Raw genomic sequence first — 42,909 nt, forward strand, 5'->3', positions numbered from 1 at the left:
CCTCTTCGCGGGCAAGCCCGCTCCCACAAGGCCTGTGATGAACCTTGTGGGAGCGGGCTTGCTCGCGAAGAGGGCAGTACATGATCACGCTCAGGGCGCCGGGTTTGGCTGCTGCTGGTGCAGTGCCTCGATCGCCGCCAACAGTTCGTCACTCAGCACCAGGTTGGCGCTGTCCAGGTTGCTCTGCAATTGCTTGAGATCGGTCGCCCCGATGATGTTGCTGGTCACGAACGGCTGGCGGGTGACGAATGCCAGGGCCATCTGCGCCGGATCCAGGCCATGCTCGCGGGCCAACTGCACGTAGCGGCTGCAGGCGGCCACGGTCTGCGGGTTGGAGTAGCGGGCGAAGCGGCTGAACAAGGTCAGGCGTGCCTTTTCCGGGCGCGCGCCGTTCTCGTACTTGCCCGACAGCATGCCGAAGGCCAGTGGCGAATAAGCCAGCAGGCCGCACTGCTCGCGGATCGCCACTTCCGCCAGGCCCACCTCGAAGCTGCGATTGAGCAGGTTGTACGGGTTCTGGATCGACACTGCCCGTGGCCAGCCGCGGCTTTCGGCCAGGTGCAGGAACTTCATGGTGCCCCATGGCGTTTCGTTGGACAGGCCGATGTGGCGGATCTTGCCGGCGCGCACTTGCTCGTCGAGCACCTCCAGCGTTTCCTCCAGCGGCGTGAACAGGTCGTTGGGCAGGTGCTGGTAGCCCAGCTTGCCGAAGAAGTTGGTCGAACGCTCCGGCCAGTGCAGCTGGTAGAGGTCGATGCGGTCGGTCTGCAGGCGCTTGAGGCTTTCGTCCAGCGCGGCGACGATGTGCTGGCGGTTGTGCTTGAGCTGGCCGTCGCGGATATGGCTGATGCCGTTGCCGGGGCCAGCGACCTTGCTGGCGAGAATCCAGTCGTCACGGTCGCCATTGGCAGCGAACCAGTTGCCGATGATGCGTTCGGTCGCCGCGTAGGTCTCCGGGCGCGGCGGCACCGGGTACATTTCGGCGGTGTCGATGAAGTTGATGCCGGCGGTCTTGGCCAGGGCGATCTGCTCGAAGGCCTCATCCTGGACGTTCTGCTCACCCCAGGTCATGGTGCCCAGGCACAGTGCGCTGACGTTGAGGTCGGTACGGCCGAGCTTGCGGTATTCCATCGGAAGGCTCTCTGCTGGACAAAGAAACCATCAAAGCAGGTTGAAAATCTTTGCGCAATCTGGATAATGCTGGGCCTCTCCGTGTGGCGGAAGTGATGCACCACCACGCAGGAAGAACCCCGTCGATCATGGGCGTGCCCGACCCGAGCCCCCAAAAGCGTCCGTGCTCGGCTGCGCGCTTGCCCTTGGCAAGTTGTGCACTATCCAGTAAGATTCGCCGTCTATTTTTCGCTGGGCGGCCTCTGAGGCTTTAGAGAATGAAAACTTTTACTGCTAAACCGGAAACAGTAAAGCGCGAGTGGTTCGTAATCGATGCCGCTGGTCAGACCCTGGGTCGTCTGGCTACCGAAATCGCTACCCGTCTGCGCGGCAAACACAAGCCTGAGTACACTCCTCACGTTGACACCGGCGACTACATCGTCGTCATCAACGCCGAGCAGGTTCGTGTAACTGGTGCCAAGTCTTCGGACAAGATGTACTACTCCCACTCCGGCTTCCCAGGTGGCATCAAGGAAATCAGCTTCGAGAAGCTGATCGACAAGGCCCCTGAGCGCGTCATCGAGACCGCGGTCAAAGGCATGCTGCCGAAGAACCCGCTGGGTCGCGACATGTACCGCAAGCTGAAAGTGTACGCGGGTGCTACCCACCCTCACACTGCTCAGCAGCCTCAAGAACTGAAGATCTAACGGGATAGTTCATTATGTCGGCGACTCAAAATTACGGCACTGGCCGTCGCAAGACCGCAACCGCTCGCGTTTTCCTGCGTCCGGGTACTGGTAACATTTCCATCAACAACCGTCCTCTGGACACTTTCTTCGGCCGCGAAACCGCTCGCATGGTTGTTCGCCAGCCGCTGGAACTGACCGAGACCGTTGAGAAGTTCGACATCTACGTCACCGTCGCCGGTGGTGGTGTCAGCGGTCAGGCCGGTGCTATCCGCCACGGTATCACCCGCGCTCTGATGGAATACGACGAAACCCTGCGTGGCGCTCTGCGTCGTGCTGGCTACGTCACCCGCGACGCTCGTGAAGTCGAGCGTAAGAAAGTGGGTCTGCGTAAAGCGCGTAAGCGTCCTCAGTACTCCAAGCGTTAATAGCGCTTCGGCAGTCGAAAAAGCCCGGTTCCTTGGAACCGGGCTTTTTTTATGTCTTGAACTAACCTGTCAGCATGTCCGGGCCGAGTTGCCACATAGACGCAGATCAAGCAAAGCGAGGGTTGTAGCCCGAACCAGGGGTAATCACCTTGTCAGTGTGTGGATTTGTTTCTTACCATGGCGGCCAATTTTTAGCGCCACAGACATTACTAATAGACGCCTGATCCAGCGGGCGAGAAGAAAGCTGATGGGAGAGGACTGAATGAGCAATGACGGCGTCAACGCAGGCCGGCGCCGCTTCCTCGTAGCTGCCACATCCGTGGTGGGGGCTGCGGGGGCAGTGGGGGCTGCGGTACCGTTCGTGGGGTCATGGTTCCCCAGTGCCAAGGCGAAAGCCGCTGGGGCACCGGTGAAGGTCAACATCGCCAAGGTTGAGCCCGGGCAGCAGATGGTTGCCGAATGGCGCGGTCAGCCGGTGTTCATCGTGCGACGAACGCAAGAGATCCTCGGCAATCTGAAAAAGATCACTGCAGACCTGTCCGACCCCGAGTCCAAGGCTTCGGTGCAGCCGACCTACGTCGATCCCGAGGTCCGCTCGATCAAGCCGGAAATCCTCATTCTCGTTGGCTTGTGCACCCACCTGGGGTGCTCGCCGACTTTCCGTCCGGAAGTCGCCCCCGCCGATCTCGGTCCGAAGTGGGTCGGTGGCTATTTCTGCCCTTGCCATGGCTCGCACTATGATCTGGCGGGTCGCGTCTACAAGTCGCAGCCAGCCCCGCTCAATTTGCCAGTGCCGCCGCACTCGTACGAGTCGGACGACATCATCGTCATCGGCGTCGATCAGGAGAACGCATGATGAGCAAGTTCATGGACTGGATTGATGCTCGCTTCCCCGCCACGAAAATGTGGGAAGACCACCTGAGCAAGTATTACGCGCCCAAGAACTTCAACTTCCTGTACTTCTTTGGCTCCCTCGCGTTGCTGGTGCTGGTCAACCAGATCGTCACGGGGGTCTGGCTGACCATGAGCTTCACGCCCTCGGCAGAAGAGGCCTTCGCCTCGGTCGAGTACATCATGCGCGATGTCGAGTACGGCTGGATTCTGCGCTATCTGCACTCCACTGGCGCCTCGGCGTTCTTCATCGTGGTCTACCTGCACATGTTCCGCGGGTTGCTCTACGGTTCGTACCAGAAGCCGCGTGAGCTGGTGTGGCTGTTCGGTATGCTGATCTACCTGGCGCTGATGGCCGAGGCCTTCATGGGTTACCTGCTGCCTTGGGGGCAGATGTCCTACTGGGGCGCCCAGGTGATCATCTCGCTGTTCGGTGCCATCCCGGTGATCGGCGATGATCTCACTCAATGGATCCGTGGTGACTACCTGATCTCAGGCATCACCCTGAACCGCTTCTTTGCCCTGCATGTGGTGGCGCTGCCGATCGTCATTCTCGGGCTTGTGGTGCTGCACATCCTGGCACTGCACGAGGTGGGCTCGAACAACCCGGACGGTGTCGACATCAAGAAGCACAAGGACGAGAACGGCGTACCGCTGGATGGCATTCCCTTCCACCCGTACTACACCGTCAAGGATATCGTCGGGGTCGTGGTATTCCTCTTCGTGTTCTGCGCCGTGGTGTTCTTCTTCCCGGAAATGGGTGGCTACTTCCTGGAAAAACCTAACTTCGAGCAGGCCAACGCCTTCAAGACCCCCGAGCACATTGCGCCGGTGTGGTACTTCACGCCCTTCTACGCGATCCTGCGGGCGGTGCCTGACAAGCTGTTCGGCGTCATCGCCATGGGCGCGGCGATCGCGGTGCTGTTCGTGTTGCCCTGGCTCGATCGCAGCCCGGTGCGCTCCATGCGCTACAAGGGTTGGTTGAGCAAGATCTTCCTGCTGGTGTTCTGCGTGGCCTTCATCATTCTCGGCGTGCTCGGTGTGCTGGCGCCTACGCCCGGACGGACCCTGCTGTCCCAGGTCTGCACCGTGCTGTATTTCGCCTACTTCCTGTTGATGCCGTTCTACACAAGGCTCGAGAAGACAAAACCGGTTCCGGAAAGGGTGACTGGCTGATGAAAAAGTTTATTGCAGTAATGTTCCTGGCATTGATGCCTGCCTTATCCTTTGCTGCCGAGCAGGGTGTGGAGCTGCAGAAGGTCGATATCGACCTGACCGACAAGGCCGCGTTGCAAGACGGGGCGCGCACCTTCGCCAACTATTGCATGGGTTGCCACAGCGCCAAGTTCCAGCGGTACGAGCGGGTTGCCGATGACCTGGGCATCCCCCACGAGCTGATGCTCGAAAAGCTGGTGTTCACGGGGGCCAAGATCGGCGATCACATGAAGATCGGCATGCAGCCCAGCGATGCCAAGACCTGGTTCGGTGCGGCGCCGCCTGATCTCACGTTGGTCGCCCGAGTGCGTGGCAACGATTGGCTGTACAGCTACCTGCACAGCTTCTACGAAGACAAGTCGCGCCCTTATGGGGTGAACAACAAGGTCTTCCCGAACGTGGGCATGCCCAACGTGCTGGTCGGGCTGCAGGGCAACCAGGTGATTGGCTGCAAGCAGATCCAGACAGTGGTCGACGGCAAGAAGCAATTCGACCCGCTGACTGGCAGTCCGTTGACCCATGAAGCCTGTGACCAGCTGACCATCGAGCCGAAATCCGGTACCCTGACGCCCGAGCAGTTCGACGAGAAGGTCAAGAACCTGGTGACCTTCCTGGCCTATTCGGCCAACCCGGTCAAACTGGAAAGTCAGCGCATCGGCACCTATGTCCTGCTGTACCTGGCTTTCTTCTTCGTGTTCGCCTACTTGCTCAAGCGCGAATACTGGAAGGACGTGCACTGATCACGCAGTAGTTTCTGGTAGTTGAACGCGCCCTGGGGTGCTCCTGCGCAATCGCGAGGAGCCTCCCAGGGCGCGTTTGCATTTGCAGTTTCACAAGCATCCCCATGCGAGGAGGAGCTACATGGGCGCGACCAACAGGTTAGCCTGCTATTCCGACCCCGCTGACCATTATTCTCATCGGGTACGCCTCGTTCTCGCCGAGAAGGGCGTCAGTGTGCAGATCATCGACGTCATCGCCGATCGTCTGCCGCCCAAACTGATCGAAGTGAATCCCTATGGCAGCGTGCCAACCCTGGTCGATCGCGACCTGGCGTTGTACGAATCGACCGTGGTGATGGAATACCTCGAGGAGCGTTATCCTCATCCGCCGCTGATGCCGGTATACCCGGTGGCGCGCGGCAACAGCCGCCTGCTGATGCACCGTATCCAGCGTGACTGGTGTGCACTGGCCGATGTCATTCTCGATCCGCGTGCCGCCGAGGCAGCCCGCGGTGAGGCGCGCAAGTCGCTGCGCGAGAGTCTGACTGGTGTCTCGGCGCTGTTCGGCGAGTTTCCCTGCTTCATGAGCGAGGAGCAAAGCCTGGTCGATTGTTGTCTACTGCCCATACTCTGGCGATTGCCGGTACTGGGTATCGAGCTGCCGCGGCAAGCCAAGCCGCTGCTGGATTATATGGAGCGACAGTTCGCCCGCGAGCCTTTCCAGGCGAGCCTGTCTGCTGCTGAACGTGAAATGCGCAAGCTTTAAGGAGCCGTTGATGAACTCCAGTCGCCCCTATCTGGTTAGAGCACTGTACGAGTGGATCGTCGACAACGATTGCACCCCCCATATGCTGGTCAATGCCGAGTATCCGGCGGTCCAGGTGCCCCAGGGATTTGCCAGCGATGGCCAGATCGTCTTGAACATCTCGCCCAGTGCCGTGCGTAACCTGCACATGGACAACGAAGCGGTGAGCTTCGAGGGGCGGTTCAGTGGTGTAGCTCATTCGCTCTATGTGCCAGCTGGTGCAATTCTGGGTATCTATGCCCGTGAGAATGGCCAGGGCATGGTGTTCGAGCTGGAGCCGCCGTTGATGGGGGGCGAAGAGCTCGATGAGGAAGAAGGCGTCGAGCCTGATGATGATGGCCCGCCGGAAGGTGGTGGCCAGCCGCCGCGACCGACTGGACGACCGAGCTTGAAAGTGGTCAAGTAACAAAAAAGGCGATCCAGATGGATCGCCTTTTTTTTCAAGTTCGGATTACAGGTCCTTGATGGAGCGGACCTGATCCTTGTTGATACGGGTCGGCTTGCCATCGAGCTGCTTGAATTCATAGAAGCCGGAGTCACGGTCGAACTTCGGCGTGTCGGTGGTCTGCAGCTCGCGGCCATCGTTGAGGGTGATCACGCTCGGGGTAGAGCAGCCGGCCAGGGTGGCGAAGGCAGTAATGGCCAGGAGGGACAGCAGGGACTTCTTCATGGGTACTTCCTGAGGGTGTGAGGGTAATGCATGCCGTTGTCTGCGGTGCCCCAGCGCCGGGGCTGGGGGGCCGCTGGCAGTGTTAGTCGATGTACTCGAACAGCTTGACGATTTTCTGTACGCCAGACACACCCTGAACCACGTTGGTGGCGGCGTTGGCTTCCTGCTGGGTGACCAGGCCGAGCAGGTAGACGATTCCGTTCTCGGTGATCACCTTGATGCGTGAGCTGGGAACGTTGGCATCACCGATCATCTGGGTCTTGATCTTGGTGGTCAGCCAGGTGTCGTTGTTGCGTGCCAGGATCGACGAGGGCTGCATCACCTGCAGCTCGTTATGCACCTTCTTGACCCGTTGTACCTGGCCGGCGGTCTGCTCGGCGAGGCTCTTGAGGTCGGCGCGCGGCGTTTGACCGGCGAGCAGCACGATGCCGTTGTAGCTGCTGACGACGATGTGCGAGCCCTTGTCCAGGTCGGGGCTTGCCTTGGCGACGTTGACCGAAACCTTGGTTTCGATCAGCGAATCGTCGATCTTGCTACCGATGGTGCGGGTGCCGCGATCATCTTCGATCGGCGAGTTGCGGGTCGAGGTCAATACCGAGCTGCAACCGGAAATACCGAGGCACAGGGTCAGGGCCATGAGGCCGAGGCGCTTGGGGATCATTCTTCACTCCCGAACAGTTGGCTGTCGATCAGATCGCACAGGCAATGGATCGCCAGCAGGTGGACTTCCTGGATACGCGCAGTGACCGTGGAGGGGACGCGGATCTCCACATCCTCGGGCAGCAGCAGCGAAGCCATACCGCCGCCGTCACGTCCGGTCAATGCTACGACAATCATTTCACGATCATGTGCGGCCTGGATCGCCTGGATCACGTTGGCCGAGTTGCCGCTGGTGGAGATCGCCAGCAGTACGTCGCCGGGTTGGCCCAGGGCGCGGATCTGCTTGGAGAAGACTTCGTTGTAGCTGTAGTCGTTGGCGATCGAGGTGATGGTCGAGCTGTCGGTGGTCAGGGCGATGGCTGGCAGGCTCGGACGCTCGCGCTCGAAGCGGTTGAGCAGTTCCGAGGAGAAATGCTGGGCGTCGCCCGCCGAGCCACCGTTGCCGCAGGCGAGCATCTTGCCCTCGTTGAGCAGCGCGTTGACCATGACCAGGCTGGCCTGCTCGATGTGCGGTGCCAGGATGTCCATTGCCTGTTGCTTGGTATCGATGCTGGCCTGGAACAGCCGGCGAATTCGGGATTGCATGTCCATCTGGTGTGACCTTAAGTGCGGCGGAGGCCTGCGCGACGCGCGACAGGGGCCAGCCCGCGAAACATAGAGCAAAGAAATCGGAATGGGTTCAGCATTCGAAGGCGTTTTTCAGCCATTGAAGCGGCCGACCTGCATGGTGGCTGCCCTGCAGGGCGACTACGTCGAAGCGGCAGGGGTGATCGGCCCAGCGGGACTCCTTCAGCAGGAACAGGTTGGCGGCAAGCGCCAGGCGTTTCTGCTTGCGCGCGTCGATACTTTCGAGCGCTCCGCCGAAATCCGCGTGCAAGCGGTAGCGGACTTCGACGAATACTACTGTATCGGCGTCGAGCATGACCAGATCAAGCTCGCCTCCCTTGCATTGCCAGTTACGCGTCAGCAGTTGCAGGCCTTGCCCTCGAAGATACTCGAGGGCCTGGTTTTCTGCCGCGAGCCCGGCGCTGGTGGGGGAGGCGTCGGGCATCAGCGTGCAGTATCCGGCAGGCGCTTGACCTGACCGCCGGAGAATTCGGCCCATGGCAGTTGGCGTTCGATACGCTGGTTGGCGTTGATGCTCAGGCTGCCGGACAGGCCCTCGACGCGGTTGTCAGGCAGCGCCTTGAGCTGGCCCAGGCGTGGCGCCAGGCTGTAGGCATCGACACCCATGGCGTACAGGCGACCCAGGCTGCCGGCAGCTTGAGGCCACTGCTGCACGACTTGCTGACGCAGGCTGTTGGTGTTGTCCAGCAACCAGGGGGTTTCGCAGAAGCGGATGCCGTTCATGTCGTTGTACTGGTTCACGTCACCACTGGCGCTGTAGAGGTTGGAGGTGGCGTAGACCGGTACGTCACCCGCGTACTGGAAGTTGAGGGTCGGCTTGATCTGCTGGGCCTGCTGCGGGGTGGCGGCGAGGAAGATGAAATCGATGTCCTGGCGACGCGATGGTTGTGCGGCGACATTACCACCCACGGCGCTCTGCAGGCTCTTGGCACGACCTTCGCTCTGGCGCAGCTGGAACAGGTCGGCGATCTGTTGGGCCAGGGCGACTGGCTGGGCGATGCGCTCGGCAGCGAGCAGGGTGCCGCCGTTGCCTTCCCAGTCCTGGCGGAAAGCTGCGAGCACGCGGTCACCCCATTCGCCGCTCGGCACCAGGGCCACGGCGCGGACCAGGCCGTCTGCGCGGGCACGGCGAGAGACTTCGCGAGCTTCGTCCTCGGCGGCGAGGCCGAACTGGAAGAGTTGTGGTGGCGATTTCTGCCCGGCCTCGGCGTAGTTCAGTGCCAGGGTGGTGATGGGCAGTTGCGGGTAGTCGGCGAGTTTCTTCACCAGTGGTTTTTCGAGCGGACCGATCACCAGCTGTACGCCGGCCGCCTGGGCCTGGCGATAGAAGTCGTCCAGCGAGGTGAGGCGCGAGCTGTCGAAAACCTGAACCGCCGGCGCTGGCTGGCCGGATTGCTGGGCCTGGAAATGGGCCGCCATGAAGCCGTCGCGCAGCGCGCGGGCTACACCGGCGAGCGGGCCTTCCTGTGGCAGCAGCAGGGCGATCTTGGTCAGCGGCTGGCTGGCCAGTTGCTTGAGCTTGACCAGTGCGTCAGGCAACTGCTTGGCGGCCGGATGATCGGCATGTTGCTGGCGCCAGCTGTCGATGGCGGCCTGTTGCTGCTCCAGGGTGCCGGCGCTCTTGACCGCCAGGGCCAGGCTGGTCCAGCCGGCGAGGGGCGGGTTGCTGGTTGGTTGCTGCAGCTGGTCGGCGGGCAGCGAGGCTACCAGCGACCAGATGGCATCGTTGTTCTTGGTTGCGTCCGGGCCGCTGAGCAGCGGAGCCAGCAAGATGCGCTGCTGGGCCGCAGGAAGTGCCTGGCCGTCGGCTTCGAGGGCTGCAGCATGCACGCTGTAGGTGCGCACCTGCTGCTCTTCGGGGAGCTCGCCGACGCGTTGCAGGCTCGGGTGCGACAGGGCGCCGAGGGCGGCCTTGGGCTGGTTGCGGCTCATCGCCAGCTCGGCAGCCAGGGTGCTGGCGAACACCTGTTGGGCGGGTTTGAGCGTGTCCAGTGGAACCTGCTCGAGGATGCGTGCGGCGCGTGGGAAGTCCTTCTGCCGGTAGGCCATGTCGGCGGCGCTCAGGCGCAGCAGCGCGGCGTCTTCGGCGGACTTGCTGGAAGCCGCCTTCTCGAGCAGTTGCTCGATGCTGGCGTCCGGGGTGCGTGGCAGTTCGCCCAGGCTGGATGAGGGCGAGCTGGCGCAGGCTGCCAGCAGGGCAGCGAGACAGAGGGCTGTGAGCAGCCGCAGGCAAGCGATCATGTAAGGGTCCTGTTACTCGATCAAGTTGGCCGGCAATTGTACCCAAGCGCTGGCCGGGGCGCGATCTTGCTGACGCTGATCCTTCACTATAGGTCGCATGTCAGGGGATGGCGGCCAAGTTCTTTGCGCCTTGTTGCGGGCGCTCGGGCTACAATGGCGCCTTTGATCGGCAAGGCAGGTGTGTGCAGTGACTGATGTTGCAGGGGTTCCAAAATCCATAGCGGGTACGCTTTACGTCGTTGCGACGCCCATCGGCAACCTCGACGACATGAGCGCCCGGGCACTCAAGGTGCTGGCCGGCGTGGCGCTGATCGCCGCCGAGGATACCCGCCACTCGGTGCGTCTGCTGCAGCATTTCGGCATCGAGACGCCGCTGGCGGCCTGCCATGAGCACAACGAGCGCGACGAAGGCAGTCGCTTCATTGCGCGCTTGCTGGCGGGTGACGATGTGGCGCTGGTGTCCGACGCCGGCACGCCGCTGATTTCCGATCCGGGCTATCACCTGGTGCGCCAGGCGCGTGCTGCCGGGGTGAAGGTGGTGCCGGTGCCAGGGGCGTGCGCGCTGATCGCTGCGCTGTCGGCGGCGGGGCTGCCCTCTGATCGCTTCATTTTCGAAGGCTTCCTGCCGGCGAAGGCTGTCGGGCGCCGTGCGCGTCTGGAGCAGGTCAAGGAAGAACCTCGGACCTTGATCTTCTATGAAGCGCCGCATCGTATCCTTGAGTGCCTGGAAGACATGGAGGCGGTATTCGGCGGTGAGCGCCCGGCTGTACTGGCGCGAGAGCTGACCAAGACGTTCGAGACGCTCAAGGGCTTGCCGCTGGCCGAGTTGCGCGCCTTTGTCGCAGCTGACGCCAATCAGCAGCGTGGTGAGTGCGTGGTGCTGGTGGCGGGCTGGAGTGCGCCGCAAGACGACCAGGCGATCAGTAGCGACGCCATGCGTGTATTGGATCTGTTGCTGGCAGAATTACCGCTCAAGCGGGCGGCAGCATTGGCGGCGGAAATTACCGGGGTGCGTAAGAATCTTCTTTATCAAGCAGCGCTGGATAAACAGAAAAGCCATTAATGGCGTAATGATATTATTTGCGGTATTGCTTGTTCTTGATCGCGCCTGCCGTTACCCTTGTCGGCGGAGAGTCGATCGGACAGTCGCTGCCTGTTTTTGTTCCGCAAAATCAGGGGGAGGAAAGTCCGGGCTCCGCAGGGCAGAGTGCCAGGTAACGCCTGGGAGGCGCGAGCCTACGGAAAGTGCCACAGAAAACAACCGCCTAAGCACTTCGGTGCCGGTAAGGGTGAAAAGGTGCGGTAAGAGCGCACCGCACGGCTGGCAACAGTTCGTGGCTAGGTAAACCCCACTCGGAGCAAGACCAAATAGGGTTCCATACGGCGTGGCCCGCGTCGGAACCGGGTAGGTTGCTAGAGGCGTCCAGTGATGGCCGTCGTAGAGGAATGACTGTCCTCGACAAAACCCGGCTTACAGATCGACTCTCCACCCCCTCTCTTCCTGCTTGAATCGATAGCAGATCCTTCCTGGTAATGCCGAAAAGTTCTTACTCTTGATAATTCACTTTAACTTCACACTCTATCCGTTTGAGTGCGCTTGATTTTTTCCGCCAATTTTTTCTTCCGGTAGTCCTTCCTCCTTCCTTTGTTGCGCTAAATCTCGGTCCTGTAAGGGTTTTCCCTATGAACGCGCCTTGACGGTGTGGCGGACGGATTCCTATAGTGTGCGCAAGTGGCAGAAAGTGGGATGAAGTGGGTTTTCTGGCACAAAAAAGTTACCATTGTGGGGAATCGCAGCCGTGTTCCGCGGAGCCAACGCCGTCAGCCTCGATGCAAAGGGCCGTCTCGCCATGCCGAGCCGGTACCGTGACGAGCTCGATTCGCGTTGCAATGGTCAACTTATCGTGACCATCGACGCTGTTGACCCCTGCTTGTGTGTTTATCCCCTCGATGAGTGGGAGCAGATAGAAGCCAAGTTGCGTGCCTTGCCGTCGCTGCGTGAGGAAAACCGCCGCCTGCAGCGTTTGCTGATCGGTAATGCGGTGGACCTGGAGCTCGATGGCAGTGGTCGTTTCCTGGTTCCGCCCCGTTTGCGTGAGTACGCCAAGCTCGACAAGAAGGCGATGCTGGTGGGGCAACTGAACAAATTCCAGCTGTGGGATGAGGATGCCTGGAACGCGGTTTCGGCAGCCGACCTCGCAGCTATTCAACAACCGGGCGCCATGCCCGATGAACTGCGTGACCTGATCCTGTGACGATAGATAGCGGCTTCAACCACATCACCGTATTGCTCGACGAAGCTGTCGAGGCATTGGCCCTGCGCGCCGACGGTTGCTATCTGGACGGGACCTTTGGTCGCGGTGGGCACAGTCGTCTCATTCTCAGCAAGCTCGGGCCGCAAGGGCGGCTGCTGGGCTTCGACAAAGATCCACAGGCGATTGCCACGGGGCAAGCGCTGGCGGCCGAAGACGGCCGCTTTGTCATTGTGCAGCGCAGCTTCGCCGAACTGGGTGATGAGGTGCGCGCGCGCGGGCTGGACGGCAAGGTCAGCGGTATCCTGCTCGACCTGGGTGTCTCCTCGCCGCAGCTGGACGATCCTGAGCGCGGCTTCAGTTTCCTCAACGATGGCCCGCTGGACATGCGCATGAATCCGGGCCAGGGCATCAGCGCCGCCGAGTTCATCGCCACCGCGCCCGTCGAAGAAATAGCCCGCGTGTTCAAGGAGTACGGCGAGGAGCGTTTTGCCGGTCGCATGGCGCGTGCGGTGGTCGAGCGTCGCGAGAAGCAGCCGTTCACCCGTACCGCCGACCTGGCCGAAGTGCTCAAGGTCGCCAACCCTGCTTGGGAGAAGGGCAAGAATCCGGCGACTCGCGCTTTCCAGGGGCTGCGCATTCACGTCAATAACGAACTGGGCGATCTGGAGGCCGGCCTGGACGCCGCGCTCGAGGCGCTGGAAGTCGGCGGCCGCCTGGCGGTGATCAGCTTCCACTCGCTGGAAGACCGCATCGTCAAACTGTTCATGCGCAAGCTGGTCAAGGGCGAAGCGGATAACCTGCCACGCAACCTGCCGGTGCAGCACAAGGCCTTCGAACCTCGTATCAAGCTGATCGGCAAGGCGCAGTTCGCCTCCGATGCAGAACTCAAGGCCAACCCGCGTGCGCGCAGCGCCGTCATGCGCGTGGCGGAGAAGCTGCGGTGAGTCGCCTGTTCGCCAAGCCATTGCCAGGCGGAAGCTTCCTGATGCTTCTGCTGTTCGTTGGCGTGCTGGTGTCGGCCATCGCTGTCTCCTACAGCGCTCACTGGAACCGCCAGTTGCTCAACACGCTCTACAACGAGCTGAGCGAGCGCGACAAGGCCCAGGCTGAGTGGGGGCGCCTGATTCTCGAGCAGAGCACCTGGACTGCCCACAGTCGTATCGAAAACCTGGCTGCCGGCCAGTTGAAGATGCGCGTACCCAACGCTGACGAAGTGCGGATGGTGACGCCATGATGAAGCTCGAGGGTGCACTCTACCCCTGGCGCTTCCGGGTCGTCGTAGGCCTGCTGGCGTTGATGGTCGGCGCGATCAGCTGGCGGATCATCGACCTGCAGGTGGTCGACCGAGACTTCCTCAAGGGGCAGGGCGATGCTCGCAGCCTGCGCCATATCCCGATTCCTGCACACCGTGGCCTGATTACCGACCGCAATGGCGAGCCTCTGGCCGTCAGTACGCCGGTCACCACTCTCTGGGCCAACCCCAAGGAGATGCAGGCGTCCAAGGACCGTTGGCCGCAACTGGCCGCTGTGCTGGGGCAGAACCCGCAGCAACTGATCGAGCGCCTCACCCAGCAGGCCAACAAGGAATTCATCTACCTGGTTCGCGGCCTCACGCCCGAGCAGGGCCAGCAGGTACTCGACCTTAAAGTGCCCGGTGTCTACGGCCTCGAGGAGTTCCGCCGCTTCTATCCGGCGGGCGATGTCACGGCGCACATGGTGGGTTTCACCGACCTGGACGACCATGGTCGTGAAGGTGTCGAGCTCGCCTATGACGAGTGGCTGGCCGGGGTGCCTGGCAAACGCCAGGTGATCAAGGACCGGCGCGGCCGCCTGATCAAGGATATTCAAGTCACCAAGAACGCCAAGGCCGGTAAGACCTTGGCGTTGTCGATAGATCTGCGCCTGCAGTACCTGGCGACTCGCGAGCTGCGCAACGCCATCGCCGAACAGGACGCCAAGGCCGGCAGCCTGGTGATCATGGACGTCAAGACCGGCGAGGTCCTGGCGATGGTCAACCAGCCAACGTACAACCCCAACAACCGCCGCAGCATGTTCCCGGCAGCCATGCGTAACCGGGCGATCATCGATGTGTTCGAGCCAGGTTCCACGGTCAAGCCGATTTCCATGAGTGCGGCCCTGCAGAGCGGGCGCTGGAAACCCACCGACAAGGTCGAGGTGTATCCGGGCAGCCTGCAGATTGGTCGCTACACGATCAAGGACGTGTCCAGGAGCGAGGGCCCGATCCTTGACCTGACCGGCATCCTGATCAACTCCAGTAACGTCGGCATGAGCAAGATCGCCTTCGATATCGGCGGCGAAGCCATCTATCGGGTGATGTCGCAGGTTGGCCTGGGGCAGTACACCGGCCTGGGATTCCCGGGTGAGCGCGTGGGCAACCTGCCCAACCATCGTGAGTGGCGCAAGGCCGAGACAGCCACGCTCTCCTATGGATACGGCGTATCGGTCACCGCCCTGCAGTTGGTTCACGCCTACGCCGCGCTGGCCAACGACGGCAAGATGGTGCCGCTGTCGATTCTCAAGGTCGACAAGGCGCCGGAAGCCGTGCAAGCCATTCCGAAGGAAACCGCCAAGACCATTCAGGGCATGTTGCAGCAGGTGATCGAGGCGCCGCGCGGTGTGTTCCGCGCCCAGGTGCCGTTCTACCACGTTGCCGGCAAGTCGGGCACTGCGCGCAAGGCCACGGTCGGCTCCAAGGGATACACCGAAAACGCCTACCGTTCGCTGTTTGCCGGTTTCGGCCCGATGAGCGACCCGCGCTACGCCATCGTCGTGGTCATCGACGAGCCGGGCAAAGGCGGTTACTTCGGTGGTCTGGTCTCGGCGCCGGTGTTCAGCAAGGTCATGTCCGGCACTCTGCGGCTGATGAACGTGCCGCCGGATAACCTGCCGCCCGCGAACGTGCAGCAGGCCAGTGCAGTACCCGCCAAGGGAGGGCGTGGTTGATGACAATGCCATTGAGCAAGCTTTTCGCCCATGCCAGCCGCGATCCGTTGATTCGCGAGCTGACACTCGACAGCCGCCAGGTGCGGCCGGGTGATCTGTTCCTGGCGGTGCCGGGTGCCAAGGTCGATGGCCGCGACCACATCGCCGACGCGCTTGCCCGCGGTGCTGCCGCCATTGCCTATGAAGAGCAGGGCGCCACGGTGCTGCCGCTCACCGACGTGCCGCTGATTCCGGTCAAGGGCCTGATCGCGCAACTGTCGGCCATCGCCGGCCGTTTCTATGGCGAGCCGAGCCGCCAGCTCAACCTGGTCGGCGTGACCGGCACCAACGGCAAGACCAGCGTGACGCAATTGCTCGCCCAGGCCCTCGACCAGTTGGGCCAGCGCTGCGGTCTGATCGGCACCTTGGGCACCGGTTTCTTCGGTGACTTGCAGAGCGGCCGCCTGACCACGCCGGACCCGATTGCCGTGCAAGCCACGCTCAACGACCTCAAGAAGGGCGGTGCCAAGGCCGTGGCGATGGAAGTGTCTTCCCACGCCCTGGAGCAGGGACGCGTGGCGGCGCTGGCCTTCGATATCGCGGTGATGACCAACCTGTCGCGCGATCACCTGGACTACCACGGCAGCATGGAGGCCTACGAGGCCGCCAAGGCCAAGCTGTTCGCATGGCCGAGCCTGCGCTGCCAGGTGGTCAACCTGGACGATGCCTTTGGTCGTCGTCTGGCCGAAGACTTTGCCCGCCGCCCGAGTGCCGATCATATCGAGACCCGGATGCTCAGCTATAGCCTGGAAAACCCGGACGCCTCGCTGTTCTGCCGCGAAGCCCACTTCGACGATGATGGCGTGCGCGCCATCATCGTCACCGCTCAAGGCGAACGCACACTGCGCAGCCAACTGCTCGGGCGCTTCAACCTGAGCAACATGCTGGCCGCCGTAGCCACGTTGCTGGCGCTGGATTACTCGCTGGACGAAATACTGAAAGTCACCCCGCAACTGCAGGGGCCTGTCGGTCGCATGCAGCGCCTGGGTGGTGGTGCCAAGCCGCTGGTGGTGGTTGACTACGCCCACACCCCCGACGCACTGGAGAAGGTACTCGAAGCCCTGCGCCCGCACGCCCACGGCAAGCTGCTGTGCCTGTTCGGCTGCGGCGGGGATCGCGATCGCGGCAAGCGTCCGCTGATGGCCGAGGTGGCCGAGCGTCTGGCCGACCGCGTACTGGTCACCGACGACAACCCACGTACCGAGGATCCGCTGCGGATCTTCGATGACATTCGCCCAGGTTTCGCCAAGGCTGCCGACGCCGAGTTCGTCGCCGGTCGCGGCCAGGCCATCGCACACCTGATCGCCACCGCTGCCGCCGACGATGTGATCGTGCTGGCCGGCAAGGGGCATGAGGATTACCAGGAGATCAATGGCGAGCGCCTTGATTTCTCCGATCTGGTCGAAGCCGAGAAGGCACTTTCAGCCTGGGGGGCTCCACATGATTAAGCCCATGACACTCAGCCTGCTGACTACAGCGCTGAGTGCTCGTCTGGTCGGTGCCGACGCCACCTTCAACGGTGTCAGCATCGACAGCCGCAGCGTGGCTGCGGGGCAACTGTTCATTGCACTGACCGGCCCGCGTTTCGATGGTCACGACTACCTTGCCGATGTGAAGGCCAAGGGGGCCGTGGCCGCGTTGGTCGAGCGCGAAATCGCCGATGTCGACCTGCCGCAACTGCTGGTTGCCGATTGTCGTGTGGCGCTGGGCCAGTTGGGCGCGCTCAATCGCGCCGCCTTCGACAAGCCGGTGGTCGCCATCACAGGCTCCAGCGGCAAGACCACGGTCAAGGAGATGCTGGCTTCCATCCTGCGTACTCGCGGTCTTGTGCATGCCACCCGTGGCAACCTGAACAACGACCTCGGCGCGCCACTGACGTTGCTGGAGATCGCGCCCGAACACAGCGCTGCGGTGATCGAGCTGGGCGCTTCGCGCATCGGCGAGATTCGCTACACCGTTGGTCTCACTCAGCCGCAAGTCGTCATCCTCAACAACGCTGGCACCGCCCACGTGGGTGAGTTCGGCGGCCCGGAGAAGATCGTCGAGGCCAAGGGCGAGATTCTCGAGGGCTTGGGCGAGGGCGGTATCGCCGTGCTCAATCTCGACGACAAGGCCTTTGACATCTGGCGCAAGCGCGCCGGTGCGCACCAGGTGCTGAGCTTCGCCCTGACCAACGAGAAGGCCGACTTCCATGCCAGCGACATCGGTCGCGACGCGCGCGGCTGCCCTTCGTTCACCCTGCACGGTCCGAGCGGCAGTGCGCCGGTACAGTTGAACCTGCTCGGTACGCATAACGTCAGCAACGCCCTGGCCGCCGCTGCTGCCGCACATGCCGTGGGCGTGAGCCTGCCGGGTATCGTTGCCGGCCTGGCCGCAGTGCAGCCGGTCAAGGGCCGTTCCGTGGCGCAGATCGCGCCCAGCGGTGCGCGGGTGATCGACGACACCTACAACGCAAATCCCACCTCGATGTGTGCCGCCATTGATATACTCGCCGGCTTTTCCGGACGCACCGTCCTGGTGCTCGGGGATATCGGCGAACTGGGGCAATGGGCCGAGGAAGGTCACCGTCAGGTGGGCGACCATGCGCGCGGCAAGGTCGATGCCTTGTACGCGACGGGCACCAACATGGTTCATGCGGTCCAGGCGTTCGGCGCCAATGGCCGCCATTTCGCTACTCAAGCTGAGCTGATCGACGCCGTTCGTGCCGAGAGCGTCAGCGATACCACTATCTTGATCAAGGGCTCGCGCAGCGCTGCGATGGAAAACGTCGTGGCTGCTCTGTGTGGTGCCAGCGGGGAGAAACATTAATGCTGCTGCTGTTGGCTGAGTATCTGCAACAGTTCTACAAGGGCTTCGCGGTCTTCCAGTACCTGTCCCTGCGCGGGATCCTGGGTGTGTTGACGGCGTTGTCCCTGGCACTGTGGCTGGGGCCCTGGATGATTCGTACCCTGCAGATTCGCCAGATCGGTCAGGCCGTGCGTAACGACGGCCCGCAATCGCACCTGTCCAAGTCCGGCACCCCGACCATGGGCGGTGCGCTGATCCTGTCCGCTATCGCCATCAGCACCTTGCTGTGGGCCGACCTGACCAATCGCTATGTCTGGGTGGTGCTGATCGTCACCCTGCTGTTCGGCGCCATCGGCTGGGTCGACGACTACCGCAAGGTGATCGAGAAGAACTCCCGCGGCCTGCCGAGCCGCTGGAAGTATTTCTGGCAGTCGGTATTTGGCCTCGGGGCTGCGGTCTTCCTCTACATGACTGCACCGACCAGCGTCGAAACCACGCTGATCGTGCCGTTCCTCAAGGACTTCACCATCCCTCTGGGCGTCGGCTTCGTCGTGCTGACCTACTTCGTCATCGTCGGCTCGAGCAACGCGGTCAACCTGACCGACGGCCTCGACGGCCTGGCGATCATGCCGACGGTGATGGTGGGCGGTGCGCTCGGTATTTTCTGCTATCTGTCGGGCAACGTGAAGTTCGCCGAATACCTGTTGATCCCTTATGTACCGGGCTCGGGCGAGCTGATCGTGTTCTGCGGTGCGCTGATCGGCGCAGGCCTGGGCTTCCTCTGGTTCAACACCTACCCGGCGCAAGTCTTCATGGGTGACGTCGGTGCCCTGGCACTGGGCGCCGCGCTGGGCACCATCGCCGTGATCGTCCGCCAGGAAATCGTGCTGTTCATCATGGGCGGCATCTTCGTGGTGGAAACCCTTTCGGTGGTGATCCAGGTGGCCTCGTTCAAGTTGACCGGCAAGCGCGTGTTTCGCATGGCGCCGATTCACCACCATTTCGAACTCAAGGGTTGGCCCGAGCCGCGGGTGATCGTCCGATTCTGGATCATCACCGTGATTCTGGTGCTGATCGGCCTTGCCACCCTGAAACTGAGGTAAACGAGCGTGTCACTGATCGCTTCCGACCAATTCCGCATCGTTGTCGGCCTCGGCAAGAGCGGCATGTCCCTGGTTCGCTTCCTGGCGAACCGGGGCATCGCCTTTGCGGTCGCCGATACCCGCGAGCAACCGCCGGAACTGGACACCCTGCGCCGTGAATACCCGCAGGTGGAAGTGCGCTGTGGTGAACTGGATGTGGACTTCCTGTGCCGCGCCAACGAGCTTTACGTCAGCCCCGGCCTGGCACTGGCCACCCCGGCGTTGCAGCAAGCCGCCGCGCGAGGCGTGAAGCTCTCCGGTGATATCGAACTGTTCGCCCGCCATGCCAAGGCGCCGATCATCGCGATCAGCGGCTCCAACGCCAAGAGCACCGTGACCACCCTGGTCGGCGAGATGGCTGCCAAGGCCGGCAAGCGCGTCGCTGTCGGTGGCAACCTCGGTACGCCGGCGCTGGACCTGCTCGACGATGCAGTCGAGTTGTATGTGATGGAGCTGTCGAGCTTCCAGCTGGAGACCACCGACCAGCTCAACGCCGAAGTGGCGACCGTACTGAATATCAGCGAAGACCACATGGATCGCTACAGTGGCCTGCCGGCCTATCACCTGGCCAAGCACCGCATCTTCCGGGGTGCGCGCCAAGTGGTGGTGAACCGTCAGGATGCCCTGAGCCGGCCGCTGCCGGTCGAGGGCATTCCATGCTGGACCTTCGGCCTCAACACCCCCGACTTCAAGGCCTTCGGCCTACGTGATGCTGCGGGCGAGAAACACCTGGCATTCGAGTTCCACACCCTGATGCCCGTGCGCGATCTGAAGATCCGCGGTGCGCACAACCAGAGCAATGCCCTGGCCGCCCTGGCCCTGGGCCATGCCGCCGGTCTGCCGTTCGAGCCGATGCTCGAAGCCCTGCGCGAGTTCAAGGGCCTTGTCCATCGCTGCCAGTGGATCCGCGAGCGTAATGGCGTGAACTGGTACGACGATTCCAAGGCCACCAACGTCGGTGCGGCACTGGCCGCCATCGAGGGCCTGGGCGCCGATATCGATGGCAAGCTGGTCCTGATCGCCGGCGGTGACGGCAAGGGGGCGGACTTCTCTGCTCTGCGCGAGCCGGTGGGCAAGCATTGCCGCGCCGTGGTGCTGCTGGGGCGTGACGCCGAGCGCCTGGCCGAGACCTTCGGCGACAGCGTGCCGCTGGTGCGGGTCAAGACCCTGGACGAAGCCGTGCAGCGCTGCGCCGAGCTCGCCCAGCCAGGTGACGCGGTGCTGCTGTCGCCGGCCTGCGCCAGCCTCGACATGTTCAAGAATTTTGAAGAGCGCGGGCGGCTGTTCGCCCAGGCGGCGGAGGGGCTGGCATGATCTTCGGTATCCTCAAGCCCTATCCCTCGCCGCTGATCAGCGGTCGTGGCATCGACCTGGACTTCCCGCTGCTGGCGGGCTGCCTGGCCCTGCTTGGCCTGGGCCTGGTGATGATCACCTCGGCCTCCTCGGAAGTCGCCGCGGTGCAGTCGGGCAACCCGCTTTACCACATGATCCGCCACCTGGTGTACGTCGCCCTGGGGCTGGGTGCCTGCGGCCTGACCATGATGGTGCCGATCGCCACCTGGCAGCGCATGGGCTTCCTCATGCTGATTGGCGCCTTCGGCCTGCTGGTGCTGGTGCTGGTACCAGGCATCGGCCGGGAGGTGAACGGTTCGATGCGCTGGATTGGTTTCAGCTTCTTCAACGTCCAGCCGTCGGAAATCGCCAAGGTCTTCGTGGTCATCTACCTCGCAGGTTACCTGGTGCGTCGTCAGACCGAGGTGCGTGAGAGCTGGATGGGCTTCTTCAAGCCGTTCATCGTTTTGCTGCCCATGGCCGGCCTGCTGCTGATGGAGCCTGACTTCGGCGCCACCGTGGTGATGATGGGCGCTGCGGCAGCCATGCTGTTCCTCGGTGGGGTGGGGCTGTTCCGCTTCTCGCTGATGGTGGTGCTGGCGGTGGTCGCGGTGTTCATTCTGGTTCAGGCGCAACCCTACCGGATGGCGCGCTTGATCACCTTCACCGACCCCTGGTCCGACCAGTTCGGTTCGGGCTACCAGCTGACCCAGGCACTGATTGCCTTCGGTCGTGGCGAGTGGCTGGGCGTCGGCCTGGGCAACAGCGTACAGAAACAGTTCTATCTGCCCGAGGCGCACACCGACTTCGTGTTCTCGGTGCTGGCCGAAGAGCTTGGCGTGGTTGGCTCGCTGTGCACCGTGGCGCTGTTCGTGTTCGTCACCATCCGTGCCTTGTACATCGGCCTGTGGGCCGAGAAGGCCAAGCAGTTCTTCGCCGCCTACATGGCCTTCGGCCTGGCCTTCCTGTGGATCGGCCAGTTCCTGATCAACATTGGTGTGAACGTGGGCCTGCTGCCGACCAAGGGGCTGACGCTGCCATTCCTCAGCTACGGGGGCAGCTCGCTGGTGATCTGCTGCGCCTGTGTGGGGCTGTTGCTGCGTATCGAGTGGGAGAGTCGAACGCACCTGGGCAGCGAGGAACACGAGTTCAAAGAGAGCGATTTTGCCGAGGAGACCAGTCATGGCCGCTGATGGCAAGAACGTACTGATCATGGCCGGTGGCACCGGGGGGCATGTGTTCCCGGCCCTGGCCTGCGCCCGCGAATTCCAGGCGCGCGGCTACAGCGTGCATTGGCTAGGTACGCCACGGGGCATCGAGAACGAACTGGTGCCCCAGGCCGGCTTGCCGCTGCACCTGATCCAGGTCAGCGGGCTGCGTGGCAAGGGCAAGCTGTCGCTGCTCAAGGCGCCGTTCACCCTGGTCAAGGCCGTGCTGCAGGCGCGGCGCATCATTCGTGAGCTCAAGCCGGTGTGCGTGCTGGGCTTTGGCGGCTATGTCACAGGTCCTGGCGGTGTTGCCGCGCGGCTGTGCGGTGTGCCGCTGGTGATTCACGAACAGAATGCCCGCGCGGGTACCGCCAATCGGCTGCTGGTGCCACTGGCCGCACGAGTCTGCGAAGCTTTCCCCGACACCTTCGCTGCCAGCGAAAAACGTCGGACTACCGGTAACCCGGTGCGCCCGGAACTGTTCCTGGAAGCGCCCCGTGCGGCACTTGCCGAGCGTCGTGCGCGCCTTCTGGTGCTCGGCGGCAGCCTCGGTGCGGAACCATTGAACAAATTGCTGCCTAAGGCCCTGTCCGAAGTGACTGCAGACCTGCGTCCAGAGGTGTTCCACCAGGCTGGCAAGCAACATGCGTCGATCACCGCCGAGCGTTATCGCGAGGCCGGGATCGAGGCTCAGGTAGAGCCTTTCATCAAAGACATGGCCCACGCTTATGGCTGGGCCGACATGGTGGTGTGCCGGGCCGGCGCCCTGACCGTCAGCGAACTCGCGGCGGCGGGCCTGCCCTCGATGCTGGTGCCCTTGCCCCACGCGATCGACGATCACCAGACCCACAACGCCCAATATCTGGCTCGCGAAGGTGCTGCCTTCCTGATGCCACAAGCGACAACTGGCGCAGCGCAGCTCGCTGAACGCCTGAACGAGGTGCTGATGCAACCCGAGAAACTCAACACCATGGCCGGCAATGCACGTCGCCTGGCCAAGCCTGCTGCAACCAGCACCGTGGTCGATATCTGCCTGGAGGTGGCCCATGGTTGAAAGCCAGAAAGCCATGCCGCAGCCCAAGATGGGCCGCATTCGTCGCATTCACTTCGTCGGTATCGGCGGCGTGGGCATGTGCGGTATCGCCGAAGTGCTGCTGAACCTGGGCTACGAAGTGTCCGGTTCCGACCTCAAGGCCTCGCCGGTCACCCAGCGCCTGGAGTCGTTCGGCGCCGAAATTTTCGTGGGTCACCGTGCCGAGAACGCTGCCACCGCCGATGTACTGGTGGTTTCCAGCGCAATCAATCCGGCCAACCCTGAAGTTGCCACGGCGCTCGAGCGCCGTATCCCGGTGGTGCCGCGTGCCGAAATGCTGGCCGAGCTGATGCGCTACCGCCACGGCATCGCCGTCGCCGGTACCCACGGCAAGACCACCACCACCAGCCTGCTGGCCTCGGTGTTCGCTGCCGGCGGCCTGGATCCGACCTTCGTCATCGGTGGCCGTCTGACCGCCGCTGGCACCAACGCCCAGCTCGGTACCAGCCGCTACCTGATCGCCGAAGCCGATGAAAGCGATGCCAGCTTCCTGCACCTGCAGCCGATGGTCGCCGTCGTCACCAATATCGACGCCGACCACATGGCAACCTACGAAGGTGACTTCAACAAGCTGAAGAAGACCTTCGTCGAGTTCCTGCACAACCTGCCGTTCTACGGTCTGGCCGTGATGTGCCTGGACGATCCGGTCGTGCGCGAGATCCTGCCTCAGGTCAAGCGCCCCACCGTCACCTACGGCTTCAGCGAAGAGGCCGACATCCGCGCCATCAATGTGCGCCAGCAGGGCATGCAGACGCATTTCACCGTGCTGCGTCGCGACTGCGAGCCGCTGGAAGTGTCGGTGAACATGCCGGGCAACCACAACGTGCTCAACGCCCTGGCCACCATCGCCATCGCCACCGACGAGGGCATCAGTGACGATGCCATCATCCAGGGGCTGTCGGGCTTCCAGGGTGTGGGGCGACGCTTCCAGGTGTATGGCGAGCTGCCAGTCGAAGGCGGCAGCGTGATGCTGGTCGACGACTATGGCCATCACCCCACCGAAGTGGCGGCGGTGATCAAGGCCGTGCGCGGTGGTTGGCCGAGCCGGCGCCTGGTCATCGTCTACCAGCCGCACCGCTACAGCCGCACCCGCGATCTTTACGACGACTTCGTGCAGGTGCTGGGTGATGCCAACGTGCTGCTGCTGATGGAAGTCTATCCGGCCGGCGAGGAGCCGATCCCCGGCGCCGACAGCCGCCAGCTGTGCCACAGCATCCGCCAGCGCGGCAAGCTGGACCCGATCTACATCGAACGTGGCGCTGAGCTTGCGCCACTGGTCAAGCCGCTGCTGCGCGCCGGTGACATCCTGATCTGCCAGGGTGCCGGCGATGTGGGTGGCCTGGCCCCGCAACTGATGAAAAGCCCGCTGTTCGCTGGCGCTGTCGCCAAGCAGGAGAAACCGCTGTGAGTACCGCCTACGACAAACTGCACTCCACGCTCGACGTCAAGGCCTTCGGCCGCGTCGCCGTGCTCTATGGCGGCAAGAGCGCCGAGCGCGAGGTTTCGCTCAAGTCGGGTGCGGCGGTGATCGAGGCGCTGACCTCGGCCGGTGTGGATGTGGTTGCCATTGATGTGGGCGACGATCTGCTCGCGCGCCTGCAAAGCGAGAAGATCGACCGTGCCTTCATCATTCTTCACGGCCGCGGTGGTGAAGACGGCAGCATGCAAGGCTTGCTCGAGTGCCTGGGCATTCCCTACACCGGCAGCGGCATCCTTGCCTCGGCACTGGCCATGGACAAGCTGCGCACCAAGCAGGTGTGGCAGAGCCTGGGTATCCCGACCCCGCGTCACGCCGTGCTGGCCAGCGAAAGCGACTGTGTCGAGGCTGGCAAGGAACTGGGCTTCCCGCTGATCGTCAAACCGGCCCATGAAGGTTCCAGCATCGGCATGGCCAAGGTGAACAGTGTCGAAGAGCTTGTTGCCGCCTGGCAGGACGCCGCCCGCTACGACTCGCAGGTGCTGGTCGAGCAGTGGATCCATGGCCCGGAGTTCACCATTGCGGTGCTGCGCGGGCAGGTGCTGCCACCGATCGCACTGGGTACGCCGCACGTGTTCTACGACTACGACGCCAAGTACATCGCCAACGACACCCAGTACCGCATTCCCTGCGGCCTGGACGCCGGCAAGGAACAGGAACTGATGGACCTGACTGCACGCGCCTGCGATGCCATCGGCATCGAGGGCTGGGGCCGTCTGGATGTAATGCAGGACGAGCAGGGCCGGTTCTGGCTGCTCGAAGTCAACACCGCACCTGGCATGACCGATCATAGCCTGGTGCCCATGGCGGCCCGCGCGGCCGGTCTGGACTTCCAGCAACTGGTGCTGGCGATCCTGGCCGAAAGCGTAGCGACGCGAGGTTAAGAGCCATGCAAGGCGCGATGATACGTCAGCAGCAACCCGTTACCGGCCGTAGCAAGCCGGTGCCACGTGGTGCCAGCCGACTGGTGGCCGACGAGCCCGTATCGGCGCGCCTGCCACGACCCAGTTTCGGTGGGTTGAAACGCCTGCTGTGGCCGGTGCTGCTGGTCGCTGCCGGCTTCGGTGCCTATGAAGGCGCGATCCGCTTGATGCCTTACGCCGACCGGCCGATCACCAAGATCGCCGTGCAGGGTGATCTGAGCTACATCAGCCAGCAGGCGGTGCAGCAGCGTATCGCGCCTTATGTCGCCGCGAGCTTCTTCAGTGTCGACCTGCCGGCGATGCGTGCGGAGCTCGAGCAGATGCCATGGATCGCCCATGCCGAAGTGCGTCGGGTATGGCCGGACGAGGTGGTGATCCGCCTCGAGGAACAACTGCCGGTCGCGCGCTGGGGCGATGAGGCCTTGCTCAACAACCAGGGCCAGGCGTTCACCCCGCGCGAGCTGGCCAACTATGAGCATTTGCCGCAGCTGTTCGGGCCGCAGCGCGCTCAGCAACAAGTCATGCAGCAGTATCAGGTATTGAGCCAGATGCTGCGCCCCATGGGCTTCTCCATCGCTCGCCTGGAGCTGCGCGAGCGAGGCAGCTGGTTCCTGACCACTGGCGCGGGTAGCGCCGGTCCTGGCGTCGAGCTGCTGTTGGGGCGCGATCATCTGGTGGAGAAGATGCGCCGGTTCATTGCCATTTACGACAAGACACTCAAAGAGCAGATCACCAACATCGCCCGCATCGATCTGCGATACGCCAACGGATTAGCGGTTGGCTGGCGGGAACCGAATGCACCGACGACGGCCCAACCCGCCGTTGCGAAGAATTAGAGAGAGGCAGGACCATGGCAAACGCGCATAGCGGCAAAATGATCGTCGGGCTGGACATTGGCACCTCCAAGGTGGTGGCGCTGGTGGGCGAAGTGGCGGCGGACGGCACCCTGGAGATCGTCGGGATCGGGACGCATCCCTCCCGCGGCCTGAAGAAAGGCGTGGTGGTGAATATCGAGTCGACCGTGCAGTCGATCCAGCGCGCGGTGGAAGAAGCGCAGCTGATGGCCGGCTGCCGTATCCACTCGGCGTTCGTCGGTGTTGCCGGCAACCATATTCGCAGCCTGAACTCCCATGGCATCGTCGCCATCCGCGACCGTGAGGTCAGCGTCGCCGACCTCGAGCGCGTGCTCGACGCCGCCCAGGCCGTGGCCATCCCGGCCGACCAGCGCGTGCTGCACACACTGCCGCAGGACTACGTGATCGACAACCAGGAAGGCGTGCGCGAGCCACTGGGCATGTCTGGCGTGCGTCTGGAGGCGAAAGTCCATGTGGTCACCTGCGCGGTCAACGCCGCCCAGAACATCGAGAAGTGCGTGCGCCGCTGCGGCCTCGAGATTGACGACATCATTCTCGAACAACTGGCCTCGGCTTACTCGGTGTTGACCGATGACGAGAAAGAACTGGGCGTGTGCCTGGTGGATATCGGCGGCGGCACCACCGACATCGCCATCTTCACCGAAGGCGCGATCCGCCACACCGCGGTGATCCCGATTGCTGGCGACCAGGTCACCAACGACATCGCCATGGCCCTGCGCACGCCCACGCAGTACGCCGAGGAAATCAAGATCCGCTACGCCTGCGCCCTGGCCAAGCTGGCCGGTGCCGGCGAGACCATCAAGGTGCCGAGTGTCGGCGATCGTCCGCCGCGCGAACTGTCGCGCCAGGCCCTGGCAGAAGTGGTCGAGCCGCGTTACGACGAACTCTTCACCCTGATCCAGGCCGAGTTGCGTCGCAGCGGCTACGAGGACCTGGTGCCGGCCGGCATCGTCCTTACCGGCGGTACTTCGAAGATGGAAGGCGCCGTGGAACTGGCCGAAGAAATCTTCCACATGCCGGTACGCCTCGGCGTGCCGCACAGCGTTCGGGGGCTGAGCGACGTGGTGCGCAACCCGATCTATTCAACCGGCGTGGGACTGCTCACCTACGGCCTGCAAAAGCAGACCGAGGACCTGCCCCTGACCGGCAACAGCAGCAGCAACAGCTATGGCGATGAACCTAAGGCCCCGGTGCTTGAGCGCTTCAAGCGCTGGGTCCAAGGCAACTTCTAAGTTTCAAAGCAGTAGTGGTAGGCGCAAAAACTAGAGAACTGTAAGGAGAGGGAAAATGTTCGAGCTCGTAGACAACGTCCCGCAAAGCCCGGTCATCAAAGTGATCGGTGTCGGTGGTGGTGGTGGCAACGCCGTCAACCACATGGTCAAAAGCAGCATCGAAGGTGTGGAATTCATCTGCGCCAACACCGATGCCCAGGCGCTGAAGAACATTGGCGCACGCACCATCCTGCAACTGGGGACCGGTGTGACCAAGGGCCTGGGTGCCGGTGCCAATCCGGAAGTCGGTCGTCAGGCCGCGCTGGAAGACCGTGAGCGCATCGCCGAAGTGCTGCAAGGCACCAACATGGTGTTCATCACCACCGGCATGGGCGGCGGTACCGGTACCGGTGCTGCGCCGATCATCGCCGAAGTGGCCAAGGAAATGGGCATCCTCACCGTTGCGGTGGTGACCCGTCCGTTCCCGTTCGAGGGTCGCAAGCGCATGCAGATCGCCGACGAAGGCATCCGCATGCTGGCTGAAAGCGTCGACTCGCTGATCACCATCCCCAACGAGAAGCTGCTGACCATCCTGGGCAAGGATGCAAGCCTGCTGTCTGCCTTCGCCAAGGCCGACGACGTGCTGGCTGGCGCCGTGCGCGGTATCTCCGACATCATCAAGCGTCCGGGCATGATCAACGTCGACTTCGCCGACGTACGCACCGTGATGGGCGAGATGGGCATGGCGATGATGGGCACTGGCTGCGCCAGCGGTCCGAACCGTGCTCGCGAAGCCACCGAGGCGGCGATTCGCAACCCGCTGCTCGAAGACGTCAACCTGCAGGGTGCCCGCGGTATCCTGGTGAACATCACCGCAGGTCCTGACCTGTCGCTCGGTGAGTACTCCGATGTGGGTAGCATCATCGAGGCCTTCGCCTCCGACCACGCAATGGTCAAGGTCGGCACCGTGATCGATCCTGACATGCGCGACGAGCTGCACGTCACCGTGGTTGCCACTGGCCTGGGTGCGCGCATCGAGAAGCCGGTCAAGGTCGTCGACAATACCCTGCAGACCGCACAGCAGGTGTACGAGTCCTCCAATTCGGCCCCGGTTCGCCAGGAGCAGTCGGCGGTGAACTACCGTGACCTGGAGCGTCCGACCGTGATGCGCAACCAGGCGCATGCCGGCGCTGCGGCCGCGGCTAAACTCAACCCACAGGACGATCTGGACTACCTTGACATCCCGGCCTTCCTGCGTCGCCAGGCCGATTGATGGAATTTATCAGGGGTATAAGGGTGATTGGTGTTCAGCAAAGGCCGGGTCTGCTATCATTCTCAGCCTTTGTTGATACCAATTCGCAATTAGCGCTAAAGCGGCCAATGCCATGATTAGACAACGCACCCTGAAGAATACCATTCGTGCCACAGGTGTCGGCCTGCATTCCGGAGAGAAGGTCTACCTGACTCTCAAGCCAGCACCCGTGGATACCGGCATCGTTTTCCGCCGCGCCGACCTCGACCCTGTGGTCGAAATCCCGGCGCGTGCGGCCAACGTCGGCGAGACAACCATGTCGACGACGCTGGTCAACGGTGACGTCAAGGTCGATACGGTAGAGCACCTGCTCTCCGCCATGGCGGGCCTGGGCATCGATAACGCCTACGTCGAGCTCTCCGCCTCGGAAGTGCCGATCATGGATGGCAGCGCCGGACCCTTTGTATTCCTGATTCAGTCCGCCGGCCTGGAAGAACAGGACGCCGCGAAAAAGTTCATCCGCATCCTGCGCGAAGTGAGCGTGGAGGAGGGCGACAAGCGCGCCACCTTCCTGCCTTTCGACGGGTTCAAGGTGAGCTTCGAGATCGACTTCGATCATCCGGTCCTCAAGGGCCAGACCCAGAGTGCAGTGGTTGATTTCTCCAGCACGTCGTTCGTGAAGGAAGTCAGCCGAGCACGCACCTTCGGTTTCATGCGTGACATCGAGTACCTGCGCAAGCACAACCTTGCGTTGGGCGGCAGTGTCGAGAACGCCATCGTGGTCGACGAGACCGGTGTGCTCAACGAAGACGGACTTCGCTCCGATGACGAATTCGTCAAGCACAAGATCCTCGACGCCATCGGCGACCTCTATCTGCTGGGCAACAGCCTGATCGGCGAGTTCAAGGGCTACAAGTCCGGACACGCGCTGAACAACCAGCTGCTGCGCAAGCTGATCGCAGAAACGGACGCCTGGGAAGTGGTCACTTTCGAAGATGCCAGTACGGCACCGATCTCCTACATGCGCCCTGTTGCGGCCGTGTAAGTTCGAACACTCTCTAGTTCATTGAGGCCACCTTCGGGTGGCCTTTTTTATTGGCGCGCCCATGGCAGAGCAGTGTTTGGCACTTTCGGAAATAGCGCCGGGAACTTCAGGTCTTGTCGTGGGCGTGTGCAGCAAGCCGCTCCAGCGCGGCCCGCAGTTTTTCGTCACCAATGCCTTGCGCTGTCTCGCGCAGGCTTTGTGCCGCCTGTTGCGACAACTCGGTGGTCTGTGTCGGGCGGGCGGGGGCGCTGACGGGTGGTTGCACCTGGAATCTGATGCGCTGCAGGTTGGCGAAGGCGTCCATGGCTCGCAGCGTGGTCAGCAGGCGCTTCTGCTGGTAGCGCAGACGGGTGGCCCAATGGCCGTCGGTCACCACCAGGAGCAAACAGCCATCGCGCCAGGAGGCCACATGACAGTGTGCCCGGGCAGCGGGCTGCAACTGGCTTTCCAGCAAACGCTGCAGATGCTCGAGGCGCTCGGCCTGGTTGAGCAGCAGGCGCAGCGGCCTGGCCTGGCGCAGCAAGGCGGCGGGTGGCTGGGCGGAAGGGGGTTTGTAGGCCATCTGAGTACGCATGAGGTTACAAGATTGGCAGTCTAACAGATGCCACCAGGGTCGTTGCCTGTGCCGGACGCTTTGCCGGCAGCCCGCTGCTGAGGACGGTGCAGCGCGTGCGCGCGCAGGCCTGCGCGCGAGGCGGCCCAACACGTTTCATGTCTGGCTGCCTTGAACTTGGTGAAAATGTCCCTATGTTAGAGAAGCCCCGTTAAAAGCGCTGTGCCAGCATCGTGGAAATCCACCACTTTCCTCACCAACGTTTCCGGGTAGAATGCTCGTTCGCATGCGGCCCAAGGGCTGCACGGGCGACTCACGGGGCCGCCCTCCATCCCTAAGTGTGGAAGATCCTGCCGATATGTTTGCGCCTTTGTTAAAAAAACTTTTTGGAAGCAAGAACGAGCGTGAAATCAAGCGCATGCTCAAGACGGTCAGCACCGTCAATGCCTTCGAAGAGAAGATGGTGGCCCTCTCCGACGAGCAACTGCGTGGCAAGACCGCAGAGTTCAAAGAGCGCCTGGCCAAAGGCGAAACCCTCGACCAGCTGTTGCCCGAAGCCTTCGCCGTGGCCCGTGAGGCCGGCAAGCGTGTCATGGGCATGCGCCACTTCGATGTCCAGCTCATAGGCGGCATGACCCTGCACGAGGGCATGATCGCAGAAATGCGTACCGGTGAAGGCAAGACCTTGGTCGGTACTCTGGCGGTATACCTGAACGCGCTGTCCGGCAAGGGCGTGCACGTGGTCACGGTCAACGACTACCTGGCTCGCCGTGACGCCAACTGGATGCGTCCGCTTTACGAATTCCTCGGCCTCAAGGTGGGCATCGTCTCGGCCTTCCAGCCGCCGGAGGAAAAGCGCGCCGCCTATGCTGCCGACATCACCTACGGCACCAACAACGAATTCGGTTTCGACTACCTGCGCGACAACATGGCGTTCAGCCAGGACGAGAAGTTCCAGCGTGAGCTGAACTTCGCCGTGATCGACGAAGTCGACTCCATCCTCATCGACGAAGCGCGTACCCCGCTGATCATCTCGGGCCAGGCCGAAGACAGCTCCAAGCTGTACATCGAGATCAATCGCCTGATCCCGCGCCTGAAGCAGCACATCGAAGAAGTCGAAGGCCAGGTGACTCAAGAGGGTCACTTCACCATCGACGAGAAGAGCCGCCAGGTCGAGCTCAACGAGGCAGGTCACCAGTTCATCGAAGAGATGCTCACCCAGTCCGGCCTGCTGGCCGAAGGCGAGAGCCTCTACTCGGCCCACAACCTGGGCCTGCTCACCCATGTCTACGCGGGCCTGCGTGCGCACAAGCTGTTCCACCGCAACGTCGAGTACATCGTCCAGGACGGTCAGATCCTGCTGATCGACGAGCATACCGGCCGCACCATGCCAGGCCGTCGCCTGTCCGAGGGCCTGCACCAGGCCATCGAGGCTAAGGAAAACCTGAACATCCAGGCCGAAAGCCAGACCCTGGCCTCGACCACCTTCCAGAACTACTTCCGTCTCTACACCAAGCTGTCCGGCATGACCGGTACCGCCGACACCGAAGCGTTCGAGTTCGCCCAGATCTACAGCCTCAACGTGATGGTCATTCCGCCGAACAAGCCGCTGGCTCGGAAAGACTTCAACGACCTGGTCTACCTCACCGCCGACGAGAAGTACGCAGCGATCATCGCCGACATCAAGGAAAGCATGGCCCAGGGCCGTCCTGTCCTGGTGGGTACCGCGACCATCGAGACCTCCGAGCACATGTCCAACCTTCTGCAGAAGGAAGGCATCGACCACAAGGTCCTGAACGCCAAGTATCACGAAAAGGAAGCCGAGATCATCGCCCAGGCCGGTGCGCCGGGCGCCCTGACCATCGCCACCAACATGGCCGGTCGTGGTACCGACATCCTGCTGGGCGGTAACTGGGAAGCCGAAGTCGCCGCACTGGAGAACCCGACCAGCGAGCAGATCGCGCAGATCAAGGCCGACTGGCAGAAGCGCCACCAGCAGGTTCTGGAAGCCGGTGGCCTGCACGTGATCGCCTCCGAGCGTCACGAGTCGCGTCGCATCGACAACCAGTTGCGCGGTCGTGCCGGCCGTCAGGGCGATGCCGGTTCGAGCCGTTTCTACCTGTCGCTGGAAGACAGCCTGATGCGTATCTTCGCCTCCGACCGGGTGAAGAACTTCATGAAGGCGCTGGGCATGCAATCCGGCGAGGCCATCGAGCACCGCATGGTCACCAACGCCATCGAAAAGGCGCAGCGCAAGGTCGAAGGTCGCAACTTCGACATCCGCAAGCAGCTGCTCGAATACGACGACGTGGCCAACGAGCAGCGCAAGGTGATCTACCACATGCGCAACAGCCTGCTGGCTGCCGAGAACATCGGCGACACCATCGCCGAGTTCCGCAAGGAAGTGCTCGACGCCACCATCAGCCAGCACATTCCGCCGCAGTCGCTGCCCGAGCAGTGGGACGTGGCCGGTCTTGAGGCTTCGCTGTCCAGCGACTTTGCCATGAAGCTGCCGATCCAGCAGTGGCTCGACGAGGACGATCACCTCTACGAGGAAACCCTGCGCGAGAAGCTGCTGAACGAGATCACCACCGCCTACACCGAGAAGGAAGACCAGGCCGGCATCGACGCCCTGCGCACCTTCGAGAAGCAGATTCTGCTGCGCGTGGTGGACGACCTGTGGAAAGACCACCTGTCGACCATGGACCACCTGCGTCACGGTATCCACCTGCGCGGCTACGCCCAGAAGAACCCGAAGCAGGAGTACAAGCGCGAGTCGTTCACCCTGTTCCAGGAGCTGCTGGAGTCGATCAAGCGCGACACCATCCGTGTGCTGTCGCACGTCCAGGTCCGCCGCGAAGACCCTGCCGAAGAAGAAGCCCGCCTGCGCCGCGAGGCCGAGGCGCTGGCCAGCCGCATGCAGTTCCAGCACGCCGCTGCTCCAGGTCTGGAAGGCGAGCAACTGAGCGAGGAGGGCGCCGATGTGGCCGTTGCCTCTGCGCCGGTTCGCAACGAACAGAAGCTGGGCCGCAACGAGCCGTGCTGGTGTGGTTCGGGCAAGAAATTCAAGCATTGCCATGGTCAGATCGAGTGATTCGATCCGTCACCTGACATCTACAGGGCCGCTTGACGGCCCATCGCGGCACAAGGCCGCTCCTGCAGGCATCGCACAGAACCTGTAGGAGCGGCCTTGTGCCGCGATGGGGCGCAAAGCGGCCCCGCTTTTCGCAAACCATTCATTTTCTAGGAGCGCTTCAATGGCTGTCGGTCTCGGTCCCCTGCCTACCCTGCACCCGGTTCCCGGTTTCGAACTCGGCATCGCTTCGGCGGGCATCAAGCGCCCTGGGCGCAAGGACGTGGTGGTGATGCGCTGCGCCGAAGGCTCCAGCGTTGCTGGCGTGTTCACCCTCAACGCCTTCTGCGCCGCTCCCGTGATCCTCTCCAAGCAGCGCGTGCAGGGGACCGTGCGCTACCTGCTGACCAACACCGGTAATGCCAACGCTGGTACCGGTGCGCCGGGCCTGGCCGCCGCCGAGCGCACCTGCGCCAAGCTGGCCGAGCTGACGGGCGTGCCTGCCGAGTCCGTGCTGCCATTCTCAACCGGCGTGATCGGCGAGCCGCTGCCGGTCGAGAAGATCGAAGGTGCGCTGCAGGCTGCGTTGGACAACCTTTCGGAAAACCACTGGGCCGAAGCCGCTACTGGCATCATGACCACCGACACCCTGCCCAAGGGTGCCAGCCGCCAGTTCCAGCACGACGGCGTCACCGTCACCGTCACCGGTATCAGCAAGGGTGCGGGCATGATCCGTCCGAACATGGCCACCATGCTCGGCTACATCGCCACCGACGCCAAGGTCGCCCCGGCTGTGCTCAAGGACCTGATGCTCGACGGCGCCAACAAGTCGTTCAACCGCATCACCATCGACGGCGACACTTCGACCAACGACTGCTGCATGCTGATCGCCACCGGCAAGGCCAACCTGCCGGAGGTGACCGAAGCGAGCGGCGCGCTGTTCGAGGCGCTGAAGAAGGCCGTGTTCGAGGTGTGCATGGAAGTGGCCCAGGCTATCGTCCGTGACGGCGAAGGCGCGACCAAGTTCGTCACCGTGCAGGTCAACGGTGGTGGTAATCACCAGGAATGCCTGGACGTCGGCTATGCCGTCGCTCATTCGCCGCTGATCAAGACTGCGCTGTTCGCCTCCGATCCCAACTGGGGCCGCATCCTGGCCGCTGTCGGCCGTGCAGGCGTGCCGGAGCTGGACGTCAGCCTGATCGATGTGTACCTGGACAGCGTGTGCATCGCCAGCAAGGGCGGTCGCAGCCCGAGCTACACCGAAGAGCAAGGCTCTGCGGTGATGGCCCAGGAAGAGATCACCATCCGTATCGAGCTGGGTCGCGGCCAGTGCAGCGAAACCATCTGGACCACCGACCTGTCCCACGAGTACGTAAAGATCAACGCTGAGTACCGTACCTGACCCACCCAAGGCCGCTCCCACACGCTCGCAGGCCTGTGGGAGCGGCCTTGTGCCGCGATGGGCTGCGCAGCAGCCCCGAATCCCAAGATTTAACGGAGCCGAACCATGAGCTATCACCTGATCATCGGCGACAAGCTGTATTCCTCCTGGTCGCTGCGCGGTGCCCTGGCCCTGGAGCTGGCAGGCGTCGGTTATGACGAGACACTGATCAAGCTCAACCAGCCCGATACTCGCAAGCGCCTCCTCGAATTCTCGGCCACCGGCAAGGTGCCGCTGCTCAAGACCGAGCACGGTGTGATCGCCGACTCCCTGGCCATCGCCGAATACCTCAACGAACAGCATCCCGAGGCGCAGCTGTGGCCGGCGGATGTCGCTGCGCGTGCCCAGGCGCGATCGGCTTGTGCGCAGATGCACAGCGGTTTCTTCGCCTTGCGTGGTGCGATGCCGTTCGATCTGTCGCGCGACCAGGCCCTGGACAGTGTGCCGCTCGAAGTGCAGGTCGATATCGATCGCATCGTCGCCTTGTGGGCGGAGTGCCGTCTGATGGCCAAGGACGGCGGCCCGTTCCTGTTCGGACGACCCACACTGGCCGATGCCTTCTTCGCCCCGGTGGCAGTGCGTTTGCGTACCTATCGTGTGCAAGTGCCTGCGGATGCCGCGGCCTACATCGAAACGATCTACAACTGGCAAGCCTTCCAGGCTTGGCAGAAGGCGGGCCTGCTGGAGCGTAAAGGGTGAAGCGGATTCATGTAGTTGCAGCGGTCATTCGCGGCGCCGACGGGCGCATCCTGATCGCACGTCGCGCCGACACCCAGCACCAGGGAGGCCTGTGGGAGTTCCCCGGCGGCAAGGTGGAGGAGGGGGAGGGCGTCGAGGCCGCGCTGGCCCGTGAGCTGCACGAGGAGTTGGGTATCGCCGTCAGCGCCTCTCGGCCGCTGATCAAGGTCAGCCATGACTACCCGGACAAGCAGGTGCTGCTGGACGTGCGTGAGGTGTCGGCCTTCAGCGGCGAGCCCCACGGCGCCGAGGGCCAGCCATTGGCGTGGGTTGCGCCGCGAGATCTGGAGCAGTATGCGTTTCCCGAGGCCAACAAACCGATCGTGGCGGCTACGCGCCTGCCGGACCAGTACCTGATCACCCCGGATGGGCTCGATACCCCCGTGTTGCTGCGGGGCATCCAGCAGGCAGTGGCCTCGGGTATCAGGCTGATCCAGTTGCGTGCGCCAGACATGTACGACCCCAAGTACCGCGATGTGGCGGTGGATGCGGTCGGCCTCTGTGCGGGCAAGGCCCTGCTGATGCTCAAGGGGCCACTGGAGTGGCTGGGTGACTTCCCGTCCGCGGGTTGGCACCTGACGGCGGCGCAATTGCGCAAGTACGCTGCCAAGGGGCGACCGTTTCCGCAGAATCGCTGGCTGGCGGCGTCCTGCCATGGCGCCGAGGAACTGGAGCTGGCACGGCAGATGGGCGTGGATTTTGTCACCCTGTCGCCAGTGCAGCCGACCCAGACCCACCCCGAGGCCACGCCGATGGGCTGGGAGGAGGCGCAGCGGTTGATCGCAGGCTTCAACCAGCCGGTGTTCCTGCTGGGCGGGGTCGGGCCGGGTGAGCGTGAGCGTGCCTGGGAGGCTGGCGCGCAAGGTGTTGCAGGGATTCGGGCGTTCTGGCCCGAAGTCTGAATATCTGGGGCCGCTTTGCGGCCCCGATTATTTCAGCCCTGCGGTTTCTCGGCAGGCTGCCACAGCACCTCGGCTATCCCCTGGCGTCGCCCGATGATCCGCGATGCGACAAACAGCAGGTCCGACAGCCGGTTGATGTAGGCCAACCCCACCCCTTCAAGCGGTTCGATGGCATTCAACTGCTGGCAGCGCCGCTCCGCCCCCCGCGCCTGGGCGCGGCACACATGGGCCTGGGCCACCAGTGCCGAGCCGCTGGGCAGAATGAAATTTTTCAGCGGCCCTAGCTCCTCGTTCCACCTATCGATGACCGCTTCCAGGCGTTGTACTTCCGCCTGGTCCAGCGCCTGGTAGCTGGGCATCGCCAGCTCGCCGCCGAGGTCGAACAGACGATGCTGACAAGGCGCCAGCACCTCGCTCAGTTCATCCAGGCCGTGCTCGGCCAGCCCCGCGAGCAGCACGCCCAACTGGCTGTTGAGCATGTCCACCTCGCCGATGGCTTCGATGCGCGGATGATCCTTGGGGACGCGGCGACCGTCGCCAAGGCCGGTCTCGCCCTTGTCGCCGGTGCGGGTGTAGATCTTCGACAGGCGATAGCCCATGTCATGCCTCCGTCTTGGCCGAGGGCATGGCCCCCAGCGGGCTCAAGGGCAGGCGCAGGGTGAAGCAGGTGCCCTGGCCTGGGGTGGAATGCACCTCCATCTGCCCTTTGTGGTTGTTGGTGATGATGAAGTACGAGACCGAAAGGCCCAGGCCGGTGCCCTGGCCAATCTCCTTGGTGGTGAAGAACGGCTCGAAGGTGCGCTTGCGCACCGATTCGGGCATGCCGATGCCGTTGTCTTCCACCTGGATTTCGGCCCACGGCGGATTGAGGCGAGTGCGCAGGGTGATGCGACCGGGTTCGCTGGGTGCCGGGCGCTGATGAATGGCCTGGGCCGCGTTCTTCAGCAGGTTGAGCAGCACTTGTTCCAGCTCGTTGGCGGTGCAGGGCACGGGGCCGAGTTCGGGGTCGAACTGGCGGACGATGGCCTGGCCCTTGAAGTCGAAGCCCTCCGTCAGGTCGAAGTCGTTGCCGGCGATTTCCACCGCCTGGTCGATCAAGGCGGGCAGGTTGCAAGGCGCCAGTTGGCGGTTGCTGCGGCGGCTGAAACTGAGCATGTGGGTGACGATCTTCGCGGCCCGCGCGCCGGCTTGCTGGATGCCGTCGAGCAGTTGCGGCACTTCGCGGCTGTCCAGGTAGCGGTTGATGCTGGCCAGGTCGATGCCCAGTTCCTCGGCCTGTTCCTGATTGCGCGGTAGTTCCGGCGACAGGCGTCGACGAATGTTCTGCACGTTGTGCAGGATCGCCCCCAGCGGGTTGTTGATCTCGTGGGCCATGCCTGCCGCCAGCCCGCCGACCGAAAGCATCTTTTCCGACTGCACCATCATTTCTTCCAGCGACAGGCGCTGGGTGATGTCGTCGATGCGGATCACCACCCCGCGCCCGCCGCCGCCGGTCAGCGGGTAGAACGTGAGCGCGTAGTGGCGTGGCTCGTCGTCCTTGGGCCAAGTGACCCGCTCGACCTTCGCTACCCGGTGTTTTTCCACCGTCTCCTTGAGCTGTGGCAGGAATGGCTTGAGTGGCTCGAAAGCGATGAAGATGGGTTGGTTCAGCGCCTCGTCCAGCGGCGTTCCGGAAAGTACGGTGGCTTCCTGGTTCCATTGCGTGACGTAGAGCTGCTCGTCGAGGGCGATGAGTGCCGAAGGCATGGAGTCGATGATGCTGTTCAGGTAATTCTGGAAGCCTGTCAGCTTTTTCTCGATCTTGCTGCGTACCTGGACTTCCAGCTCCAGCTTGCGGTTGGTGTGGCGGGTCTCCTCGGCCAGGCCCTGGGCCTGGTCGAAGGCCGACTGGAACTCGTCGCGGGCACGCTTGAGCTGGTCTTCGCGCGCTTCGATACGCGACAGCATGGTGTTGAACGCCTCGGCAAGGCTGCCGATTTCGTCGTCGTTGCCACGTTGCGCACGCAGGGCGTAGCTCTCCTCGCGGGTCACCTGGCGCGAGAGCTCCTCGAGGCGGTTGATCGGCTGGGTGATCAGGCGCTTGATCTGCCGGGCGATGATCAGCCACAGCAGAATGCTGAACACCAGGATCGCCAGGCTGGCAGACAGGGTGCCGGTATAGAACGCAACCGGCAATTCGCTGCTGGCCACCAGCAGCAGGTGCGCGGGCGGGCTGCCTGGACGGGGCAGGGCGATCAGCTGGGTGCTGCGAAACTCGGTGAGGCGCCAGCCGTCGATGTTGCGGAAGCGCTTGGGCATGCTCAGTGGCTGGCCATGTTGCAGTTGGGCCAGCAGGCGCCCGTCACTGGCATACACGGCGGCGGCGCGCAGCGGCGAATAGCTGTCGAGCTCCTTGAGCAAGGCACTGGCGGTTTCCGGGGTGTCGCTGGCGCGCGCGGAAAGCTGTGGATTGGCGACCAATCGGCCGATGGTCTGCAGCGCCTGGGGAGCCATGCTTTCCTGGGTGATCCAGTAGGCGGCGCTGATGAAGGCCAGGTTGGCCACCAGCAGGATGGTGACCAGCAGCACCAGCAGGGCGGCCAGCAGTTTTTGCCCGACCGGGAGGTTTTCCAGGCGTTGGCGCAGGGTCATGGGCGAGGTGATGTCCGTGTCGGTGGGTGGGCAGCGTCAGTCGCTGGGCAGGTTGCGTGCCTGCAGGTTATCGACCAGGCGTTGGCGCAGGTGTTCCAGGCCAGGTGTCGCCAGGCCATGCCGGGCGGCAACGTCGCAGGCATGGCCAAGCAGGTAGTGCAGCTCGGTACGTCGGCCTGCGCGCACGTCCTGGTACATCGAAGAGTAGTTGGCCGCGGTCGCCACGATCACCCGTTGGACGTCATCGGCCAGGTTTTCGGCCGCTTGCGCTTGCCCGGCACTGCGCAGCAGGGTGCTCAGTTCCAGGCACAGTTCGTCGACTTCAAGCAGGTGACCAAGCAGCCCGCCATTCTGGCAGTCGTAAAGCACCGTCAGCGGGTTGATCGCGCAATTGAGTGCAAGCTTGCGCCACAGGCGGGTGAGTATGTCCAACGACCACTCGGCCGGGATGCCGGCCTCGCTCAGATCGCCGAACCATTCGGGGACGCCAGGATTGCCCGGATCGCCCAGCCAGTTGAAGCCCTGGCCGGCGAACCGCACCTGCCAGTCGCGCTCGCGAAACGCTCCTTCGGTGCTGGAGGCGAAGATACAGCGGGCGTGGGGAGCCTGCTCGGCCACTTCATCCTGGCTGCCGAGGCCGTTCTGCAGCAGGATCAGCTCAGCACCTTCGGCCAGCCGCGGCGCCAGGCGCGCGACGGCAGGCCCGGCGTCGTAGGCCTTGCACGCCACCAGCAGGCGGTGGATGGGGCCTTCGCCCTCGCAGGTCTGTGCCGGGATGGCGAATTGCGTTGCCTGGTGCTGTTCGATCAGGGTCAGGCCGCCTTCGGCTTCATAATCTGACAGGCGCTGTTCGTCGCGCAGCACCAGGCGCACGGCCTTGCCCGCCCGTGCCAGGCGACAGGCCCAGAGGCTGCCGAGGCTGCCGGCGCCGAGAATATGCCAGGTGCTGCTCATCTGCGTTTCGCAACCCGTTATAATGAGCCCGCATTTTAACCATCAAACCCGACGCGCTCCATCTTCAAGCCGAGCGCGCTTTTATTTTATGGAGAACAACCATGCCTTCGTTCGACGTGGTATCGGAACTGGACAAGCACGAAGTGCAGAACGCGGTCGAAAACGCCATCAAGGAGCTCGATCGCCGCTACGACCTCAAGGGCAAGGGCAGCTTCGAGTTCAAGGACAAGGAGCAGACCGTGATGCTCACTGCCGAAGCCGAATTCCAGCTCGAGGCGATGATCGAAATCCTGCGCCTGGCGCTGGTCAAGCGCAAGATCGACGTCAAGTGCCTGGAAACCAAGGATCCCTATGCTTCCGGCAAGGAAATGAAACAGGAAGCCAAGTTCCGCGAGGGCATCGACAAGGAGCTGGCGAAGAAGATCGTCGCCCACATCAAGGATGCCAAGCTCAAGGTCCAGGCCGCCATTCAGGGCGAACAGGTGCGGGTCACCGGCAAGAAGCGCGATGACCTGCAGGAAGCCATCGCGGCCCTGCGCGCCAAGGAATTTGACATGCCGCTGCAGTTCAACAACTTCCGCGACTGATTCTGCGGGGCAGGAACCTTGATGGCACACCAATGTCCATCGCTTCCTGCGACCGCTGAATGTCCGGCGGTCTGCTTTACTGTGCACGTGTCGTTCGACATCAGGAGATGAACATGGATTTGAACGCTGAAGTCGATCAACTGGTACGCCAGTCCGAGACTTGGATTCCCTTGATCATGGCGTACGGCAGTCGTTTGTTGCTGGCGCTGCTGACCCTGGCGATCGGCTGGTGGATCACCAACAAGATCAGTGATCGATTGGCCGGGCTCGTCGGCTTGCGGGTAGCTGACCCGGCGTTGCAGGGTTTCATCCGCACGCTATCCAACATCGTGCTCAAGGTGATGCTGGCGATCAGCGTGGCGTCGATGATCGGCATCGAAACCACCTCGTTCGTCGCGGCCATGGGTGGTGCCGTGCTGGCCATCGGCCTGGCCTTGCAGGGCAGCCTGGCAAACTTTGCCGGTGGCGTGCTGATCCTGCTGTTCCGCCCGTTCCGCATCGGCGACTGGATCGAGGCCCAGGGTGTGAGCGGCACCGTCGACAGCATCCAGATCTTCCATACCGTGCTGCGTAGCGGTGATAACAAGACGGTCATTCTGCCTAACGGCACCTTGTCCAACGGCATCATCGTCAACACCAACCGCCAGCCGACGCGCAAGGTCGTGTTCGACGTGGGCGTGGACTACGAGGCCGACCTGCAGAAGGCGCGCAACGTGCTGCTGGAGCTGGCGCAGGATCCTCGGGTGCTGCCCGACCCAGCGCCTCAGGCGGTGGTTGCAACGCTTGGTGACAGTTCGATCACCGTGTCGCTGCGCCTGTGGACCAAGACTGCCGACTACTGGGACGTGATGTTCATGCTCAATGAGCAGGCGCGGGATCGCCTGAAGGCCGAGGGGATCGACATTCCCTTCCCGCAGCGGGTGATTCGCGTGGTGCAGGAGACTGCCGCGCAGTAACCTGCACTGCAAAACAGGGCCCCTACAGGGGCCCTTGTTTTTTACGCCTTACACTTGTTCACAGCCAAAGCCGACGATCTCTGGCATATAGCCTGACCCCTCCTGTCTGCACCCGAAACGCCATCATGAAACCATTGTTGTATATCACCCCTCTGCGGGCCCTGTTGTTTGGTCTGACCCTCGCCCTGTTCGAACTGCTGACCTACCTGGCCAGCGATGCCGTCATGCCTGCCATGCCGGTGGTGGTCGACGATCTCAGGGCCAGCCCTGAATTCATTCCCCATGCCCTGAACCTCTACCTGCTCGGTGGCGTAGTGCTGCAGTGGCTGATCGGCCCGCTGGCCGACCGCTATGGCCGCCGTCCACTGCTGCTGACCGGCTGCGCCTTCTTTGGTGTGGCATGCCTTGCGACCTTCTGGGTGCATGACATCGGCCTTTTCAATCTGCTGCGCCTGCTGCAGGGCATTGGCCTGGGCTTCGTGGTGACGGTGAGCTATCCGGCGCTCAACGAGGCGTTCAGCGAGGCCGATGCGGTGCGCATGATGGCGCTGCTGGCCAACATTGCGTTGCTTTCGCCGTTGCTCGGGCCGCTGGTGGGGACGTTGATGCTGCAGTGGCTCGACTGGCGCTGGCTGTTCGTCGCCTTCGCAGTGGGCGCGGTGCTGTGCTGGGGGCTGCTGTATCGCCTGATGCCTGAAACCCTCGGGGTCGAGCGCCGTGATGGCTCGCGCCTGGCCTTCACGCCCATTCACCTGTTGCCCTTGCTGGCCGGTTACGCGCAGCTGCTGGGCAACCGTCGTTTTGTGGCTGGCAGCGCGGCGTTGGGTTTGGTGGGCTTGCCGCTGATCGGCTGGATTGGCCTGTCGCCGGTCCTGCTGATCCATGACGAGGGGCTGAGCACCCTGGAATACGCGCTGTGGCAGCTGCCGGTGTTCGGCGGGCTGATCCTCGGCAACCTGATCATCAACCGCATTGCGGATCGTTATCCGCTGCCCGCGCTGGTGCGCGGTGCCCTGTGGCCGTATCTGGCCGGGTTGTGCCTGATGGTGCTGGTGACCTGGCTGTATCCGACCGTGACCAGCGTGGTTGCCGGGATGTCGCTCTACGCACTGGGCCTGGGTGTGGCCAACGCGGTGCTGTACCGCATGACGCTGTTCTCCAGCGAGCAGAGCAAGGGGTTGGTGTCGGCGATGCTGGGGATGATCACCATCGCTTTGTTGGGGCTGGGTGGCGCGGTGTTGGCGATGTTGGGCGCAGGGGCGAGCCTGTTGCATTTTGCCTTGGGCGCAGGGATTGCCGGGGCGCTGGCGCTATGGCCGTTGTGGTTAGTGGTGGGCGGTCGGCCTGGGGAAGGGGCTGTCGTTCAGTAGGCTTGAAACGGCGTCGTCCTTTTCGCGGGCAAGTCGGGGCGCCGAACCG

The 42,909-nt window shown here is 63.0% G+C and carries 41 protein-coding genes and 1 other RNA gene; 32 read left to right on the forward strand and 10 right to left on the reverse strand.

Features of this window, described 5'->3' with window-relative positions:
- Window positions 1-90: 90 nt before the first annotated feature.
- The gene (locus tag ACPZMI_RS07620; RefSeq protein WP_186711352.1) at window positions 91-1,131 is read right to left on the reverse strand and encodes an NADP(H)-dependent aldo-keto reductase; all 1,041 of its coding nucleotides are present in this window, start codon (window positions 1,129-1,131) and stop codon (window positions 91-93) included.
- A gap of 257 nt (window positions 1,132-1,388) precedes the next feature.
- Between ACPZMI_RS07620 and rplM the strand changes: the two genes are divergently transcribed.
- The 7 genes from rplM to ACPZMI_RS07655 all read left to right on the forward strand — a co-directional run bounded on the left by rplM (window position 1,389) and on the right by ACPZMI_RS07655 (window position 6,260).
- Window positions 1,389-1,817 carry a 50S ribosomal protein L13 gene (rplM, locus tag ACPZMI_RS07625; RefSeq protein ID WP_054893988.1) on the forward strand — a complete coding sequence of 143 codons (429 nt, stop codon included), beginning with the start codon at window positions 1,389-1,391 and terminating at the stop codon, window positions 1,815-1,817.
- 14 nt (window positions 1,818-1,831) lie between these two features.
- Entirely contained in the window at window positions 1,832-2,224 is a 393-nt protein-coding gene (gene rpsI / locus ACPZMI_RS07630; protein WP_054893989.1) for a 30S ribosomal protein S9, read from the forward strand.
- A 262-nt stretch (window positions 2,225-2,486) separates the two neighbouring features.
- Entirely contained in the window at window positions 2,487-3,080 is a 594-nt protein-coding gene (gene petA / locus ACPZMI_RS07635) for a ubiquinol-cytochrome c reductase iron-sulfur subunit (protein ID WP_054893990.1), read from the forward strand.
- Window positions 3,080-4,291 carry a cytochrome b gene (locus ACPZMI_RS07640; RefSeq protein ID WP_054893991.1) on the forward strand — a complete coding sequence of 404 codons (1,212 nt, stop codon included), beginning with the start codon at window positions 3,080-3,082 and terminating at the stop codon, window positions 4,289-4,291. The genes petA and ACPZMI_RS07640 overlap by 1 nt, the downstream gene beginning before the upstream one ends.
- Window positions 4,291-5,070, forward strand: a complete 780-nt coding sequence (locus ACPZMI_RS07645; protein ID WP_054893992.1) for a cytochrome c1 — start codon at window positions 4,291-4,293, stop codon at window positions 5,068-5,070. Before ACPZMI_RS07640 ends, ACPZMI_RS07645 begins: the two co-directional genes overlap by 1 nt.
- A gap of 121 nt (window positions 5,071-5,191) precedes the next feature.
- Window positions 5,192-5,815 (forward strand): glutathione S-transferase N-terminal domain-containing protein, encoded by a 624-nt coding sequence (locus ACPZMI_RS07650; RefSeq protein WP_063546019.1) that lies wholly within the window; start codon window positions 5,192-5,194, stop codon window positions 5,813-5,815.
- Between the two features lie 10 nt (window positions 5,816-5,825).
- Window positions 5,826-6,260, forward strand: a complete 435-nt coding sequence (locus tag ACPZMI_RS07655; RefSeq protein WP_186668066.1) for a ClpXP protease specificity-enhancing factor — start codon at window positions 5,826-5,828, stop codon at window positions 6,258-6,260.
- A 45-nt stretch (window positions 6,261-6,305) separates the two neighbouring features.
- Here the strand turns inward: ACPZMI_RS07655 and ACPZMI_RS07660 are convergent, their stop codons facing one another.
- The 5 genes from ACPZMI_RS07660 to ACPZMI_RS07680 all read right to left on the reverse strand — a co-directional run bounded on the left by ACPZMI_RS07660 (window position 6,306) and on the right by ACPZMI_RS07680 (window position 10,052).
- The gene (locus ACPZMI_RS07660; protein WP_186668064.1) at window positions 6,306-6,524 is read right to left on the reverse strand and encodes a YgdI/YgdR family lipoprotein; all 219 of its coding nucleotides are present in this window, start codon (window positions 6,522-6,524) and stop codon (window positions 6,306-6,308) included.
- A gap of 82 nt (window positions 6,525-6,606) precedes the next feature.
- Window positions 6,607-7,185 carry a BON domain-containing protein gene (locus ACPZMI_RS07665; RefSeq protein WP_063546017.1) on the reverse strand — a complete coding sequence of 193 codons (579 nt, stop codon included), beginning with the start codon at window positions 7,183-7,185 and terminating at the stop codon, window positions 6,607-6,609.
- Window positions 7,182-7,775: a phosphoheptose isomerase gene (locus tag ACPZMI_RS07670; protein ID WP_054893997.1), complete on the reverse strand. Its 594-nt coding sequence runs from the start codon at window positions 7,773-7,775 to the stop codon at window positions 7,182-7,184. Before ACPZMI_RS07670 ends, ACPZMI_RS07665 begins: the two co-directional genes overlap by 4 nt.
- Before the next feature lie 88 nt (window positions 7,776-7,863).
- Window positions 7,864-8,235: a YraN family protein gene (locus ACPZMI_RS07675; RefSeq protein ID WP_426351985.1), complete on the reverse strand. Its 372-nt coding sequence runs from the start codon at window positions 8,233-8,235 to the stop codon at window positions 7,864-7,866.
- Window positions 8,235-10,052 carry a penicillin-binding protein activator gene (locus ACPZMI_RS07680; protein WP_426351986.1) on the reverse strand — a complete coding sequence of 606 codons (1,818 nt, stop codon included), beginning with the start codon at window positions 10,050-10,052 and terminating at the stop codon, window positions 8,235-8,237. The genes ACPZMI_RS07675 and ACPZMI_RS07680 overlap by 1 nt, the downstream gene beginning before the upstream one ends.
- 187 nt (window positions 10,053-10,239) lie before the next feature.
- Here ACPZMI_RS07680 and rsmI point away from each other — a divergent pair, with 187 nt between their 5' ends.
- The 18 genes from rsmI (at window position 10,240) to lpxC (ending at window position 29,655) form a co-directional block, all read left to right on the forward strand.
- A complete protein-coding gene (gene rsmI, locus ACPZMI_RS07685; RefSeq protein WP_426351987.1) occupies window positions 10,240-11,115 on the forward strand; it encodes a 16S rRNA (cytidine(1402)-2'-O)-methyltransferase in 876 nt (291 codons plus the stop codon).
- Between the two features lie 67 nt (window positions 11,116-11,182).
- An RNA gene (gene rnpB, locus ACPZMI_RS07690) (RNase P RNA component class A) lies at window positions 11,183-11,542 on the forward strand.
- A 309-nt stretch (window positions 11,543-11,851) separates the two neighbouring features.
- The gene (mraZ, locus tag ACPZMI_RS07695; RefSeq protein WP_004575120.1) at window positions 11,852-12,307 is read left to right on the forward strand and encodes a division/cell wall cluster transcriptional repressor MraZ; all 456 of its coding nucleotides are present in this window, start codon (window positions 11,852-11,854) and stop codon (window positions 12,305-12,307) included.
- Complete coding sequence (rsmH, locus tag ACPZMI_RS07700; protein WP_411383188.1) at window positions 12,304-13,251, forward strand: 16S rRNA (cytosine(1402)-N(4))-methyltransferase RsmH; 948 nt, start codon at window positions 12,304-12,306, stop codon at window positions 13,249-13,251. The genes mraZ and rsmH overlap by 4 nt, the downstream gene beginning before the upstream one ends.
- Window positions 13,248-13,541, forward strand: coding sequence for a cell division protein FtsL (gene ftsL / locus ACPZMI_RS07705; RefSeq protein ID WP_054894001.1), 294 nt, complete (start codon window positions 13,248-13,250; stop codon window positions 13,539-13,541). Before rsmH ends, ftsL begins: the two co-directional genes overlap by 4 nt.
- Window positions 13,541-15,271 (forward strand): peptidoglycan D,D-transpeptidase FtsI family protein, encoded by a 1,731-nt coding sequence (locus ACPZMI_RS07710; RefSeq protein WP_186719096.1) that lies wholly within the window; start codon window positions 13,541-13,543, stop codon window positions 15,269-15,271. Before ftsL ends, ACPZMI_RS07710 begins: the two co-directional genes overlap by 1 nt.
- Window positions 15,271-16,758, forward strand: a complete 1,488-nt coding sequence (locus tag ACPZMI_RS07715) for a UDP-N-acetylmuramoyl-L-alanyl-D-glutamate--2,6-diaminopimelate ligase (protein ID WP_186668050.1) — start codon at window positions 15,271-15,273, stop codon at window positions 16,756-16,758. The genes ACPZMI_RS07710 and ACPZMI_RS07715 overlap by 1 nt, the downstream gene beginning before the upstream one ends.
- Entirely contained in the window at window positions 16,751-18,118 is a 1,368-nt protein-coding gene (locus ACPZMI_RS07720; protein WP_426351988.1) for a UDP-N-acetylmuramoyl-tripeptide--D-alanyl-D-alanine ligase, read from the forward strand. The genes ACPZMI_RS07715 and ACPZMI_RS07720 overlap by 8 nt, the downstream gene beginning before the upstream one ends.
- Window positions 18,118-19,200: a phospho-N-acetylmuramoyl-pentapeptide-transferase gene (gene mraY / locus ACPZMI_RS07725; protein WP_054894005.1), complete on the forward strand. Its 1,083-nt coding sequence runs from the start codon at window positions 18,118-18,120 to the stop codon at window positions 19,198-19,200. The genes ACPZMI_RS07720 and mraY overlap by 1 nt, the downstream gene beginning before the upstream one ends.
- A 6-nt stretch (window positions 19,201-19,206) precedes the next feature.
- On the forward strand, window positions 19,207-20,553 hold the full coding sequence (gene murD / locus ACPZMI_RS07730) for a UDP-N-acetylmuramoyl-L-alanine--D-glutamate ligase (RefSeq protein ID WP_426351989.1): 1,347 nt from the start codon (window positions 19,207-19,209) through the stop codon (window positions 20,551-20,553).
- Entirely contained in the window at window positions 20,550-21,764 is a 1,215-nt protein-coding gene (ftsW, locus tag ACPZMI_RS07735; protein ID WP_189657504.1) for a putative lipid II flippase FtsW, read from the forward strand. The genes murD and ftsW overlap by 4 nt, the downstream gene beginning before the upstream one ends.
- Window positions 21,754-22,833, forward strand: coding sequence for an undecaprenyldiphospho-muramoylpentapeptide beta-N-acetylglucosaminyltransferase (gene murG, locus ACPZMI_RS07740; RefSeq protein WP_426351990.1), 1,080 nt, complete (start codon window positions 21,754-21,756; stop codon window positions 22,831-22,833). Before ftsW ends, murG begins: the two co-directional genes overlap by 11 nt.
- Window positions 22,826-24,280 carry a UDP-N-acetylmuramate--L-alanine ligase gene (gene murC, locus ACPZMI_RS07745; RefSeq protein WP_054894009.1) on the forward strand — a complete coding sequence of 485 codons (1,455 nt, stop codon included), beginning with the start codon at window positions 22,826-22,828 and terminating at the stop codon, window positions 24,278-24,280. The genes murG and murC overlap by 8 nt, the downstream gene beginning before the upstream one ends.
- Complete coding sequence (locus ACPZMI_RS07750) at window positions 24,277-25,233, forward strand: D-alanine--D-alanine ligase (RefSeq protein WP_186668037.1); 957 nt, start codon at window positions 24,277-24,279, stop codon at window positions 25,231-25,233. Before murC ends, ACPZMI_RS07750 begins: the two co-directional genes overlap by 4 nt.
- Before the next feature lie 5 nt (window positions 25,234-25,238).
- Window positions 25,239-26,108, forward strand: a complete 870-nt coding sequence (locus ACPZMI_RS07755; RefSeq protein ID WP_186668035.1) for a cell division protein FtsQ/DivIB — start codon at window positions 25,239-25,241, stop codon at window positions 26,106-26,108.
- Window positions 26,109-26,122: 14 nt separating this feature from the next.
- Complete coding sequence (ftsA, locus tag ACPZMI_RS07760) at window positions 26,123-27,379, forward strand: cell division protein FtsA (protein ID WP_054894012.1); 1,257 nt, start codon at window positions 26,123-26,125, stop codon at window positions 27,377-27,379.
- A gap of 55 nt (window positions 27,380-27,434) precedes the next feature.
- Window positions 27,435-28,631, forward strand: coding sequence for a cell division protein FtsZ (gene ftsZ, locus ACPZMI_RS07765; protein ID WP_426351991.1), 1,197 nt, complete (start codon window positions 27,435-27,437; stop codon window positions 28,629-28,631).
- A 112-nt stretch (window positions 28,632-28,743) separates the two neighbouring features.
- Window positions 28,744-29,655 (forward strand): UDP-3-O-acyl-N-acetylglucosamine deacetylase, encoded by a 912-nt coding sequence (gene lpxC, locus ACPZMI_RS07770; protein WP_054894014.1) that lies wholly within the window; start codon window positions 28,744-28,746, stop codon window positions 29,653-29,655.
- 106 nt (window positions 29,656-29,761) lie between these two features.
- On the opposite strand, the gene ACPZMI_RS07775 is transcribed toward lpxC, so the two are convergent.
- Window positions 29,762-30,217, reverse strand: a complete 456-nt coding sequence (locus tag ACPZMI_RS07775; RefSeq protein ID WP_426351992.1) for a DUF721 domain-containing protein — start codon at window positions 30,215-30,217, stop codon at window positions 29,762-29,764.
- A gap of 349 nt (window positions 30,218-30,566) precedes the next feature.
- On the opposite strand from ACPZMI_RS07775, the gene secA reads away from it, so the two are divergent.
- The 4 genes from secA (at window position 30,567) to ACPZMI_RS07795 (ending at window position 36,362) form a co-directional block, all read left to right on the forward strand.
- The gene (gene secA / locus ACPZMI_RS07780) at window positions 30,567-33,302 is read left to right on the forward strand and encodes a preprotein translocase subunit SecA (RefSeq protein WP_186710312.1); all 2,736 of its coding nucleotides are present in this window, start codon (window positions 30,567-30,569) and stop codon (window positions 33,300-33,302) included.
- A gap of 163 nt (window positions 33,303-33,465) precedes the next feature.
- Entirely contained in the window at window positions 33,466-34,683 is a 1,218-nt protein-coding gene (gene argJ / locus ACPZMI_RS07785; protein ID WP_186668030.1) for a bifunctional glutamate N-acetyltransferase/amino-acid acetyltransferase ArgJ, read from the forward strand.
- Between the two features lie 105 nt (window positions 34,684-34,788).
- Window positions 34,789-35,421 (forward strand): glutathione S-transferase family protein, encoded by a 633-nt coding sequence (locus tag ACPZMI_RS07790; RefSeq protein WP_186668028.1) that lies wholly within the window; start codon window positions 34,789-34,791, stop codon window positions 35,419-35,421.
- On the forward strand, window positions 35,418-36,362 hold the full coding sequence (locus tag ACPZMI_RS07795) for a Nudix family hydrolase (protein WP_186710313.1): 945 nt from the start codon (window positions 35,418-35,420) through the stop codon (window positions 36,360-36,362). The genes ACPZMI_RS07790 and ACPZMI_RS07795 overlap by 4 nt, the downstream gene beginning before the upstream one ends.
- Window positions 36,363-36,394: 32 nt before the next feature.
- Here the strand turns inward: ACPZMI_RS07795 and ACPZMI_RS07800 are convergent, their stop codons facing one another.
- From ACPZMI_RS07800 to ACPZMI_RS07810, 3 genes are read right to left on the reverse strand one after another with little or no spacing between them, the layout of a single operon-like run.
- Window positions 36,395-36,961 carry a cob(I)yrinic acid a,c-diamide adenosyltransferase gene (locus tag ACPZMI_RS07800; protein WP_426351993.1) on the reverse strand — a complete coding sequence of 189 codons (567 nt, stop codon included), beginning with the start codon at window positions 36,959-36,961 and terminating at the stop codon, window positions 36,395-36,397.
- A 1-nt stretch (window position 36,962) separates the two neighbouring features.
- The gene (locus ACPZMI_RS07805) at window positions 36,963-38,993 is read right to left on the reverse strand and encodes an ATP-binding protein (RefSeq protein WP_288374662.1); all 2,031 of its coding nucleotides are present in this window, start codon (window positions 38,991-38,993) and stop codon (window positions 36,963-36,965) included.
- 36 nt (window positions 38,994-39,029) lie between these two features.
- Window positions 39,030-39,947 (reverse strand): putative 2-dehydropantoate 2-reductase, encoded by a 918-nt coding sequence (locus ACPZMI_RS07810; RefSeq protein ID WP_426351994.1) that lies wholly within the window; start codon window positions 39,945-39,947, stop codon window positions 39,030-39,032.
- A 101-nt stretch (window positions 39,948-40,048) separates the two neighbouring features.
- Here ACPZMI_RS07810 and ACPZMI_RS07815 point away from each other — a divergent pair, with 101 nt between their 5' ends.
- From ACPZMI_RS07815 to ACPZMI_RS07825, 3 genes are all read left to right on the forward strand, one after another.
- The gene (locus tag ACPZMI_RS07815; RefSeq protein ID WP_054894023.1) at window positions 40,049-40,534 is read left to right on the forward strand and encodes a YajQ family cyclic di-GMP-binding protein; all 486 of its coding nucleotides are present in this window, start codon (window positions 40,049-40,051) and stop codon (window positions 40,532-40,534) included.
- Window positions 40,535-40,647: 113 nt separating this feature from the next.
- A complete protein-coding gene (locus tag ACPZMI_RS07820; protein ID WP_426351995.1) occupies window positions 40,648-41,490 on the forward strand; it encodes a mechanosensitive ion channel family protein in 843 nt (280 codons plus the stop codon).
- 125 nt (window positions 41,491-41,615) lie between these two features.
- On the forward strand, window positions 41,616-42,860 hold the full coding sequence (locus ACPZMI_RS07825; protein ID WP_426351996.1) for an MFS transporter: 1,245 nt from the start codon (window positions 41,616-41,618) through the stop codon (window positions 42,858-42,860).
- The last annotated feature ends 49 nt before the right edge of the window (window positions 42,861-42,909 follow it).

The sequence above is a fragment of the Pseudomonas wayambapalatensis genome (assembly GCF_049942315.1).
In the GTDB taxonomy this organism is placed as follows: Bacteria; Pseudomonadota; Gammaproteobacteria; order Pseudomonadales; family Pseudomonadaceae; genus Aquipseudomonas; species Aquipseudomonas wayambapalatensis.

Bases quoted from the DNA above. Each gene is read 5' to 3' on its own strand.
- ACPZMI_RS07620 (WP_186711352.1), bottom strand. From the start codon at position 1,131: ATGGAATACCGCAAGCTCGGCCGTACCGACCTCAACGTCAGCGCACTG.
- rplM (WP_054893988.1), top strand. From the start codon at position 1,389: ATGAAAACTTTTACTGCTAAACCGGAAACAGTAAAGCGCGAGTGGTTC.
- rpsI (WP_054893989.1), top strand. From the start codon at position 1,832: ATGTCGGCGACTCAAAATTACGGCACTGGCCGTCGCAAGACCGCAACC.
- petA (WP_054893990.1), top strand. From the start codon at position 2,487: ATGAGCAATGACGGCGTCAACGCAGGCCGGCGCCGCTTCCTCGTAGCT.
- ACPZMI_RS07640 (WP_054893991.1), top strand. From the start codon at position 3,080: ATGAGCAAGTTCATGGACTGGATTGATGCTCGCTTCCCCGCCACGAAA.
- ACPZMI_RS07645 (WP_054893992.1), top strand. From the start codon at position 4,291: ATGAAAAAGTTTATTGCAGTAATGTTCCTGGCATTGATGCCTGCCTTA.
- ACPZMI_RS07650 (WP_063546019.1), top strand. From the start codon at position 5,192: ATGGGCGCGACCAACAGGTTAGCCTGCTATTCCGACCCCGCTGACCAT.
- ACPZMI_RS07655 (WP_186668066.1), top strand. From the start codon at position 5,826: ATGAACTCCAGTCGCCCCTATCTGGTTAGAGCACTGTACGAGTGGATC.
- ACPZMI_RS07660 (WP_186668064.1), bottom strand. From the start codon at position 6,524: ATGAAGAAGTCCCTGCTGTCCCTCCTGGCCATTACTGCCTTCGCCACC.
- ACPZMI_RS07665 (WP_063546017.1), bottom strand. From the start codon at position 7,185: ATGATCCCCAAGCGCCTCGGCCTCATGGCCCTGACCCTGTGCCTCGGT.
- ACPZMI_RS07670 (WP_054893997.1), bottom strand. From the start codon at position 7,775: ATGGACATGCAATCCCGAATTCGCCGGCTGTTCCAGGCCAGCATCGAT.
- ACPZMI_RS07675 (WP_426351985.1), bottom strand. From the start codon at position 8,235: ATGCCCGACGCCTCCCCCACCAGCGCCGGGCTCGCGGCAGAAAACCAG.
- ACPZMI_RS07680 (WP_426351986.1), bottom strand. From the start codon at position 10,052: ATGATCGCTTGCCTGCGGCTGCTCACAGCCCTCTGTCTCGCTGCCCTG.
- ACPZMI_RS07710 (WP_186719096.1), top strand. From the start codon at position 13,541: ATGAAGCTCGAGGGTGCACTCTACCCCTGGCGCTTCCGGGTCGTCGTA.
- ACPZMI_RS07715 (WP_186668050.1), top strand. From the start codon at position 15,271: ATGACAATGCCATTGAGCAAGCTTTTCGCCCATGCCAGCCGCGATCCG.
- ACPZMI_RS07720 (WP_426351988.1), top strand. From the start codon at position 16,751: ATGATTAAGCCCATGACACTCAGCCTGCTGACTACAGCGCTGAGTGCT.
- mraY (WP_054894005.1), top strand. From the start codon at position 18,118: ATGCTGCTGCTGTTGGCTGAGTATCTGCAACAGTTCTACAAGGGCTTC.
- ftsW (WP_189657504.1), top strand. From the start codon at position 20,550: ATGATCTTCGGTATCCTCAAGCCCTATCCCTCGCCGCTGATCAGCGGT.
- murG (WP_426351990.1), top strand. From the start codon at position 21,754: ATGGCCGCTGATGGCAAGAACGTACTGATCATGGCCGGTGGCACCGGG.
- murC (WP_054894009.1), top strand. From the start codon at position 22,826: ATGGTTGAAAGCCAGAAAGCCATGCCGCAGCCCAAGATGGGCCGCATT.
- ACPZMI_RS07755 (WP_186668035.1), top strand. From the start codon at position 25,239: ATGCAAGGCGCGATGATACGTCAGCAGCAACCCGTTACCGGCCGTAGC.
- ftsA (WP_054894012.1), top strand. From the start codon at position 26,123: ATGGCAAACGCGCATAGCGGCAAAATGATCGTCGGGCTGGACATTGGC.
- ftsZ (WP_426351991.1), top strand. From the start codon at position 27,435: ATGTTCGAGCTCGTAGACAACGTCCCGCAAAGCCCGGTCATCAAAGTG.
- lpxC (WP_054894014.1), top strand. From the start codon at position 28,744: ATGATTAGACAACGCACCCTGAAGAATACCATTCGTGCCACAGGTGTC.
- ACPZMI_RS07775 (WP_426351992.1), bottom strand. From the start codon at position 30,217: ATGGCCTACAAACCCCCTTCCGCCCAGCCACCCGCCGCCTTGCTGCGC.
- secA (WP_186710312.1), top strand. From the start codon at position 30,567: ATGTTTGCGCCTTTGTTAAAAAAACTTTTTGGAAGCAAGAACGAGCGT.
- argJ (WP_186668030.1), top strand. From the start codon at position 33,466: ATGGCTGTCGGTCTCGGTCCCCTGCCTACCCTGCACCCGGTTCCCGGT.
- ACPZMI_RS07790 (WP_186668028.1), top strand. From the start codon at position 34,789: ATGAGCTATCACCTGATCATCGGCGACAAGCTGTATTCCTCCTGGTCG.
- ACPZMI_RS07800 (WP_426351993.1), bottom strand. From the start codon at position 36,961: ATGGGCTATCGCCTGTCGAAGATCTACACCCGCACCGGCGACAAGGGC.
- ACPZMI_RS07805 (WP_288374662.1), bottom strand. From the start codon at position 38,993: ATGACCCTGCGCCAACGCCTGGAAAACCTCCCGGTCGGGCAAAAACTG.
- ACPZMI_RS07810 (WP_426351994.1), bottom strand. From the start codon at position 39,947: ATGAGCAGCACCTGGCATATTCTCGGCGCCGGCAGCCTCGGCAGCCTC.
- ACPZMI_RS07815 (WP_054894023.1), top strand. From the start codon at position 40,049: ATGCCTTCGTTCGACGTGGTATCGGAACTGGACAAGCACGAAGTGCAG.
- ACPZMI_RS07820 (WP_426351995.1), top strand. From the start codon at position 40,648: ATGGATTTGAACGCTGAAGTCGATCAACTGGTACGCCAGTCCGAGACT.
- ACPZMI_RS07825 (WP_426351996.1), top strand. From the start codon at position 41,616: ATGAAACCATTGTTGTATATCACCCCTCTGCGGGCCCTGTTGTTTGGT.